Genomic DNA, 57,671 nt, shown 5'->3' with positions numbered 1-57,671 from the left:
TCGTTATTAGAATATATTTAAATATAATAACATTTAAGTATCAAAATAGCATTTTATTAACAGCTCTCCTCGTTGCTAATTTCCTTGAATTTTAGTAATTTTGCACAAAATCTTCAATCCCATATGAAACCAGAATCCTCAACAAGCAGCGATATTTCTTTCGATGACTTTCAATCTCAAATTATAAAGGATTATCAAATTGCTGTGACAAGCAGGGAATGTAGTTTGTTGGGAAGACGCGAAGTACTTTCTGGAAAAGCAAAGTTCGGGATTTTTGGTGATGGTAAAGAGTTACCACAACTAGCTATGGCCCGGGCTTTTGAAGATGGAGATTTTAGAAGTGGCTACTACCGTGACCAAACGTTTATGATGGCGTTAGGTTATTTAAGCCCGAAAGAGTTTTTCCATGGCCTCTATGCAACAACCGATATAGAAAAAGAACCCATGAGTGCCGGGCGACAGATGGGAGGACATTTTACCACCCATAGTCTAGATGAAAACGGTGAATGGAAAGACCTGACAAAACAGAAAAACAGTAGTGCTGATATCTCCTGTACTGCTGGTCAAATGCCCAGATTATTGGGATTGGCACAAGCTTCAAAAATCTATCGCAATGTAAAGGATATTGACCAAACCAACTTTTCCAATAATGGAAATGAAGTTGCTTGGGGGACCATAGGCAATGCAAGTACTAGTGAAGGTCATTTTTTTGAGACCATAAATGCTGCAGGCGTATTACAGGTACCCATGATAATGTGCGTATGGGACGATGCATATGGGATTTCTGTCCCTGCCGAGTTCCATACTACAAAAGGAGATATTTCAGAAATACTTAAGGGTTTACAACGTGATGACAAGAACGAAGGCTATGAAATTCTTAAGGTAAAAGGTTGGGATTACACAGCTCTTATTCACGCTTTCGAAAATGCATCGGAAATTGCAAGGGAAAACCATGTACCCGTGCTAATTCATGTTACCGAACTTACACAACCTCAAGGTCACTCCACTTCCGGTTCCCATGAACGTTACAAATCCGAAGAACGATTGATGTGGGAACGTGAAAATGACTGTAACAAAAAGTTTAGGGAATGGATTCTTGAAAACAATATCTGTGCCGAGCAGGATTTAAAAAGTCTTGAAAGGGAAATCAAGCAAACCGTTAGAGCGGCAAAGAAAGAAGCTTGGAATGAATTCCTCAAGCCTCATCAAAATGAAAAGAATCAACTTGTAGAGCTATTAGGGAATGCAGCCGAGAAAAGCCCTAACCAAAACTTTATATCGAAAATAAAGAATGACCTTATTGCTACAGAAGAACCATTGAAAAAAGATTTAGCATCCAAATCGAGAAAGGCGTTACGTTATCTTTTGGGTGAGACTACCCAAGAAAAGGTACAATTACAGCAATGGGTCGAGAATTTTTTAAATTCAGCACAACCAAAGTATAGTTCTCATCTCTATAGCGAACATGATACCAATGTTCTTGGTATTGAGGCAAACGCTCCAGAATATACAGAGGATTCAGAACAAGTAGATGGTAGAATCATTCTAAGAGACAATTTTGACAAATTATTTGAAAAATACCCTAAAGCTTTAGTATTTGGTGAAGATACCGGGAATATTGGGGATGTAAACCAAGGACTGGAAGGATTACAGAAAAAGTATGGTCCGTATAGAGTGGCTGACACCGGAATCCGGGAAACCACAATCATCGGCCAAGGTATTGGACTGGCCCTTAGAGGTCTAAGGCCAATTGCTGAGATACAATATCTGGATTATATCATGTACGCATTGCAAACATTGAGTGATGACTTATCAACCTTAATGTACCGTACCGTTGGTAAGCAAAAAGCACCTTTAATCGTAAGAACGCGAGGCCATAGACTTGAAGGTATCTGGCATTCCGGATCACAAATGGGAGGGCTAGTACATTTGCTCAGGGGTATGTACATCTTAGTTCCAAGGAACATGACCCAAGCTGCGGGATTCTACAATACATTGATGAAAAGTGATGAACCTGCCTTGGTTATTGAAAGTCTGAACGGATATCGCTTAAAGGAAAAAAGACCCTCTAATCTTGGTGAGTTCTGTGTACCCGTAGGAAAAGTTGAGACTTTAAAGGAAGGTACCGATATTACCTTGCTTTCCTATGGATCCACATTACGAATAGTAGAAAAAGTTGCGAAAGAATTATTAGAGATAGGTATTGATGCAGAAGTCATAGATGCACAGTCACTACTACCTTTTGATGTTTCTCATGATGTTGTAAAGAGTTTGAAAAAGACCAACAGGCTATTAATTGTAGATGAGGATGTACCTGGAGGGTGCTCTGCTTACCTCTTACAGGAAATCTTGGAAAAACAAGGAGGTTACAATTTTTTGGACAGTGCGCCACAAACACTTACGGCTAAGGCACATCGCCCTGCATATGCTTCAGATGGGGATTATTTCTCAAAACCAAATGCTGAGGATATTTTTGAGAAAGTCTATGCTATCATGAACGAAACCGACCCGGGTTCCTATCCCAGTTTACTTTAAAATAATTCATTTCGATACCCTATTTTTTTTCGTATCAAAATATTTTAATAAATAATTAGGTTTCTATTAAGACATAATTTATACTTTCACGAAAACTTTATTTCCCCACATCAATGAAAAACAACATTCTGATACATTTGGGACTAGCACTTCTTAGAATAGTCCCTTCTGCATTTATGCTAACACATGGCTTGCCAAAGTTCCAAAATCTTATTTCGGGCAATACAGAATTCCCAGACCCAATAGGTATTGGTCAGACTCCCTCTTTATTTCTGACCGTAATCGGTGAATTTCTTTGCCCTATTCTTATAATCATTGGATTCAAGACACGCTGGGCAACAATTCCTGCGGCAATAACAATGTTGGTTGCAGCTTTGGTCGTGCATGGTGCAGACCCATTTGGAAAAAAAGAATTGGCATTTTTGTACGCTACAGTTTTTATCGTTGTCTTCCTATTGGGACCAGGTAAGTACAGTATCGATAAAAAATAGAACCTATATAATTTCTATCAACAACTCTTTGAGAAGACTGGCTTGTTGCACATTACTGGCGCCAACGCCTTTTCCCTTTAGATCCAATCTACGTAAACTAGAGATAATACCACTTACTCGCTTCATTGGATAGTTTCTTGCTGCCACTGTAAACTCGTTAACGAAGTAAGGGTTAATGCCAAGTACTTTAGCAACATTACCTGGAGAATGGTCTTTAAGTCCATGGTATTGCAACAACTGTGTAAAAAAAGTATTGAGCAAGGTTATGGTCACTACGAACGGATTGTCCTTTGGGTTCTGGGAAAAGTAATCGATAATGCGTGTTGCCTTGCCTACATTACGTTCCCCTATGGCCTTTTTAAGCTCAAAATTATTGAAGTCCTTACTTATACCAATGTGTTCCTCTATAAGGTCTGGGGTTATCTCCTTTTCAGGAGGCACCACAATCGTTAACTTGTCAAGTTCATTGGCTATTTTGCTAAGATCTGTTCCTAAAAACTCAACAAGTAACATTGCCGCCTTGGGAGCAATCTTATACTTTTTTCCACTCAAAGTTCTTCGTATCCATTCAGAAACCTGATTTTCATACAGCTTTTTGCTTTCAAAAAGTTCTCCATTTTTTTGAATGGCCTTGTAGAGCTTTTTACGTTTATCCAGCTTTTTGTATTTGTAACAAATTACCAGTATGGTTGTAGGCTGTGGGTTATCAACATAGGTAATAAAATTTTCGATGGTTCTAGAAAGATGTTGCGCTTCCTTTACGATTACCACTTGGTATTGAGACATCATGGGAAAACGTTTGGCATTGGCAACTACATCGTCCACGCTGGTATCGCGCCCATAAAGTACCATTTGATTAAATCCCTTCTCATCTTCCGTTAGGACATGGTCTGCAATATACTTTGAAATCTTATCAATATAATATGGTTCATCCCCCATTAAAAAATAAACAGGCTTTGGAACTCCATTTTTTATATCGGCAACAATTTGTTTTACCCTGTCCATTCAGAAAAAATCATCAAATTTGTCCAATGCAAGCATTGAACTTTCCCAAGTATTCATTTAGAATCAAAAGTAGCGAAAATAGCCTCTATATTTTTGATGTGATACGTAAAAAGTTTGTGCTTTTACAACCAGAAGAATGGGTAAGACAACATGTAGTCCATTTTTTAGTAGAGACAAAAAAATATCCCAAGAGCCTGATCAATGTAGAGAAACAATTGATAGTGAACAATTTAAAAAAACGCTATGATATTGTAGTTTTTAAACCTAATGGACAAATCTTTTTATTAGTGGAATGCAAGGCACCAACGGTTATGCTAAATCAAACCACATTTAACCAAATTGCACAGTACAATTATTTGCTGGAAGCTAATTACCTGATGTTGAGCAATGGAATGGACCATTATTACTGCGAAATGGACTTGTTGAATGAAAAATACAGGTTTTTAAAGGAAATTCCTGATTTTAGCCGTTAATTTGCTGCCGTTTTGAAGATTGCAGTTGTCATACTAAATTGGAACGGAGAGTCTTTGCTCAAAAAATTCTTGCCCTCTGTTGTTGCCCACTCAAATAGGGCAAAAATTTATGTAGTTGACAATGCCAGCTCGGATGGTTCCGTTACTTTTCTTAAAACCAATTTCCCTACTGTTGGTATTGTAGAGAACACAGAAAATGGTGGGTTTGCAAAAGGATATAATGATGGGTTAAAACATATAGAGGCCGATATTTTTTGTCTTCTAAATTCTGATGTTGAGGTGACCCCAAATTGGCTGGAACCTATTGCAGGGATGTTTCATACCACTCCTGAAGCTGCTATCGTGCAACCCAAAATCCTGGACCTAAACCGTAAGGACTATTTTGAATATGCTGGTGCGGCGGGTGGCTTCATAGATAGACTAGGATATCCGTTTTGTCGTGGAAGAATTTTCCAAGCGTTGGAAAAGGACGAAGGGCAATACGATGATATCAAAGAGGTTTTTTGGGCGACAGGTGCGTGCATGTTCATAAGAAGCGAAGTTTTTAATTCACTAGGTGGTTTTGATGAGGATTACTTTGCGCACCAAGAAGAAATTGATCTTTGCTGGAGAGCCAAAAACTCGGGACATAAAGTATATTATGTGGGAAAGAGCCATGTTTACCATTTGGGCGGTTCCACTTTAGCGAACATGAACCCAAAAAAAACCTTTTTAAATTTTAGGAACTCCCTATACTCTATCACCAAAAACCTTCCCCGAAGAAAAGCGTTATTATTGATTTTTTTAAGGTTATTATTGGACGGAATAGCGGCCCTACGTTTTATTTTTCAGTTAAAATGGAACCATTGTCTTGCAATTCTAAAGGCACACTTAAGTTTTTACAGTAACTTTAGGAGAATGTACAAAAAAAGGGAAAAAGCTAATTTTATATTAAAATACCATTCGACTACATCCATAGTATGGTCTCACTTCGTACATCACATAAAGAATTTTAACATTTTAGTAAAAGATTAACGATGGTGAAATTTTTAAAATTTCCTTTTTATATAATTTTGCTGAGATTTTAACAATTAGAACTAATAATCCCTAATATATATAAACATTATTATGAAAAAAGTCTTTTTAGGAACATTTGCGATGGCAATAGCATTGTCTTCATGTGTATCACAGAAAAAATATGCTGAACTTGAGGCCCAACAACAGGAAACTCAAGACTTGTTGAATTCGGCAACAGTAAAATTAAATGATTGTTTGGAGGAAAAAGCCACAGCATCTTCCAAATTGAAAACTCTTGAAGATCAAAACGCTTTCTTGAAAGCGAACAACCAAGAATTGATCAACAATATGGGTAATTTAACAACGCTTACCACTAAAGGTGCAGAAAATCTTGAAAAATCCTTGGAAAGTTTACAAGAAAAGGATTTGACCATAAGAAAGTTGCAAGATGCGGTAACAAGAAGAGATTCCGTAAACCTTTCCTTGGTACAGAGTTTAAAAGGAGTTTTGGGCAATTTGGATGACGAGGACATCGAAGTAAGTGTTGAAAAAGGTGTTGTTTTTGTTTCCATCTCCGATAAATTATTATTTAGAAGTGGAAGCTACAACGTAACTTCTGCTGCAAAAGCAGTATTGGGCAAAGTTGCTAAAGTCGTAAACAACAAACCAGATTTCGAATTCTTGGTTGAAGGACATACCGATAACGTACCTTTCTCAAAAGGTGTTTTACAAGATAACTGGGATTTGAGTGCAAAACGAGCTACTTCTATAGTGCGTATTTTACAGAACGAGTTCAATGTTGATCCTAAGCGTATGACTGCAGCCGGTAGAAGTTACTACGTTCCATTGGTATCCAATGACAGTTCTGCCGATAGAGCTAAAAACAGAAGAACACGAATTGTTGTACTTCCAAAAATCGATCAGTTCTATAGCATGATTGAAGAAGGAATGAAAGATCCTGCGATTGGTGGATCTGGAAACTAAAAAAGTTATAAGTATAAAAATATAAAAGCGGCCATTGGCCGCTTTTTGTTTTTAATAATAATCCTGATTATAAAATATCCAAACTTCCTTTTCCCTCCCTTACCACTTCCGGATACCCTGTAGCCAGATCTATCACAGTGGATGCAATGTTTCCACCATATCCCCCATCTACAACAATGTCAACAAGGTTTTTCCACTTTTCATATATAAGCTCAGGATCCGTAGTATATTCAAGAATATCATCTTCATCATGGATAGAAGTAGAAACAATAGGATTACCCAATTCTGTTACTAAAGCATTTATAATGGCATTATCGGGAACACGTATCCCTACTGTTCTCTTCTTTTTAAAATCTTTTGGGAGATTGTTATTTCCGGGAAGGATAAAAGTATACGGTCCTGGTAACGCTCTTTTTAATATTTTAAAAGTAGAAGTATCTATTTGGCGTACATAGTCCGAAAGATTGCTTAAATCCGCACAAACAAACGACCAGTTGGCCTTTGCTAGTTTTACACCTTTTATTCTGGCAATCTTTTCCAAGGCTTTTGAATTGGTAATATCGCACCCTAACCCATAAACGGTATCCGTGGGATATATGATAAGTCCTCCCTTTCGCAACACGCTTCCGATTTTCGAAACCTGTCTCGGGTTAGGGTTCTCTTCAAAAAGTTTAATAAGCTCTGCCATTTTTTAAAAAGAAATTTTAAGCCGTGTTATACAAAGTAACAAGATTAAAATCAAAAAGTACAGTAAACCTTCAAATGTTGGTTGTAAACGAAACTTATGCCTTCAATCCGCTCATCTATCAAATGATATAGGGCATCGGTCCATTTTGCCTAAGACACTTTCTCCAAAAGTTTCATTTTTACTACAATTTCTAAGATAATGGACATCAATTATGGCATTTAATCATTTCACCAAAAAACTACCTCTTCTCCTATTGCTGTTTTTCATCAGTTGTAAAGAAAATGGCAAATCGGACAAGCTTTATAGTCTAACTTCCGTTCCTGAGCGAGGAAAAGATATCATCTATATTCTTGATCAACAGTTTGAAGACTTATGGAATATTCATCAAAACGATTCGGATTTTCATGACTTGGCCACTTCTATCAATAAGGATATTAGTACTACGATTAAAAAAATCACCACACAATCCTTTCTTGAAGAAATCAATAGATTCAACTATCTAAAAAAACATAGTTATGTCTTTGCGTTATCCGATGATAAGAAAATAGGTGTCTTCTCATGGAATACAAGATTGGGAGGTTCCATGGGTAATTTTAAGAGCATAGTACTACATATAAAAAATGATAGTGTCGTACATACTTATCTTAATGAAAACTCAAGTACCTATAATGAAATCTATAACATAAAAAGTAATCAGCAAAAACCCGTATATCTTTTTCATGGTTGGGGCAGATCGTCAGCTTACGGGTACTACTATCAGATTGATGCTTTTTCGAATGAAGAAGGTATTTTTCAACCAGAACCTATATTTCCAGATAATAAGAGTTCCTTAACTTCTCATTATCAGCTTGAAAATTTAGATTTTGAAGCACAAATGGACTTCAGTATAGAAAAAGACGGCTCTCTTATCCTGCAACCAGAAATCTGGGGAGAAAAAGTGGTGTACCATCCTTTGGAATTCAACGGTACTGATTTTGAGCGAAAACATTTAGACAATAAAGCAAGTATCACCTACACCAACGACAGTTTTGAATGTTCCAATACCTTTAATTTTATCAATGGGTCAGAGTTTCCACTGGTAAATGACAAGGTAGGACATACTACAACCTTTACTTTTGAAAATGAACTTAAAGTTTCAATCGAACAAGTTATAAATAACACTTTTTCAGGTATTAGCGTGAGTATGTACGAAGCCGACACTATTCACATCACCATCAACGATTCAGCGATATCACTTATTGGCAAAACAGGAAACTATCTATTTTTTAAAGGCACTGGAGTACCTGAAAATTGGCCCGTACATGTTTATGATTTAAATGAAAGAACAATACTTACCAAGTACATAGCAGCTGCAATTATCAAAGAAAATCAACTGATTTTCAAAGAATTGATGCCAACGGGAACAAAAGGTCGCAATAAAACTGTTGATTGCGTTAAGGACTATGGGGAATATGCTGTATTATATAAAGTGTATAGATTTCAATATACTGACCTAAATCCAGTAGTGGAATCCATAAACTTGACATTATGCGGATATGCACAATAACAATGCCTCATCATTTTGCGAATTATAAATGGTTGGTTGAATGTCGTAGTGTATCTTTTTAAATACTATCCCATTAAAATCTTCGTTTAAAGTACATAGGATGTTTTTCTAAAAATTGACAATGAACACCATCAGAGGCAGAGTACTAATAGCATTTTTTATGCTTTTCATCCTCATAGGTCCTTTTTTACTTTTTGCATTCAACAGTCTCAAGAAAATTGACAATGCAAAATCTTTCAGGGAAAGTATAGCACTTTTCGATGGTAACCGGCTCAAAGCAGATAATGAATTTTTTCATATTCTGGATTTTGATGCAAAACAGGATTCGTTCTATATTGAAAAATCCACACAATCTTCAGAGCAGTACCATCATTACATAACCAACGCTAAAAAAGCCCTCAACGATATCCAGATAGCCAGAAGCAATTCAAATGCCATAGTGGATAAAAGATTGGGTCGAATCTCAGAAGATATCGATAACCTCGATTCTAAGATTATTGAGGCGATAACACTGATCAAAAAAAGAGGATTCAAGAATTTTGGTGTTATTGGGAAAATGCGCCAGCATATCCATAAACTGGAGACAGGTGCAAAAGGAATTACTTTAGCGGAAATCCTTCAAATGCGTAGAAGAGAAAAAGATTTTTTCTTAAGAAAGGACTATGTATACGCCAAAGAGCTCAATTCATTTATCAATACAATTTTGAATCGTTTAGAATCCAATGGTAAAGCAGATTTGGAAACTATTACCTCTTTAAAAGGCTACCAAAAAAACTTTAACCAAGTAGTCACTTTTGAAAAAGAAATCGGTGATATCAATACAGGACTTATAAAAGAAATTCAAACAATTCATTCCCAGCTCAATGACAAGGTGAGTACTTTGTACAGTATCGTTGACTCAGATTCAGAAGTCATGATAGACACCATAAAATCATATTTGGTACTGTTCTTTTCAATTACGGTGTTGTTTGCTATTCTCTCAGCATTTATTTTCTCAGGTCATATTGCCAATCCTATAAAAAACCTCATCTCGGATATGGACTCCATTGTCCAAAATAATTTTGAGGGGCAAATACACAAAAACAGGAGCATTAAAATTGATGAAATCGATAAACTAACAGGTACCTATAATGGCCTCGTTAACAAAATACGCCAACAGATTCTTAGCCTAAGCGAAAAAAACAAATCTCTGAGCAGCTTAAACGTAAAATTGGTCGAGTCTGAAAATGAACTCAAGGAAGCTTCAAGAATAAAAGATAAGTTTTTCTCCATTATTTCACACGATTTAAGGGGGCATACCGGAAACGTGCTTTCCCTGGCCAATATTCTGAATGAGGACAACGGTGAAATGGACGAAAATGAAAAAGGAATGTTCGTGAAGTATTTATCCGATGCTTCACAAAATCTTCAACTCCTATTGGATAATTTATTGAACTGGGCAAAAACACAGATGAACGATCACCAAATCTCTAAAAGGATGTTCGATATTAATCCAGTTATTGAAAAGAACGTGACCTTGTTCAAGGAGAATGCACACAGGAAAAATATCAAAATTGATTATACTACTGTTGAATTACCCAACGTATATGCAGATAAAAACATGATAGACTTCATTATAAGAAATCTTCTCTCCAATGCATTAAAATTTACCAAAAGTGGTGATACCATATCAATAAACGTTTTAGAACATAGCAATCATTTAGAAATCAAGGTAAATGATACTGGTATTGGTATGACAGAAGAACAAAAAGAAGCCCTGTTAAATTCGACCAAAGAAAACTCGACCACTAAAGGAACCGACAATGAAGAAGGTACAGGACTTGGCTTTGCAATCTGTAAGGATTTTATAAAGAGAAACGATGGAACGGTACAAATAAAATCCAAGGTCAATACTGGAAGTACGTTCTCGTTTACGGTACCAACAAACCTCAATAGAGAAAGTATCCTTAGGGTATCTTAGCTCTTTAGTGCTATTTGATTATTTCCAGCTTGGCAAACCTGAGCAATAACTTTTTAACATCCCCCTTCTCAAATTTAATTTCCGCTTTTCTGTCATTTCCTGCGCCTTCAATTTTAAGTACCTTCCCCCTACCAAAACGGGTGTGGTTTACCATGGAGCCTTCCGCTAGGTTGGAATCTATAACATTGGTATTGCTTGCCGGTGATGACAACTCTGGTTTTAGTTTCCTAAGCTTTCGTAATTGATTCTCGTTTGGTCTTTGAACACTTGGTGGTGTTCCATTCTTGGGTTTTATTTGTCGTAGCTTGCTTTTGTCCACTTCGCCAAATATGTTGGAATCAATCATTGATCTATAGCGATATCCATCGTTCACAGGTACTAGGTTTTCAACGTACTGCTCATCTATCTCTTCCAAAAATCGACTAGGTTCCGCATCAATGAGTTTTCCCCAACGATATCTGTTTTGCGTATAGGTAAGAAAAGCTTGTTTCTCAGCCCGTGTCAAGGCCACATAGAACAAACGCCTTTCCTCCTCAAGTTCACTCCTGGTGTTCATACTCATTGCCGAAGGGAACAAATCCTCTTCCATTCCAACAATGTACACGTAGGGGAACTCCAATCCTTTCGCTAAGTGAATGGTCATAAGAGCGACACGGTCATCATCACCAACATCCTTATCCATATCGGTAGCAAGGGCTACATCCTCTAAGAACTCGGATAATCCACCGGTAGCATCTGCCAATTCCTTTTGACCTTCAACAAAATCTTTGATCCCGTTTAAAAGTTCTTCAATGTTCTCCATTTTGGCAATACCTTCGGGGGTACCGTCTTTTTTGAACTCCAATAACAACCCGGTCTTCTTGGCAACGTGTTCCGCTAGGACAAACGCGTCCGCACCTTCGTTCATAATCTGAAAGCTTTTGACCATGGTCACGAAATCACCTAGTTTCCGTTTGGTTCCACTGTTGATGTTTAGATTTAGCTTTTCCAAATGTTCCATTACTTCAAAAATGGAACGCCCATAATGATTTGCAGCGACCAGAAGTTTATCAATGGTCGTTTGACCAATGCCCCTTGCAGGAAAGTTGATGATACGCTTTAGCGCTTCCTCATCTTTAGGATTGATGATTATTCGTAAATACGCAAGAACGTCTTTAATCTCTTTACGTTGATAAAAAGAAAGCCCACCATAAATCCTATAGGGTATGTCACGTTTTCGCAATGCATCTTCAATGGCCCTCGACTGCGAATTGGTTCTGTACAAAACCGCAAATTCACCGTTTTGCATCTGTTGCTGCATTTTGTTCTCAAAGATAGAAGCAGCAACATACCTGCCCTCTTCAGCGTCTGTAGGACTTCTATGAATCTTTATCTGGTTTCCTTCATCGTTAGAGGTCCAGACCACTTTTTCCAATTGATTTTTGTTCTTGGCAATGATGGAGTTAGCAGCGTTTACGATGTTCTTGGTAGACCGGTAGTTTTGTTCCAACCTGTAGACCGCAACATCGTCATAATCCCTTTGGAAATTAAGGATATTACTGATATTTGCCCCCCTAAAGGAATAAATACTTTGCGCATCGTCTCCTACCACACAAATATTTTGATAACGGTCAGAAAGCGCTTTGACTATTAAGTACTGGGAATGGTTGGTATCTTGGTACTCATCAACAAGAATATACCTGAACCGATCTTGGTATTTCATCAACACCTCCGGAAAACGGGTCAACAGTTCATTGGTACGCAGCAAAAGGTCATCAAAATCCATGGCACCAGCTTTAAAACAACGGTCAACATAATTTTGATAGATTTCTCCCAACCTTGGTCTTTTGGCCATAGCATCCGCTTCTACCAGTTCTGGGTTTTGAAAATAAGCCTTTACCGTAATCAGGCTATTTTTGTACGACGATATCCTATTTTGTATCTGTTTGTATTTGTAAATATCCTTATCCAGCCCCATTTCTTTAATGATTGAAGCAATCAATCGCTGTGAATCTTGGGTATCGTAGATGGTGAAGTTGCTGGGGTAGCCGAGCTTATCACCATCAAAACGAAGGAGTTTGGCAAAAACCGAGTGGAACGTTCCCATCCAAAGGTTTTTCGCTTCAGAATTTCCAACAATGGTGGCGATACGTTTTTTCATTTCTTTGGCGGCCTTGTTGGTAAAGGTCAAAGCCAAAATATTGAACGAATCCACACCTTGCTCCATCAAATGGGCAATCCTGTATGTCAAGACCCGGGTTTTTCCTGAGCCAGCGCCCGCAATGACCATTAAAGGACCGTCCTTGTGCAATACAGGAGCGCGTTGCGCATCGTTCAATTCATCCAAAAAAGTACTCAAACAGCAAAAATTTTTAAAAAGTAACCGTGAAATTAGCTAATAATGGTTTTATCCTAAAAACATACTTTCAATACTTATAAACACGAAAGCATTTTTTTAAATCGAATTTGAATATATTTAAGAACTAAAACACTGCTCATTCATGAATTTAAAATTGATGCCCGTCATTCTCCTTACTTTAATTTCCGCATATGCAATTTCACAAGAAAAAAAGGCAGGTCCTGTGATTGAGAATTACGGGAAAGTCTGGGAAATCGAAAACCCTGATTTCAAAACCAATGTCAATCAAGAATTTAAAGTTGTTTTTGATATCATGAACAGTCCCGAATCCCACTCAGAAATAAATAGGACCATTGAAACTGCTGCGCGATTTCTCAACATGCACGCTCAAGGTGGAGTCCCGGTAGAACAATTGAAAGTAGCATTGGTGGTCCACAACAAAGCATCTAAGGATATCATCCACAATAAAGCCTATAAAGCAAAATATGGAGTTGATAATCCAAATTTTGATATGGTCAAAGATTTGATAGATGCCGGAGTAGAAGTAATTTATTGCGGGCAGTCTTCTAAATCCCGTAACTTTCCCAAAGAAGAACTGATACCCGACGTTAAAATCGCCCTATCGGCTATGACAGCACTTATTCAGCTACAAAACAAAGGATATCAACTTATAAAATTTTAAATCGACTATACATGAACAAAATTTTCACCCTTGCATTGCTGTTTACCAGCATCTCAATTTGGGCACAAGGCCCCAATCTTGAAAAGGACTATGCCGCCATTGAAGACAAAGTCATCGAATGGAGACGGGACATCCACCAAAACCCGGAACTCAGCAATCGCGAGTTTAAAACTGCTGAAAAAATTGCAAAACATTTAAAATCACTTGGAATTGAGGTACAAACAGGTGTTGCGAAGACCGGAGTGGTTGGGTTGTTAAAAGGCGACCAAGATGGAAAAGTCGTTGCATTAAGAGCAGATATTGATGCATTACCGGTTACCGAGCGAAACGACTTGTCCTACAAATCAACCGTAAAATCCGAATTTTTGGGAAAAAGTGTTGGTGTTATGCATGCCTGTGGGCATGATACACATGTTGCCATTTTAATGGGTGTTGCTGAAATACTCTCCAAAAACAAGGACAAAATAAAAGGTACGGTCAAGTTCATCTTTCAACCCGCAGAAGAAGGTCCGCCACCAGGAGAAGAAGGTGGTGCACTGTTGATGGTGAAAGAAGGCGTACTTACAAATCCCAATGTCGATGCAATTTTTGGACTTCACATCAATTCTCAAACCCCTGTTGGTACGGTAAAATACAAACCAGGAGGAAGCATGGCATCCGCTCAACGCTTTGTAATCAATGTAAAAGGAAAACAAACGCATGGCTCTCAACCATGGGGTGGAGTTGATCCCATATTGATCAGTGCTAAAATTATAGATGGGTTACAGACCATCATCAGTAGAGAAACCGAATTAATCAATGAAGCCGCGGTTATTTCTGTGGGTAAGATTACCAGTGGTGTACGTTCCAATATCATTCCAGAAAGTGCCGAAATGATCGGAACTATACGAACATTGGATTATGATATGCAAAAGTTCATCAATAAACGTATGGAAGAAATGGTTCCTGCCATCGCGAAAGTTTATGGTGGCGAAGCAACAATTGATATTCAAACTTCCACTGCAATTACTTATAATGATTTGGATTTGACGGCCAAAATGGCTCCGACCTTGGAAAAAGTAGCGGGAAAGGACAATGTTTCCATTCACAAAGCAATTACCGGAGCAGAAGATTTTAGCTATTTTCAAGAAAAAGTTCCTGGATTCTATTTTTTCCTTGGAGGTATGACACCCGGAACTACAGAATCTTATCCTCATCATACTCCAGATTTTAAGATTGATGATAGCGGATTGCTTTTGGGCGTAAAGACAATGACACAATTAGCCTTGGATTATTTGAATTTGTAAATGGAGGTCGTTCTCGATTTTTTAGCAGATATACCATGGTGGCTATGGGTATTGATGTTCCTTTTTTTGGTGGCAATACGTGATATCTTTTTTCAGAAATCACATACCATAAGTCATAATTATCCTGTTGTTGGTCACCTGCGGTATTGGCTGGAGAGTATTGGCCCTGAAATGCGGCAATATTTTGTGGCAAATAACCGGGAAGAGCTGCCATTTAACAGGATAGAACGTGGTTGGATTTATGCCTCTGCGAAAAAGGAAAATAATTATGAAGGTTTTGGAACAGATAGAGATATTTATTCCCATCAGCATATTTTCATAAAAAATGCCCTGATGGGGTATCAAGTTCCAGAAAACCACCCCAATAATGAGAATCCCTATTTTTTGCCCTGCGCTAAAGTCATGGGTGCTTATAACAAAAGGAGAAAACCATACCGACCGGGCTCAGTTATCAATATTTCCGCTATGAGCTTTGGTTCTTTGTCCGCAGCTGCCGTAGAAGCCATGAACAAAGGGGTAGAAAAATGTCATGCATATCACAACACTGGCGAAGGCGGGCTATCCCCATACCATAAACAAGGAGGCGATGTCGTCTTTCATTTTGGAACCGGATATTTTGGTGTACGTTCCAAAAACGGGAATTTCTCCATAGAAAAAATGAAGATCTTGGTCGATGAGAATCCCTGCATAAAAGCCATTGAGATAAAATTGTCTCAAGGTGCCAAGCCAGGTAAAGGCGGTGTGCTACCAGGTGCAAAAATATCACCGGAAATCGCCGAAATTCGTGGTGTGGAAGTTGGAAAAGATGTCCTCTCCCCTGCTACTCATAAAGCATTTAGTTCCATTCCTGAACTTTTGGAACTTATTGAAAATATTGCGGACCAGACCGGATTACCTGTAGGAATAAAAGCAGCTATAGGAAAGCTAGATCAATGGAAAGAGTTGGCCGATTTAATGAAAAAAACAGGGAAAGGACCAGATTTCATTACAATTGACGGTGGTGAAGGTGGCACCGGTGCTGCACCTCCCAGCTTTGCCGACCACGTATCTTTACCTTGGGTTTATGGATTTGCTTCTATTTACAAACTATTCAAGGATAAAAACCTTACGGAAAGAATCGTTTTCATAGGTAGTGGTAAACTTGGTTTTCCAGCAAAAGCGGCCATGGCATTTGCAATGGGCGTGGATTGCATCAACGTAGCACGCGAAGCCATGATGAGTATAGGGTGTATCCAAGCCCAGGTTTGCCATACCAATAGATGCCCTGCTGGAGTAGCTACACAAAGCAAATGGCTTCAAAATGGAATCAACGTACCTCTAAAATCAGATAGACTGGCGCAGTATTTCAAGACCTTCAGAAAAGAGTTTTTAGAAATTACACACGCTTCGGGTTATGAGCATCCCTGCCAATTTCGTATGGAAGATATTCAAGTAAATGTAGATGATGATTACCTTAACAGTGATTTAAAAACTGTTTATGGTTATGAAAAAACAGACGTTGAATTTAACTCTATGCAAGAACTTTATGACTGTTCTTATCTAGGTGGACGAAGAGTTTTGGAAAAAACATCATAATTTTGACTTTTAAAACATATAACACACAAATACCAAATCGATGAAAAGACATATTACTATTTTGATGGCACTTTTTTTTACAGTTATGGGAATTGCCCAAAAAAAGAGTGAACTAATCGCTGAAATCAGTGAACTTAAAACTAACCTTAGAACAGTTGAACAGGAGCTTGCAAGTACCAAAAGAAAAATCTCCTCAAGTGAAGCAAAAGCGGAAACTTTGGAGAATGAAAACAATGCACTTCGCGATGCCAATCAAACGCTCCTGCAAAACTTGAGCAGCTTCTCCGAACTTTCAAAAAAGAATAGTCAGAATGTGAATACCACACTAGCTGCACTAGGGCGAAAAGAAAAACAGCTTAGTAATATGACCGCAATGATAGCTTCAAATGACTCTGTTGCCATTGTGCTGTTATCCAAAGTAAAACAATCCATGGGAAGCGATGCTAAAGCTGACTTTGTGGAAGGAGAGATAGTAATATCAAACAGTCTGAATACTTTATTTGGAGCTGATAATGCTTCAGAAATAACCGAGGAAGGCAAAGCGTGGCTGGAGAAAGTTTCTAAAGTGATCAAAACCAATCCCACATTAAAAATTGAAGTTGAAGGATTGAACATCACCGGAGAATTTGGTGCTACCTTTGATCAAGCCACCACAATTTCAAAAGAATTGGTCGAAACTTTTGAAGTTTCAAGTGAGCGTGTAAACATATCGGTCAAAGATGGCAACTTTAAAGAAGGTATAAACATAAAGCTACAACCCGACTACAAAAGCTTTTATGATAGTGTGAAACAGAAGGCAAAGGACAACTAATATTTTCATTGCCCCTGCCCATACTTTTTGTGGCTTTAGTTCGTTCTAGTTTTTATAAAACCAAAAACCAACTAATCCATGAGCGGAGACGATATCTTTCAACTTTTTGCATACCTATTACCAGCAGTAGTAACCGGCGCAATTGCTTTTTATTTTTTTAGGCTACATACTAAAAATGAGGAAGGCCGAAGACGTTTTCTCCTGCATAAAGACTCCCAAAAAGATACGTTGCCCATACGCTTGCAAGCTTATGAGCGCATGGTTCTTTTTTTAGAAAGAATTGCTTTAAATAGCCTGGTAGTCCGTGTAGGACCAAATGGAAAAGATAAAAGTGCCTATGAGAACCTGCTCATAAAACAAGTGGAGACCGAATTTGAGCATAACCTTTCCCAGCAAATATACATGTCCGAAGAATGTTGGAACATTATCAAAGCTGCAAAAAACGCTACAATTCAGATGATACGTTCTGCAGGTATGAGCGCTACGGATTCTCCAGATAAGTTAAGGGAAGATATCTTAAACCAAACCATGGAAAAACAATCCCCATCAGCAACGGCGCTTAGTTTTGTAAAGAAAGAAGTGGGCGAACTGTGGTAATTATCATTCCTGATGTTCAGGGTCTATAGGACTTGTTTCTTCATTTTTGTTCTTGGCATATAAATACCCTTTTTTCCACCATAGGGTCATGCGTTCTTTATCAAAAATTAACGAATTCGTTGTTAAAACTGTCGGTGTATAATAAAAGTTGATAATCGCATCTTTTTGATTGGCCACGAATTTTCCTATTCGGATGTTTTGATTCTCAATTCTATCCAACATAAAGGCGAAAATAGTGGTCATCAACTCAAATGGGTTTTTGACCGGTAATCGATTAAGATAGTTCACTTCAGTGTGAAGCACAACAACATCTACTTCGGTCGCACCACGTTTCAATGCTTCTTCAATGGGAACCAAACTTCCCAGGCCACCATCCGCATATTCACAACCGTTCCGCTTTACCAAGCTCATAAACGGAGCATAATTCGATGAGATCCATATCCAATCACAAAATTCATCATAAGTACAATCGTTAATAGACTTATACTCCACTTGGTTCAAAGATAGATTCGATACCGTCACTACCACATCTGTGGTACTTTGCTTTAATTCTTCAAATTCTTCCGGAGTTATAGATTCACGGATAAGATGCCGAAGGTTCTCGCTCTCACCAAAGGTCTTTTTCCCACGCATAAAGTTTTTGACCACGTTCCAGTGATTGATGGCAATAATATCGATACCATGTTTTTTCTTTACTACAAAAGGACAGTTATTGAATATACTTTTTTGATTTACGGACGAATAGATTTCCTTTATTTTGTCCAACTTGTTCAATGCCAAATGGGAGATAAGCAAACTTCCCGTTGAGGTGCCCACGAACAAATCGTACTTGTGGTTGGCTTCTTGTATTAAAAATTGAGCAACTCCACCTGCAAATGCTCCCTTACTACCGCCACCAGATATGACCAATGCCCTCATTTACCCAAAGTTTTATCCAAATAATGCTGCTGTTCTTGATTTAAGGATGGATATATGGCCCTAAGTCGGGCTACATTGCCATCTCCTTTCAAGAACTCTTTTAATATTTTTCGTGAGGATTTCTTAAAATACCAAACATGATGGCTACAGGCATCCACCAAATTTTTTAAGGTATTATCATTGAATGTCCCTATATTTTTCAAATATTGAAAAGCCAGTAACCGTACTTCAAAATGATGCTCAGAACTGGTATAGCTATTTAATTCTCTAAAAAACTCAGGTTTTAGATCAATACGATAGGTTGGACTCACCAATCCCAAGGTCAGCCAAAGCAGACGAACATTCTTGTTTGGTAATCCAACGATATCTTTCGTTTTCTCCAAATAAGCAGTTTGGCCATCTGGAAAGTCGGTCCATAATCTATAAAGAGCGGATTCCACAGTTTTATAGCTCCCATCCATCAACAAGCTTTCAAAATCCAGACGAATTTGAGCAGGCAGCTTTTCTATAGAAAAAGCGACTGCTTGTCTTACTTTAGAACTTTCATCTCTAAGGATTCTTCCCAAGAATTTTGCTGATAGGTTTGTAGCGTAATCCGATACCAAACGATTTTTGACATCATCCGATTTTAATACATTCCATTCATCTGTAAGAATGGTTTCGGCTTCATCAAAATTGTTCCCAATGGTGCTTTTGATATCAAAGTAATTTTTGATAGAATTGCTATTATCAATTAAAAAGGATTTGGCAGTTTCAAATGGAAATTCCGACTCTTGTAGCCATACACTTTTAAAATCAGCAAGGTTCATCCCAGATGCCTTTTCCATTTCCCACATAAAATCTGAAATCGTGACGTTCTGATAGGCATATTTTGTTAGATAGTTCTGTATTCCCTGACGAAAATTAAAGTCTCCTACCCTTTCCCTGAGCATCACCAAGGCCCAAGCCCCTTTTTCGTAAAACGTAAGACTACCGGCGCTGGAGTTCGTCAATGCCTCTCCATTTCCATCACTGGAGAAATTTATAAGCGACTTGGCAGTATCCAACAATCGCCAATAAAAATAGTCCTCACCAAATATTTCCTTTTCGGCTAAATAGGCATAATAGGTGGCAAAACCTTCATGCAACCAGTGGTGTTCACCACTCTGCTCAGTGACCAGATTCCCAAACCATTGGTGTGCCAACTCGTGTGCGTTGACATTCACGTAATTCTTATCCGAAAAGGCTATAGAATCAATCATAAACGTATTGGAAAAAATGGTCGCACCTGTATTTTCCATTCCAGCATATAAAAAATCCTGAACAGGTACTTGTTTGTAGTTTTGCCAAGGATAAGGCACATTGATTTCCTTTTCCAAAAAATCGAAAACAAATCGCATATGTCGATACGTAGGCTCAACCTTTGAGCTATCCTTGGGCTCATAGTATAATTCTATCGGTATCCCTGTACTAGATTGAATCGTTTTCTTATCAAACTTTCCAATAGCAAACCCTACAAGGTAACTGCTCATAGGTTGTTCCATGTCAAATTGCCAAGATTGGCCTTTACCGTCTGGCAATTCTTCTTTTCCAGTAAGTTTACCATTTGAAATAACGGTATAGCCTGGCACAGCAATTAAATTAAGGTCGAACTCAACCTTTTCGTTCATATCGTCAAAACTGGGCAGCCAATGGCTCGTATACTTTCCTTGTCCTTGTGTCCAAATCTGATTGTTATCTGGATTGCTATCATCCCATCCCAAGAAATAAACAGTCTGTTTAGGGTTCGCCAGATATGTTAATGAAATTGAATGGATTGTTCCTTTCTTAAACTTCTTTTTTAATGTGATTGATTTTTGATCGTTAGTGTAATTCACGCTTTTTGAATCAAGTAAAACCGATGAAAAATCAATATTGATGGCGTCCAGAAAAATTGAATCAATGCTTTTTAAAACTTCAAACTTATAGGTCACTTGCCCTTTGACCTGTTTTTGTTGGGGAATTGGTTCAATAAAAATTTTGGCACTTAAAAAATCTACACCATCCTGAGTTTGAGAACTTAGAATCTGTGCGAAAAAGAAAAAAACTGCTACGGGGCCGAGCTTCATGTTTTGTAAATAGCAAAAGTCAATCCAAATTACATATTTTAGTTTTATGAATCCCAATTTTCTGCAAACTCCTATTCCTTATTTAAAGGGTGTTGGTCCCAACAGAGCGGATACGCTTGGGTCAGAATTGGGCATACACACCTACTTAGACCTCCTGCATCTGTTTCCGAATAGGCATCTGGACAAAACGAGCTATTATAAAATAAATCAGTTACAATCCAGTGGAGCAGATGTACAAATAGTTGGTAAAATTGTTCATATAAAAACCGTGGAACAAAAACGCGGAAAACGCTTGGTTGCCAGTTTTATTGATGAAACCGGACAAATGGAACTGGTTTGGTTTCGTGGGCAAAAATGGATTAGGGAAAACCTAAAACTTAACGAACCTTATGTAGTTTTTGGGCGGACCACAAAATACGGAAGTACCTTTTCAATGCCGCATCCAGAAATGGAACTGGTTTCTGAGCATGAGAAAAATCTAAAGGTTGCCATGCAACCCATTTATCCTTCGACTGAAAAGTTGAGCGCAAAGGGTATCACAAATCGTGTAATCGGTAAAATGATGCAGCAGTTATTCTTGGAATCCGGGGGAAGTTCCCAGAATCACTTTCATCAGGAATACGCGACGAGTTAAAATTGATTTCAAAAAGTCAAGCTCTTTTTAACATTCATTTTCCAAAAAGTCAAGAGTTGTTGGCAAAAGCACGGTTTCGGTTAAAGTTTGAAGAGCTTTTTTATGTACAGCTCCAGTTGATTTCCAAAAAGCTCATCAGAAAGCATAAAATAAAGGGATTACCTTTTGAAACTGTTGGAGAGCATTTCAATACTTTTTTCACAGAACACCTCCCATTTGAGCTTACCAATGCGCAAAAAAGAGTCATTAAAGAGATTCGGAGCGACATGGGCAGTAATGCCCAAATGAATCGTTTATTGCAAGGTGATGTAGGTTCAGGTAAAACTATAGTTGCGCTAATGTGCATGTTATTGGCGATGGATAATGGTTTCCAGTCCTGCTTGATGGCCCCAACCGAAATTTTAGCAAACCAACATTACAATGGTCTAAAAGACTTATTAGGGGAAATGAATGTGAATATTTCTCTATTGACTGGTTCCACCAAAAAATCCGAGCGCACTCTAATCCACGAGCAGTTGGAAAATGGAGAACTACATATTTTGGTAGGTACCCATGCCGTTTTGGAAGATAAGGTCCAGTTTCATAACCTTGGGCTGGCCGTTATCGATGAACAACATCGGTTTGGTGTCGCACAGCGTTCCAAGTTATGGCATAAAAATGAAATCCCACCACATATTCTGGTCATGACAGCCACCCCTATTCCAAGAACATTAGCAATGAGTCTTTATGGGGATTTGGATATTTCCATTATCGATGAACTTCCTCCGGGACGTAAACCTATCAAAACAGTGCATAGGTTTGATAACAATAGGCTAAAAGTCTTTCAGTTTATGAAGGATGAAATCAAAAAAGGAAGGCAAATCTATATTGTATATCCCTTGATTCAAGAGTCCGAAGCTTTGGATTATAAGGATTTGATGGACGGTTATGAAAGTATTTCCAGAGACTTCTCCCCTTCTGATTATCAGATATCCATAGTTCATGGCAAAATGAAACCAAAGGATAAAGATTATGAAATGGAACGTTTTGTAAAGGGTGAAACCCAACTAATGGTAGCAACAACGGTCATTGAAGTTGGCGTTAACGTTCCCAATGCATCTGTTATGGTCATTGAAAGCGCGGAGCGGTTCGGATTGTCCCAATTGCACCAGTTACGTGGCCGTGTAGGTAGGGGTGCTGAGCAAAGTTTCTGTATTTTAATGACAGGCAACAAGCTTTCGGAAGATTCCAAGACACGATTACAGACCATGGTGCGCACCAATGATGGTTTTGATATTGCCGAAGTGGATTTAAAACTGCGCGGTTCTGGTGATTTAATGGGTACGCAACAAAGTGGTCTCCTTAATTTAAAAATAGCGGACATCGTTAAGGACAACCAAATCTTAAAAGCTGCCAGATACCATGCCATTCAACTTCTAAAAGATGACCCAAATCTGAAAAAGGAAGAAAACCAAATGATCTTAAAAGCGTACACCAAAATGATGAAGCAATCTTCAATTTGGAACTATATAAGTTAAAATGCCCAGTAAAAAACTGGGCATCTTCGCTAATTAAACTTACCAACAAAAAGCTTAATTTATCGTTTCCCCGTTTTCTGCCTTAGCTATGTTAGCTGTTACCCGATCTTTGTTTGCTTGGGCCGGGGCATTGTCAAGTGCAATTTTTAGATGTTTTAAGGTAGCTTTATTGTCACCCATCGCTGAATAAGCCCTTGCCAATCCATAATGTACCGGCCAAGTACCCTTGTGGTTTTTCTCATTCCATTTGAACACCTCCAAAGCGGCATCAAGTTGTCCCTGTCCAATGAGCTGCCTACCATATCCGTGAACCTGAAAGACCGTACCCAGTGGCAGTGCTTCTTCCATCAGTGCCTTAGCTTCAGTTGTTTTCCCTTGCTTCGCCAAAATCTGGGACTTTATATTCAGGTTATTGAATGATTTCTGACTAAAAAACTGACCGGATATAGCTGCATCTACCCAAGCCATGGCCTCGTCCAAATCACCATCATTATTAAGAGCGAAATTTGCGGCTTGTTCCCAGCTTTGACGATTAAATCCCGGAGAAGTTTGTAGTTGCTGGCGTATTTCCATTAAAACGTTTTCCGTAACATTGGTTGTCACTTTAAACGGTATTTGCTTCCTCTCCCAATTTAAGGAAACAATGGCCGATGTCGCATCCACTTCGTTAAACATGTAGGTGAGTTGTTCTATATGTGCTATCTCACTGGTCGTAACATCAACCCTAAGAACATCTTCCTCCGGCTTATAGAAGTAACTACCCCATGCTTTATGGCTCTTTGAAAAGATAATGGTCGCTGAGTCGTCTTCATTAACTATCATGTGCAGACCATACTTTCCAGCAGGTAAGCTTTTACCCTCAATAGTAAGGTCATGGGTAGTTTTGAAAATAGTATTTTCATTCGCTCCCGCTCTCCATGGAGATTCTGCTGCTGTACCAAATCCCAAATTGTTCATGCCATATGGAACTAGACTGCCCCATATTTCGCGATCATTGACGCTAGGTCGGGAATACACTAAAGTAATATCTGTATTCCCTACCCGTTGGGAAATTTTGGCCATTTGACTACCACGTGGTAAAAAATCCAACTGGGAATAAGCGCTACTGGGAATAGAGAATACCGTAATAAGAACTGTGGCCAAAAAAGCCATGTAATTTTTTTTCATTTGTTTGTTTTTGATTCATTGATGAATAAACTGCTAGGTCGTCGTACCAAAGTATAAAGTTCATGGTTTTCTTTACGTTACAACAATGTTAAATATAAATGAAACATGTTAAAATACAGATAGTTACAATTAATCTATTATAAATCAGTCCATAAACCCATAATCGATGGCTAAACAGAAAGTAAATCCTTATCGGGCTTTCCTTTTTTCATCAAAATGTGATGATTTTTGATGCTTTCAAAAGATTGAAAACTGGGAAATGGCCTAGTAAATTCTTGGTTTAATTCAAGAAGAAAACGTTGAAATTCAATTAAAAACCTTATAAAACCCATATTGAACATCGTAATTTTCCAAACAATTTGGACCTCTTTTTTTTTCCTTAAATTAATTTTAACAGCTTATAAATTATTGAAATTATCATGAGTAAAACACTATTTGATAAAGTCTGGGATGCACATGTGGTAAAACATATTGATAAGGGCCCGGATGTTCTATTTATAGATAGGCACTTGGTGCATGAAGTTACCAGTCCAGTAGCGTTCTTAGGGCTGAAGAATAGAAATATTAAAGTGCTGTATCCAGAACGCACCTTTGCCACTGCCGACCATAACACACCAACAAGGAACCAACATTTACCTGTAAAGGATAAACTCTCTGCAAATCAGTTAAAAGCTTTGGAAGAAAATTCCAAAGCGCATAATATTCCCTATTGGGGTCTTGGGCATGAGAAAAATGGAATTGTTCATGTAATCGGTCCAGAAAATGGCATAACGGTACCTGGCGCCACCATTGTTTGTGGTGATTCCCATACCTCTACCCATGGAGCGTTTGGTGCAATTGCCTTTGGTATTGGTACCAGTGAAGTGGAAATGGTACTTTCCACACAATGTATCATGCAACCCAAACCTAAAAGTATGCGTATACATATAGATGGAGATTTGGGTGTTGGTGTAACTCCCAAAGACGTAGCACTTTTTATCATTTCTAAATTGACAACTTCTGGAGCAACTGGGTATTTTGTTGAATATTCCGGTAAAGTATTTAGGGACATGTCCATGGAAGGCAGAATGACAGTCTGTAACCTAAGCATAGAGATGGGGGCACGTGGCGGTATGATAGCGCCAGATGAAAAGACCTTTGATTACATAAAAGGAAGAGAATATACTCCAAAAGGAGCAGAATGGGACAAGGCAATGGAGTATTGGAAAACACTTTACTCTGATGACGATGCCGTTTTTGATAGTGAACTCTTCTTCAATGCCAGTGAAATAGAACCAATGATTACCTATGGTACCAATCCTGGAATGGGTATTGGAATCCAGAATGGTATTCCACAAGCAGAAACCGTTGAAGGCGGAAACGCGACCTATAAAAAATCACTGGCCTACATGGCTTTTAATGAAGGGGATGCCATGATCGGGAAGCCCATTGATTTTGTATTTCTTGGAAGTTGTACCAACGGAAGAATAGAGGATTTCAGGGCTTTTGCATCCATTGTAAAAGGCAGAAAAAAGGCCGATAATGTTACGGCATGGCTCGTACCTGGCTCGCACCGTGTTGAAGAATCAATCCAAGAAGAGGGTATTTTGGATATATTGCATGAAGCCGGTTTTGAGCTTAGGGAACCCGGTTGCTCTGCCTGCTTGGCCATGAACGATGATAAGATTCCTGCCGGTAAATATGCGGTAAGCACATCCAACAGAAACTTTGAAGGGAGACAAGGCCCAGGCTCACGTACACTCTTGGCAAGTCCATTGGTAGCGGCGGCGGCGGCAGTTACAGGAAAAGTAACAGACCCAAGGGAGTTAATGCAAGTTGAAGCAGTCTAACCTCTAAAATCTAATTTCTAGAATCTATATAAATGGCATACGATAAATTCAATATACTTAAAAGTTCTGCTGTACCACTTCCTATCGAAAATGTGGACACAGACCAGATAATACCTGCACGGTTTTTAAAGGCGACCGAACGTAAAGGATTTGGAGACAACCTCTTTAGAGATTGGCGCTATAACCAGGATAATACACCAAAAGAGCAATTTGTACTGAACAACCCTATTTACAGTGGTAAAATATTGGTCGGTGGTAAGAACTTTGGTTCTGGCTCTTCAAGGGAACACGCAGCTTGGGCCGTTTACGATTATGGGTTTCGATGCGTGGTATCAAGCTTTTTTGCTGATATCTTCAGAAATAATTGTTTGAATGTGGGGGTCCTTCCAGTACAGGTTAGCCCAGAATTCTTAGATAGCATATTTAAAGCCATTGAAAAAAATCCGAATACAGAATTGGAAGTTGACCTATCGCTTCAGAAAATTACTATTGTAGATACCGAGGAAAACGAAAACTTCGTTATCAACGCATACAAAAAAGAAAATATGCTCAATGGTTTTGATGATATCGACTATCTGTTGAACATTAAAGACGATATTGAAGCATTTGCAGCAAATACGCCTCTTTAAAAGTGCCTTAAACTAGTTATTCAATCCAAAAATGCACAAACGGACGGTTGAAATAATGGATACCACCCTTAGGGACGGTGAACAGACCTCTGGAGTATCTTTTTCTTCTTCGGAAAAACTCACACTTGCCAAACTTTTGTTGGAAGAACTACAAGTCGACCGTATAGAAGTTGCTTCTGCCAGAGTATCTGAAGGGGAGTTCAATGCCGTAAAAAGTATTACGAAATGGGCAGAATCGGAAGGTTTACTTTCTAAGGTTGAAGTGTTGACATTTGTGGATAATGGGGTTTCCCTTGATTGGATGGTACAGACGGGTGCCAAAGTCCAAAACCTATTGACAAAAGGTTCCTTGAACCATCTCACCCATCAACTAAAGAAAACCCCTGAACAACATTTTAAGGATATTGAAGAAGTGCTGTCCAAAGCAGAAGCTCTAGGTATTACAACCAACGTGTATTTGGAAGATTGGAGCAATGGAATGCACAATTCTCCTGAGTATGTATTTCAATTTTTGGATTTCCTTACCACACAACCAATAAAACGTATTTTGCTCCCAGATACCTTAGGTATTCTAACCTATCAAGAAACAGCTGATTTTCTTAAACAGATTATTGTTAGATATCCTAATACCCATTTTGATTTTCATGGCCATAACGATTATGATTTAAGTGTTGCCAACGTCATGGAAGCACTCAAAGCTGGTTGCCATGGATTGCACTTAACCGTCAACGGTATGGGAGAACGAGCAGGTAATGCACCACTTGCCAGTGTAATTGCCGTAATCAACGATTTTGTTCCCGAAGTTTCCATTGGTGTAAAAGAATCTTCATTGTACAAAGTGAGCAAATTGGTTTCTGCATTTACAGGTTTTGGAATACCGGACAACAAACCAATTGTTGGCGATAATGTTTTTACACAAACAGCTGGAATACATGCGGATGGAGACAGTAAAAAGAACTTATACTTTAATGATTTATTGCCAGAACGTTTTGGTAGAAAACGTAAGTATGCCTTAGGAAAAACATCTGGAAAAGCGAACATACAGAAGAATCTTCAGGAACTTGGCCTAACGTTAAATGAAGAGGAGCTTAAAAAAGTAACCGAACGTATTATCGAGCTTGGCGACAAAAAGGAACGAGTCACCAAAGATGACCTTCCCTATATCATTTCCGATGTTCTAAATAGCGGATTGTACAAACAAAGCGTATTTGTAAAATCCTATGTGCTGACCCACTCAAAAGGATTAAAACCCTCTACTACCCTTTCCATAGAGATTGATGGGAAATCGTATGAGGAAAATGCTCAGGGCGATGGGCAATTCGATGCCTTCATCAATGCACTCCAAAAAGTGTATCAAAAAGAAAAAAGAGCTTTGCCAAAGCTTGTGGACTATGCGGTACGGATCCCACCTGGCAGTACCTCAGATGCACTTTGCGAGACCATCATCACATGGCAGACCAAAGAAAATGAATTTATAACAAGAGGATTGGATTCGGACCAAACAGTTTCGGCCATAAAGGCCACCGAGAAAATGCTCAATTTGATTTAGGAAATAGATGTCAGACTTCTGATTTCTGAAAACCAACAACGCTCGTGCTGAGCGAAGTCGAAGCAAACAACGAACAACGAACAACGAACAACGAAATATAATGAAATTAAACATAGCCCTTTTAGCAGGTGACGGAATAGGTCCGGAAGTAATTGAACAAGCCGTAAAAGTATCTGATGCAATTGCTTCAAAATTCAACCATGAAATCAACTGGTCACCAGCATTGACAGGTGCTGCCGCTATTGATGCAGTTGGAGAACCATATCCCGATGAAACACACGCTGTTTGCGAGGCAGCAGATGCCGTTTTGTTTGGTGCTATTGGACATCCAAGGTTTGATAACGACCCATCGGCAAAAGTAAGACCAGAACAAGGGTTGCTTAAAATGAGGCAGAAATTGGAATTATTTGCCAATGTTCGGCCAACGTTTACGTTTCCGTCCTTAATCGATAAGTCCCCTTTAAAACGTGAACGAATCGAAGGAACGGATTTGATTTTTCTTCGTGAACTTACCGGTGGTATTTATTTTGGAGAAAGAGGCCGATTGAATGCTAACGAGACCGCATTCGACACCTGTACCTACCACAGAGAAGAAGTAAAACGATTAGCAAAAAAAGGCTTTGAACTTGCTATGAAACGCTCTAAAAAGTTATGCTGCGTAGATAAGGCAAATGTTTTGGAAACTTCGCGATTATGGCGTGAAACCGTTCAAGCCATGGAGAAAGACTATCCTGAGGTAGAGGTTTCTTACGAATTTGTTGATGCCGTCGCAATGCGACTCGTGCAATGGCCCAATGCTTACGATGTATTGATTACGGAAAATCTTTTTGGGGATATTTTGACCGATGAGGCTTCGGTAATCTCTGGGTCTATGGGATTAATGCCATCCGCTTCCGTTGGTGAGAAGGCAAAGTTGTATGAACCGATTCATGGTTCTTATCCGCAAGCCGCCGGAAAAGATATCGCCAATCCGTTGGCAACTATTCTATCCGCAGCCATGATGTTCGAAGATTTTGATTTGACCGATGAGGCAAAAGCTATTCGTGACGTTGTCAATGCATCTTTAGCCGAAGGCGTAGTAACAGAGGATTTAGCTGATGGTGGAAAAGCGTATAAAACCAGTGAGGTCGGGGATTGGTTGGCCAAGAACCTCTAAATCTATTTGCACTCTTATAAAGAAAAGGGCATCCAAAAGATGTCCTTTTTTTGGTCGCTACTCAATCCTCTTTATTGCTATAACTCATCCATCAATTGATATGGCCAATCCATCAATTGATATATCCCATCCATCAATTCGTATATCAATATAGCAAAGACCAAGGTTATTTTAGCAATTGACCCTTATCAATAAGTAAGGATTTCATCACTAAATAGAACTTTAATAACACAAAAATGAAGCGATCAAACTCTATTCTTCTTTTGTCCTCTATCTCGATATTAACCCTTTTATCTTCATGTAATAATGATGATTGTTCTGAATCCACTTATTATAAAGATGCAGATGGAGATGGTTTTGGTACTGCTACCGATTCTAAAAGTTCTTGTACCCAACCTATCGGCTATGTTGAGAACGCTAAGGATTCTGATGATACCAATGCCAAGATTTTTCCGGAATGTAAAGAAATTACATATTATAAAGATGCAGATGGGGATGGTTTTGGCAATGCCAATGACTCCCAAACCACCTGCGATACACAGCCAGAGGGTTACGTGGGCAATGACACGGATACCGATGATACCGATGCCGACGTTTTTCCTGGTTGCGAGACCACTACGTATTATGAGGATGCGGACGATGATGGTTTTGGAAACTTAGAAATATCAATAGATACCTGCGTACAGCCCGAGGGTTACGTAACGGACAGTACGGATTGCGATGATACCGACCCAAATATTAACCCCAAGGCCGAAGAATTACCCAATGATGGCATTGATAACAATTGTGATGGTGAGCAAGCTTTTTCAACAATTATTTGGAGCGGTGAGAACATCATATTTTCTAAGATTGCATTTGCAGATTGGACCGATCCCACAAACCAGGATCAACTTACCGAAAAAGTGGTATTTACCAGAAAAGACAATAGACCAATATATAACTATCAATGGTGGCAAGATACTTTTGGTCAGGATGCCACTCCACTGCAACTTGAAGGTGATTTTTGGAATTTTGAAGACCAAGACTTTAGCCCTACAGGAGGCACCAAAGGGGTTCGCTGGGCATTGTTGGACAATACCGGTGCCGAGAATCCAGGAGACGCTTGGGATAACTTTGAACTATATGGTACCCTTGCAGATCCAACACACTTTTATAGCTTTCATAATATTTGTTCGTTTCTTTATTATTTAGAGGACAACACTCCAGTTGACAATGTTGTTGACGATTTCTATATTAATGTAGATGGTGATGTTGAATCAAGTAATACTAATATGTCTTATCTAGTAGGAAAAAAACTAGGTGTATGGTCGGTAGAAGAAGATATTTACCTTACGCTTACCTTTACTGAATGGGGTTCTGGAAATTCTGGGGGAGCTATTTCCTATACCCGCTCCACACCAAATAATTAATTAAACATGTTTGAAAGTAAAAGCCCTATAAAAATAGGGCTTTCTCTATGGCTGGTATTTTCAATAATGAAAAAAGGACAATCTTTACCATTTAGTTTATGCAATCGGGCCCAACTTTTACACTCAGGGATACAGATTACAGTCCTATAGGCAATGACAGATTTATTTTTCAAATAACCGATATTGATTTTGATAATGTAGAGGATTGCGGGAACGATTGCAATTAATTGGCTATGCTACATATTGGATTCTTCGCTATGGTCCGTTTCTGCATAAACAGTTTCAACAATATTATATAAATCGGGTATCACCGTTCGGGCCAATTTTGAATTTCCATTGAACAGCACGCAAATGCCTAAATCATTGTCAGGATATAGTGCAATTTCATTTCTGTAGTCATTAACACTACCGCCATGGTGCCAAACGGTCTTGGTCTTTGGAGAACCAACTTCGTTCAACGTATGCACACGCCAACCAAATCCATAATGTGACGCTGCATGGTTTGGCCAACGCTGGTAATACTTATTATTGTTTCCAATTTTTATAAAAGGCCTAAAAGCGGCATGGATGGATTCTGAACTTAATACTTCGGGATTATGGCCAAGCAAAAAATGCATCCATTTGGCCATATCCGTAGCACTGGCATTGATTCCTCCTGCAACTATGGCATTGTAGTACCTGTCTTTTAAGGGTAAACTTTTCCACCCATTTTTTCTTTTTGCATGGGGAAATGCGACATTTTTGGTACTTAGCAATGTATTGTGGTCCATAGAGATCGAAGCCATTCCCAAAGGCTTAAAAAAACGATTTTGCAACAACGCTTGAATATCCTTACCGGTCACCTTACGCATTATTTCTTGACTGAGTGAAAACATAGCGTTTTGATAGCTGTACATAGTTCCAGGTTCGCTTATGGGCGTTACTTCATTAAAACGTTTTGCAATGTTTGCAACAGGCAATCCCGCTTCCACCAAATTGGTGTAACTATGATAGGGAGTTCCCGAAGTATGCGACAAAATATGGCAGAGTCTTACTTTTTGGGTATTGCTACTATCACCAAACTGGAATTCGGGAATATAATCTACTACTTTGTCATTCCAATCCAATTTTCCTTCAGCTTGTAAACTGGAAGCCAGTACCCCTGCAAATCCTTTAGATAAGGAACCAAGCCTGAATATGGTTTTTTCATCGATTCTGGCTTTTCCTTCAATACTTCGTTTTCCGAATCCGCCTGAAAACAAAATAGAATCACCATGTACGATACTTATTCCAGTTCCCACAACATCCCCAGAGGCTATTGCTCTCTTAAAATAATCTTGCAAAGCAATTTTTAGTTTTTGCTGTTGCAAATAATACAATTGCTTTTCCTTTTCAGTAACTGTTCTATGCTCTAGTGTATCGTTATCGTTTGTATATCCATTGTAAACGGTTTCTTCCGCTTTATTTCCCGCGCCAATGACAAACAGCATAATAACTACCAGCGCACTAATGCCTAAAACTTTAATTCTGCCCACAGGTTTTAATTGATTTATTCTCCATTCTTATTCAAAATAGAAAGTGCTTATAGTAGTAACTAGCTATTACGCCATTTTATTGCCGTAAACATAAAAACACAACCGTACAATTATTGATGGATGATTTTTTGAACAGTAAATGGCATAAGTACCTCTATTCAAAAGCTTCAATCTAGCATGATTTGTTGTGATTTAACTCTTTATGGACGTATTTATCAATTCAAATGGCCTCTACATCAATTGGCCAATACAACCATAAGCCTAAAAATATAGTTTTATCCAAAAGATAATGGATTGAAATCAATAAACATAGAGTTTCATATGGTAAAAATAAAATTCAGTAAAAAGCGAATGCTGGTCAATATATACTTCGCAATTTCATGGATTGTTCTAGGTATTTTTATTTATAAGATCAGTAACAAAATGGGATATTGCTTTTTTATGTTTATTGCATTATCCGTAATCTATTTAATGTTTTACTTCTATCAACGGAGAATGCAGTACTTAACAATTAAAAACAGAACCATAAAAAAGAACTCGCTCTTTGCAAAAAGTATACTTCTGAACGAAATAGTAGAAATCAAAAGAATTGGAAATACCATATGTATTTTAAAAACTTCCGATAAAATACTTACAATTTACACTGATTTTATTGAAAAAGACTCTCTGATTAAACTAAATGACATTCTGAACGCTATCGAAATGAAAATAAAAGTCATATCAAATTAAATCGATCAGCCACAATTTGATTCTATAAAATATAATCCGTGCTCAAGAAGTTACTCACCTTGGCTTCCAAGAGCTGTTCAATGGTTTGATTGTTGAGCTCATTATCCTTGAACGCAACGAACGTACGTATGGAGAACGAACGCAACGCATCATGAACACTAAGGGTCGATTGTGCTGAATCCTTCCTGCCCGTAAAAGGGTATACATCTGGGCCTCTTTGACAGGAACTGTTCAAATTTACACGACAGACCAAATTGGCCAATGTATCGATCAAGGGTGAAAGCGTATACACATCTTTACCAAACAAACTTACTTGCTGTCCGTAATTGGATTCCGCCATATCATCCAAAGGCTCCTCAATGTCTTTGAACGAGACTACGGGTATGATTGGACCAAACTGCTCTTCTTCATAGACTCGCATATCCTTTGAGACGGGATACAAAACGGCAGGCCAAATGTAATTCTCAGACTGTTTTCCACCTTTCTTATTTTTGATTTTTGCACCCTTCGTCTTGGCATCATCCAACAATTCTTGAATATATGCAGGCTTATCAGGCTCAGGCAATGGCGTCAACTTTGCACCATCGTCCCAAGGGTTACCAAATTTTAAGGAATCTACTTTTGATGAAAATCGTTTTAAAAATTCCTCTTTTATATCTTCATGGACATAAATCACCTTCAATGCCGTACATCGCTGACCGTTAAAAGAAAGTGTTCCGGCAATACATTCATCAATGGTAAGGTCCAAATCGGCATCTGGAAGAATAATGGCCGGATTTTTAGCTTCCAGCCCCAATACCAACCGCAATCTATTGCTCTTTGGGTGTTGGTCCTGTAACGCATTGGCAGATTTACTATTACCTATGAGTGCCAAAACATCTATTTTGCCAGTTTTCATAATAGGTGCTGCTACGGCCCTACCTCTACCAAAAAGAATGTTGACCACACCTTTGGGAAAACTACTTTGAAACGCTTCCAAAAGCGGTGTAATCAATAAAACTCCAAATTTGGCAGGCTTAAAAATAGTGGTGTTGCCCATGATGATTGCGGGAATCAACAATGCAAAAGTCTCGTTTAATGGGTAATTGTATGGTCCCAAACACAATACAACACCTAAAGGTCCTCTTCGTATGTGTGCATAAACACCATCATGTTTTTGGAACTTGGCCGAATCGCGATCCAGTTTCTTGTAATCCTCTATTGTGTCATAAATATACTCAACGGTACGGTCAAATTCCTTGTAGGAATCAGGTTTTGATTTACCGATCTCCCACATGAGGAGCTTCACTACCTCTTCTCGTTTTTGTTCCATCTTTTTAACGAAGGTTTCCATACACTCAATACGGTCTTTTACCTTCATCGTAGGCCAAACACCTTGACCTTTTCCATACGCACTTAGTGCTGCATCTAAGGCTTCAGTGGCTTCTGCTTCACCCATATCCGGAATACTGCCCAAAACAGTGTGTTTGTATTCTTCTGTGGAGGAAATTGTGGAGATTACTTCAGTGGTGCTTCCACTCCACTCCTTTAGCTCTCCGTTGACTAAATACTGTCTTTGATGGGTTTGTTCTTTTATTTGAAATTCTTCTGGTATCGCTACTTTAGCTTGCATAACTCTATGCTTTAAGTTAGTGTTCTGGTATGCGGAATTCTATTCCATATAAAGCTAACATTTAAAACTTCATATTTAGAACAGTCCGCAAACGAAAATGTTATTATCTGGACTTTATCAGAAATTAACCAAAAAATGTTATTAATCTTAAACCAAATATTGAAAAAGGTCTGGCTTATTGTTCAAATAGTCGCCAAAAAAATTATTTGCTTTCATTCGCTCAATCAATGGCTTCAAATCTGCCGAAGACTTTAGTTCAATTCCAACAACTGCCGGCGCATTTTCCCTACTCGACTTTTTGGAGTACTCAAAATGGGTTATATCATCATTAGGTCCTAAAATATCGGCAACAAATTCTTTAAGTGCTCCCGGTCGTTGTGGAAATCGGATAATGAAATAATGTTTGAGATTTCCATACAACAACGCCCTTTCCTTAATTTCCGCTGTACGGGTGATGTCGTTGTTGCTTCCGCCAATGACACAAACTATATTTTTACCTTTTATCTCCTCACGGAAGTCATCTAGCGCCGCAACCGTCAATGCAGCTGCAGGCTCTACTACAATGGCATCCCTGTTGTATAAATCCAAAATGGTTTGGCAAACTTTACCTTCTGGTACGGTCACCATTTTATACAAATGATCTTTACAAATTTCGAAGGTATACTGGCCAACTTTTTGAACCGCGGCACCATCCACAAACTTATCAATGGTATCCAATGTTACAATAGCTCCTTTTTCAATAGACTTTTTCATGGAAGGAGCACCACCTGGTTCCACACCAACAATTTTTGTCTGTGGTGATAACGCCTTAAAAATTCCGCAAAGGCCCGAAGCCAATCCACCACCGCCAACTGCCACAAAAACATAATCGATTTGGCTTTCAGATTGATTAATCAATTCCAATCCAACAGTAGCTTGCCCTTCAATGGTTTTAGGGTCATCAAAAGGGTGCACAAACGTTTTTCCCTCCATACGGCATTTATCCATCGCCATTTTGAACGCATCATCAAACGTATCACCTTCCAAAATCACTTCAATCCATTCTTTACCGAACATTTTAGTCTGTTCGATTTTTTGCTTGGGTGTAACCGCCGGCATATAAATTGTACCTTTCACTCCTAGGTGATTACAGGCAAAAGCCACACCTTGAGCATGGTTTCCGGCACTGGCACAGACCACTCCCCTTTCTAACTGTTCTTTGGAAAGTGAATTTATTTTATTGAAAGCACCACGAATTTTATAACTGCGTACCCTATGCAAATCTTCCCTTTTTAAAAGAATCGAAGCATCAAATTCTGTAGAATACCGAATGCTTTCCACTAGCGGTGTCACTTCTGCCACTTGCTTTATGGTCTCAGCAGCTTTCCGTACATCCTCTACTTTTGGAAAATATGTGGTCGCTGTTTTCTTCATTTAATCCTTCAACTTCAGGCAACCCTATGCAATTGGTTTCATGGCGGTCATGGATTCTCTTAATCTAGCACCAACAATTTCTACAGGGTGTTCCCTTAAAGCCTTATTTACAGCAATAAGTCTTTGATTATCAACGCCAGCATCTTTTCCTTCACCATAATGCTTGCCGATAACATCGGTATCCATAGTTTCCATAAAACCTTCTAGAAGCGGTTTACAGGCATGGTCGAACAGATAGCAGCCGTATTCAGCAGTATCGGATATCACTCGGTTCATCTCAAAAAGCTTCTTTCTGGCAATGGTATTAGCTATTAACGGGGTCTCGTGCAAAGACTCATAATAGGCAGATTCATCAATTATTCCTGATTCCGTCATTGTTTCAAAAGCCAATTCAACCCCAGATTTCACAAAGGCAACCATCAATACGCCATTATCGTAGTATTCTTGCTCCGAAATGGTGTCGTCGCCTGCGGGTGTCTTTTCAAAAGCAGTTTCTCCTGTCTCTGCCCTCCATGTCAATAAATTTTTATCATCGTTTGCCCAATCTTCCATCATGGTTTTGGAAAAATGGCCACTCATGATATCGTCCATATGTTTTTGGAAAAGGGGTCTCATAATTTCCTTTAATTCTTCGGCCAAATCAAATGCCTTTATTTTGGCAGGATTAGACAATCTGTCCATCATATTGGTAATTCCACCTTGTTTTAGGCCTTCTGTGATGGTTTCCCATCCATATTGAATCAATTTAGAGGCATATCCTGCATCAACTCCTTTTTCCAACATTTTATCAAAAGAAAGTATGGAACCTGTTTGCAACAAGCCGCAAAGAATGGTCTGCTCTCCCATTAAATCAGATTTCACTTCAGCGACAAAGGAAGACTCCAATACACCTGCTTTATGACCACCGGTACCGGCAGCATAAGCCTTAGCTTGTGCAAGACCTTTACCTTCAGGGTCGTTCTCTGGGTGCACGGCTATCAACGTTGGCACGCCAAATCCTCTTTTATACTCTTCACGCACCTCTGAACCTGGACTTTTTGGAGCGACCATGATTACGGTCAGGTCTTCTCTTACCTGCATTCCTTCTTCGACAATATTGAACCCATGGGAATAGGATAATGTAGCTCCTTTTTTCATAAGCGGCATTACAGCGCTCACAACATTTGTATGCTGCTTGTCTGGAGTTAGGTTGATAACCAAATCCGCACTTGGAATCAATTCTTCATAAGTTCCTGCGGTAAAATTGTTCTCTTTAGCATTTTTGTAAGATTGCCTTCCTTCGTTTATTGCTGCTTCCCGCAATGCATATGAAATATCCAGACCTGAATCTCTCATGTTCAAACCTTGGTTAAGGCCTTGGGCTCCACATCCTACAATTACGATTTTCTTTCCTTTTAAAGCCGTTACACCATCTGAGAATTCAGCCGAATCCATAAACCTGCATTTTCCCAATTGTGTTAATTGATCACGTAATGAAAGGGTGTTAAAGTAATTTGCCATTTTAGTTTTGTATTTGATCTATTTATTGATTTTGAAATTCTAGTAATATATCGGTTATGGGCATAGCGGCTTTGGTGACCGCAATTCTTCCAGAACGCACAAATTGCATTATCCCATAAGGCTCCAATGCATCGTGCATTTCATCAATTTCGTGCCTACGCCCTGTTTTTGCAAGTACAAAAAAGTCTCTAGCTACCGTCACAATTTGAGAATTGCTCTCTTTGATAATATTTTGAATCTGTCGTTCATCGAACAATAAATCCGAAGCAATCTTAAACAATGCCGACTCTTGATAAATTGTTTCTTCATCAGTGTGATAATAGGCTTTGATTACCTCGACCTGTTTTTCTATCTGCCCCACGATCTTACGGGTCCAATCCTCTGTCGTAAAAACTACTATTGTAAATTTTGATACAGCTTCAATTTCTGATTTAGAAACATTTAAACCCTCTATATTAATGTGTCGCTTTAAGAATATTCCCGATATCCTATTTAGCAATCCTACACTGTTTTCTGAATACACAGAAATAGTATACCATTGTTTTTCCATTCTTATTTTATTTTCACGGCAACGATTACACCTGTTGACCAGTCCATTTTTGTAATTGAAAAATCTTCCCTTGCTTCCAACGCTTCAATTAGTGAATATGCGTTATCCTCATGACCTTCTGGCCAATTGGCTTGTTTCTGCATATCATCAATTACATAAAATCCTCCGATTTTAATTAATTCCAATGCTTCGTTCAATAAACTATATTTTCCGGGCCATGCATCGGCAAAGATTAAATCAAACTTTTCTTTTTTATATTCAGACAACCAAACAGCTGCATCAGCACATACCAGCTGAAGCTGTTCTTGTCTACCAAAAAAACTATTCGCTATTTGAATAAGTTCATCATCATTATCAATACTGATAAGTTTGGAATTCTTGCACATTCCCTCTAATATCCATGCTAGAGATAGTCCTATACCTGTTCCCAGTTCCAAAAAAATACCGTTTGGTTTGGAAGCTGCCAATGTTTTGAGCAATGTCCCGATATAGATATCCGAAGGCATGGTAAATCCTATCTCTTCAGACTTGGCAATTAACCTTGAATATAATTGAGGTGTATCTAAAATAGCTGTTTGGTCCATTTTATTTTAGTCTGATATCTGAAACGGAAGCACCAGAAGGAATCATCGGGAATACATTATCCTCTTTCTCCACTTTTACTTCTAAAAAATAAGGGTCCTTAGATGCTATCATCTCTGTTATCGCATTCTTCAATTCTGGACGGGCCGATACCCTTTTGGATTTTATATGATAGCCTTCCGCTATTTTCACAAAGTCTGGATTGACCATCACTGTGGAAGCGTATCTACTTTCAAAGAAGAGTTCTTGCCATTGGCGCACCATGCCTAAATGATCATTATTCAGCACGACTATTTTTACAGGTACATTATGCTGGAAAATCACGCCAAGCTCTTGAATGGTCATTTGATAACCTCCATCCCCAATAATGGCAACGACTTCACGGTCCATGGCCCCCATCTTGGCTCCTATCGCCGCTGGCAAGGCAAATCCCATAGTTCCCAACCCGCCAGATGTAATATTACTCTTGGACTGCTCAAATTTTGCATACCTGCATGCAATCATTTGATGTTGTCCTACATCGGTAACAATAACCGCTTTATTTTCTGAGGCAATATTGATTTGTTCAATTACCTCTCCCATGGTCAACCCATCTTTTGAAGGTTTTAGATCGTTTTTAATGACAGTATCGTATTCAATCTGATATTTCTTATCGAACTCACCTTTCCATTCCGTATGCTCGTTTTCATGAATCAAAGGCAGTAATAATTCCAAGGTCTGCTTAGCGTTTCCTAAAACGGGAACATCCGCTTTTACATTCTTATTGATTTCTGCAGGGTCAATTTCAAAATGAATGACTTTTGCTTGTTTTGCGTATGTATCCAAACTGCCTGTGACCCTATCATCAAAACGCATCCCTATCGCAATAAGGACATCGCATTCATTTGTCAATACGTTGGGTCCATAATTTCCGTGCATGCCCACCATACCTACATTTAAAGGATGGTCCGTAGGTATTGCAGATTCGCCCATAATGGTCCACGCAGCTGGAATTCCAGCCTTTTCAATCAATCTTTTCAATTCTTCTTCGGCTTCACCTAAAATAACACCTTGGCCCCAAACGATATATGGTTTTTTAGCCTTATTGATGATCGCTGCAGCAGCTTCAATCGATTTTACATCTGGTTTTGGAAATGGTTTATAGCTGCGTACACCGGTGCATTTTTCGTAAACGAAGTCCAATTCATCAAACTGGGCATTCTTGGTAATATCGACCAACACAGGACCCGGTCTACCTGATTTTGCAAGGTAAAAGGCCTTTGCCATAATTTCTGGAATCTCACTTGCTTTGGTAATCTGATAGTTCCATTTGGTCACTGGGGTCGAAATTCCGACAATATCGGTTTCCTGAAAAGCGTCTGAGCCCAATAAATGTCTTGGCACCTGTCCAGTGATACAAACTATTGGAGTGGAGTCTATTTGCGCATCGGCCAGTCCAGTGACCAAATTGGTCGCTCCAGGTCCAGATGTAGCCATTGCAACACCGACCTTACCGCTTACTCTTGCGTATCCTTGTGCCGCATGCGTAGCTCCTTGCTCGTGTCTTGTCAAAACATGTGTAAGCTTATCTTGAAACTTATAAAGTTCATCATAGACCGGCATAATAGCACCACCAGGATAGCCATAAATGAGGTCTACACCTTCAGCCAATAAACAATGGATTATAGCCTCCGCCCCAGTAATCTTTATCGATTTCTGATTCTTTATCTCTTTTTCTTGTGCTTTTAGTGTTTCCATAGGCCCTCTCCCCAACCCCTCTGTTTTTGAGGGGAGCTTATCGGGAATTTTTAATTAACTTTCTTTAAATCATATCGGTTACACAGCCTTTAGATGCTGATGAAACTGTTTTAGCGTACTTGTACAAACTTCCTTTTTTGACTTTTAAGGGAGGCTGTACCCATTTTTCTTTTCTAACGGCCAGCACCTCATCTGAAATATTGACCGAAATACTGTTCTTTTCTGCATCTATCGTAATGATATCCCCATCTTCTACCAAGGCTATTGCGCCTCCATCTTGGGCTTCTGGAGCTATGTGCCCCACAACAAAGCCATGGGTGCCTCCAGAAAATCTGCCGTCAGTAATCAATGCGACGTCTTTGCCTAATCCTACGCCCATAATGGCAGCCGTAGGTTTCAGCATTTCAGGCATTCCGGGACCTCCTTTGGGTCCTTCATATCGTATTACGACGACATCACCTTTTTTGACCAATCCATCCCGAATACCATCATTAGCTTCAAATTCTCCCTCAAAGACCTTGGCAGGACCGGAAAAGTGCAATCCTTCTTTTCCTGTAATCTTGGCAACTGCTCCTTCTATTGCTAGATTTCCATGAAGAATTCTAAGATGCCCCGTTTCTTTGATAGGGTTGTCCAAATCTTTCATGACTTGCTGCCCTTCGGTCAAGTCCGGTACATTTGCTAAATTTTCGGCAATCGTTTTACCTGTTACAGTAAGACAATCTCCATGTAACATACCGTGCTCTAGCATAAACTTCATTACAGCTGGAACACCACCAACCCGGTGTAAATCTTCCATTAGGTATTTTCCACTTGGCTTTAGGTCCGCTAAGAACGGAGTGGTATCGCTTATCCGCTGAAAATCTGCTAGTCCGAAATCAATTTCAGCAGCTTTTGCGATTGCCAAGAAATGAAGTACTGCATTTGTGGAGCCGCCTAAAATGGTGATCAATCGCACTGCATTTTCCAAAGATTTTTTTGAAATGATATCGCTTGGTTTGATGTCATTTTCCAACAAATGCTTTAATGCTTTTCCTGAGTCAATACAATCCTGTTTCTTTCTGTCCCCAGTAGCAGGGTTCGATGAATTGTAGGGCAAAGCCATTCCAAGTGCTTCGATAGCAGAAGCCATTGTATTTGCTGTATACATTCCTCCACATGCTCCGGCACCTGGACAAGCATTTTGAATCACATTTTTGTATTCTGCTTCATCTATGGCACCGGCAACTTTTTCGCCCCAAGCTTCAAAAGCAGAGACTATGTCCAACTTTTTGTCCTTTAAGCACCCAGAGGCTATCGTACCGCCATAAACTAAAATGGATGGTCTATCCAATCGTATCATTGCCATTAGCGCTCCGGGCATGTTTTTATCACAACCAACAACTGTGACCAACCCATCATAGTTCATTGCTTGTACCACAGTCTCCATAGAGTCAGCTATAATATCCCTTGAAGGTAATGAATAGCGCATGCCGTAAGTACCCATGGATATTCCATCACTAACACCAATCGTGTTAAAAATCAATCCTACCAAATCTCCTTGTTGTGTACCTTCTTTTACGTAGGTAGAAAGTTCATTTAGGTGCATATTACAGGGATTGCCTTCATACCCGGTACTACCAATGCCTATAAGCGGCTTTTTTAAATCATCCTCTGTCAATCCAATAGCATACAGCATCGCCTGTGCGGCAGGTTGGGTTGGGTCTTGGGTTACATTCTTACTGTACTTGTTCAATTCCATTAACGTATTTCTTTCAATTCTGGATTTTTGTTGAATTTACTCCTATAATCAAAGATAGATGTTTCAAAAACCCAATAATTTTAACAGTTTAAGGTGTTCTAAATCCATCCAAAATAAAAAACACATAATTTATTGTTTTTCAGATATTTACTTTGATTTAAAATCCTATATCCACTTATTTTATTGGATGTATAAAAAAAGCCTGTATCAGCTTTTGATACAGGCTTTTTTAAATTAATGGCGTAGCTGTATCACTCCAAATATGGAATGTTAATGACGACGCTATTAATCAGATTTTTTGTTTTCACATTTCAATGATACAAAAATATTTTGTAAAAGTTCGTTTCGGTATCTTTAACGACATGGAAAAAAACAGTTACCGAAGCTATTCACCATCGTCGCTCCGTACGTATTTTTAAGAGTGATGTTGAATTGGATTCCGATGTTGTAAAACAATGCATTGAAAATGCAGTTTTAGCGCCCACTAGCAGTAATCTGCAATTATGGGAGTTTTATCATATAGCTGATAGGGATAACCTAAAACAGATGACTAAAGCCTGTTTAGGTCAAAATGCGGCAAAAACCGCTAAACAAATGGTCGTTGTAGTGGCAAGAAAGGATTTATGGCGTAAAAGAGCGAAAGCCAATCTGGATTTCTTAAAATCCATCTATGGTGACAAACCAGAAGAAGAATATTCAGGTAGAGAGAAATTTGCGCTGAATTATTATAAAAAATTGATACCCTCTGTTTATTTTGACTTTTTGGGAATATTTGGATGGTTAAAATACTTGATATTTCAAATTATCGGGATTTTTAGGCCTACCTATCGTCAAGTTCGGCAATCAGACATGCGCATTGTTGCACATAAAAGTGTTGGTCTGGCAGCACAAAATTTTATGATAAGCATGGCCGCCCTTGGTTATGATACTTGCCCCATGGAAGGTAGCGATACTTTGATGGTAAAGCGTATTCTTGGGTTGCCAAGCGGTGCTGAAATCAATATGGTGATAGGTTGTGGAGTTCGGGATGAAAAAGGAGTCTATGGGCCTAGATTTAGAGTGCCTTTTAAAGACGTTTACAAAAGAATCTAAGGCTCTATAGCAGTTTAAAAGAAATCGTATCCCCATATTTTTTTTGGGCAAGTATAGAGATAGAAGCTTCGGAAAGTTGCAACACTCTCGGATATCCACCAGTAGTCTGGCCATCTTTCATTAAAATTATGAGTCTACCTGCAGGGGTAAGCTGAACGGTGCCTGGTAAAGTTCCAGAGGTTAACATGGAATAATCATGTTTTTCTATTAGTTCTTTTAACTGATAGGCCATCCTATTATTTTCCTTGGAAATCGTAAAGCCTTTTTTGAACAGTATAGCCAACTGATCTATTGACAGTATAGAGAATTCAGGTCCTTTGTACACTTCCAAGGTATTTAGATTGGAACTGACCTCCGTCTTTATTTCTGAGATTGTCGGTTTAAAATCAGAAGTCTCTAAGTAAGAGATTTCATCCCGATTCTGCACCGAGCTTTTGGGAGTTACTGGAAAGTACTGGGAACGACTGTCCAACACCCTTTTGGTCTGAAAACCCTTTTTTATAGCAAGATAACTTCTAAAACCATGTTTTAGCTTTCCATAGGAGAGCACATCACCTCCCGAAACTTTAATGACACTATAATGCTCTAAAGGCTTCCCATTCAAAGTTGGCGACATATCGGCACCGGCCAAGCATATGTATGTTGGCAACTCAAACTCCAAATCTGGACCAGTCATTGTAATTTCCAAAACGGCTGCCTTTAGATTATTGTCCAAAAGCATATTTGCCTTTCTCACAGCTGCATCATCCATAGCTCCAGATACAGGAACACCCATTTCCCTGTATCCAAACCTACCTGTATCCTGTATACTGGTAAAAAAACCTGATTTAAGGACTTTAAGCATCTATAATGATTTTTTCTGGTGCATAGATACCTACCTCCCCTTCAATCTTATGTAAATCGTATTCCGCTCTCGATATTTCATGGAACATAATTTTGTCACCAACATTTACGAAACAGGGGTTCTCTGCTTTAGGGTTAAAAACAGGAATGGGACACCTGCCAATAATATTCCAACCGCCCGGTGAATCTTGTGGATATATTCCCGTTTGTTTGGCTGCAAGGCCAACCGAACCTTTAACCACATCGAGTCTTGGCTGGTTTCTTCTAGGTATTTCAAGTATTTTGGGCAAACCTCCCAAATACATAAAGCCTGGTAAAAAGCCTATTCCAAATACCACATATTCATAAGAGGTATGCAGTTCTATTAAGTCTCCAATAGACAAATTCAGCCTTTTAGAGACTTCTTGGATGTCAATTCCGAAATTTTCGTCGTAGCATACTGGGATTTTCCACAAATGCTTTTTTCGTTGAGCCTTATGTGTGGTCTTATCAGCATAACACTCTTCGATTATTTTTCTGATACTTTTAAAATCTATCTGTTCTTCGTTGTTCACCATGGTCAACGAATTGTAGGCAACCGAAATTTCCCAATCCGGCATTCCAAGATTTCTGAATGAACTGGTAAAGTCAAGAATATCCTGTAAAATGGATTCATCCACTTTATTGGGCCATTCCACTAAGACAGCGCGTTGGCCAAACGGTTTGATACTGATGGGGTAACTGTTCACTTTTGCAATTGCACCTTGTAAGAAGGTAATTTCTTTGAAAGATACATCAATATTTCCAATGCTGTGGGTGTATCGCCATGAATGCAAACGGTATCTGCAATTATTCTTATTTCCTCTCCGTTTAACGTAACAACTTTTTTTTGTTTTACGATTGGCAATATATGTTTCAAAACCCCTTCTGGTTCCTGTATAAGTGCAGTTTTATGTTTTCTCGAAACTAAACTAAGGTCATCGTTATAATTTCTATCCCCAAATGCTTCGTACATTACTCTGAACCCATTTTCCTCCGCTATTTCTGCAATTACCGATTTGAAAGGTACATAAAGGTAGACTTGATTCTTATGCTCGGATACAGCTTCGAGATATAATTTGGCAAGTACGGAATCCTTCGCTAATTGATTATATAAGGCACCGTGTGCTTTAATGTGGTGGAGTTCTACATCTTCTTTCTGAAGGATCTCATTAAAAATTGCGAGCTGGTCAATTATACTTTGTTTCAATTCTGAATTCGAAATCTTCATCACTTCCCTCCCGAAATTGGTTTTATCAGGATATGAGGGATGCGCTCCTACCTTAACATTATGGGAATCTGCCAGCTTAACGGTTTTTATCATACTTTTTATATCACCTGCGTGTCCGCCACAAGCAATATTGCAGGAGCTAATAAGAGGCATAAGTGACTTCTCATTTCCAATACCTTCACCAACGTCACAGTTTATATCTATAGTCCAACCTTCCATTTAAAACAACCCGATTACTTTTAAAATACTTTTAGCTCCCAGAAAAATTGAAAAACCTACAATTACAAACCCCAAAACATTTTGAACAATTGAGTTTTTGTAGGTTCCCATTACAGATTTCTTGTTTACAATCCATAACAATAGCATCGCCATTACCGGAAGCAGGACACCATTGGCTATCTGGGCGAATTGTATAATCTGTATCGGCTTAATATCGAATGACAAGAAAAAAACACCTAATAACAATACCACTGACCAAACCAACTTGAATTTTTTGTTTTTCATTCCTTCATCCCAGCCAAAACAGCTACTGGCAACGAAAGCTGCTGCAAGAGGTGCTGTTATCGCAGAAGTAATTCCAGCCGCTAAAAGTCCTGTTCCCATAAAATAGATCGCCGTTTTCCCAAACAGTGGTTCCAATCCTTTTGCCATATCCATTACATTTGTTACATCTTTGATAGGTGCAGCGGCAGCGGTAATTACTATGGCAATAGAAACCAATCCTCCCAGTGCAATAGAAATAATTGTATCCCATTTCACGGTATTCAGTGCATCTTTTGATTTCCATTTTTCCCTTGCAAGGGAAGCATGTAGAAAAAGATTATATGGCACTACTGTTGTTCCCACTAAGGCGACTACGGTCAATAAACTACCTTCTGGTAACGAAGGAAGCAACATTCCTTCTATCATAGGTAAAACAGCAGGTTTGGTCATCAAAGCACTGATTACAAAACAAACGCCCATTACCCCCACCAAGCCAACAAATACCTTCTCCAGCGTTTTGTAACCACTGAACCATAAGAGAAGAAATGCCAAGCTTCCTATCAGCAGTGGATAAAAAGAAGATAGCCGTTGCCCAAATATACCTTCAAGCCCAAGGGTTGCCCCTCCAATATTTCCAGCTTCGTATGCTGCATTGCCTATAAGGATAGCGCCTAAAACAATCCCAACTATGGCATTTTTTATCCATTTTGTTTTTAGTTCGCTCTTTACTACATCAACAAGTCCGTTCTGGGTAACAACCCCAATTCTTCCGGCCATTTCCTGAAGCACTATCGTAGCTAGAATCGACAATAATAAGGCCCAAATAAGGGTGTATCCAAAACGTACCCCTGCCAAAGTGCATACCGTAATCGTACCCGGACCAACGAAGGCAGCAGCAATTAGAACACCCGGTCCTACTTTTTTAAACATTCAATGCTTTTTTCGGGATTCAAGTTAACAGGTTTTATGTTAAACGATGCATTTCATCCAAAAAATTGCATTTCATCTAAAAGTGGTATGCTATACATCGAACTTTTATACGAATATGGGAATGGTAAAGTTATAATAGTCCCAAATCGTATAATTGACTTAAACTTGACCAATACTCATGACATGCAAAGACTGTGGTAAAAGCATTGGATATCTACAGCACAAAGAATCTATGGAATCTTTAGGTGTAGAACTCTGCGAAAGACATACTCGACTTATTAAAAGAATCATTCTGGACAATGATACACCTGTCGAAGCCATACAACTTTTTTACGCACTAAAAGTTGTTGGCGCCAATCCAATGTTGGAATGGTGGGACGGGAAAAAATCTGTTGACATTGCGATATCCAGGGTAAAACTCAATATTGAAATTGACAAGGATTACAATATGATCACCCATGAACAGGCAATCAGTGATTTAGAAGAGGCCATGCATTCTTTTAAGAACGGTTTTACTACAGTGAGAATACCGCATTTGGCAATCAAATATTATTTAGAAGACACTGTTCAAAATATCTTGGGAATCATAACCGGGCTAAAGGCAAATATCAAGGCCATCTAGTCCATAAACAACAAAGATTTTCCAACACTTTCTTCTTTGTATTCCAAAATATTAAAAGTTAAGGGACTTTCGCCTATGTTCTGGAGGTCATTGGTATAGTTTTTACCCCTAAACTCCCAATATTCAGTTTCTCCAGGCTCCAGTTGCAACATGCTTATCTTACCATTACCAAAATGTGTAAGGGCCAAACCGCCCGTAGCACATACCCAACTGTAATTGGTATTGTGATTTCTGAAAGGAACACGTTTGCCAGGATCAAGAGATAAATCCCAAAGTTTGACACTTTCGTTTTCAAACACCAACACTTCTCCCAAAGATTCACTGATTTCTTGGTGCAATAGTTCCTCTATTTTTTCAAATTCCCATGTATCAAAATTTCCAACTGGGTTCAATTCAACACATTGCATATCCGTAAGCTTTTTCTTAAAAAAGGATTGCAAAATTAATATAAATAAAATTACAAAGCGTTTGAAATACAATAAAATTACTTGATTTTCATACACTTACAGTATTTATGCGTTTCTAATATTATATTTACAATCCATATCTTAAAAAAGTACATATCATTAAATGCGAAGTAATGAGATAACCCAATGTCTCTGTATTTTTTGTACCTTTTTGAAACTAAATAATCAACCATGAAAACTATTGATAGAAGACATTGGCTTAAAACCGTAGGACTGTCCAGTGGTTTTGCTTTTTTGGGTGGAACAGCTGCACTAGCCCATCACTTTGAACCCAGGCCCTTTAAATTGGATGGCGTTGTTAAGCTTAATTCCAATGAAAACCCTTTTGGGCCATCAGAGAAAGTTAGGGCAACTATAGCGGAATCTTTCGATATCGCATGTCGATATCCTTCGATAGTATTTTCAGAATTGGTCGGAATGATTGCGGAAAAAGAAGGAGTAACCAAGGACCATATCGTAGTGACCGGCGGTTCAACCGAAGGGTTAAAAGCTACAGGACTTGCATATAGTATTGGCGGTAAGGAAATCATTGCTGCGGACCCTACATTCCAAGCATTGATGCGCTATGCTGAAAATTTTGGAGCGCATGTTCACCGAGTACCGGTAGATGAAGGAATGGGACATGATTTGGAAGCCATGGGCAAAAGAGTGACCAATAGAACCGGGCTTATTTTTATTTGTAATCCCAATAACCCTACCGGAACATTATTGGGTAAGTCGGCTTTAAAGGATTTCTGTACTTCTTTTGACACGAAAGCCATGATTTTTAGCGATGAAGCCTATTATGATTTCATAACAGAACCAGACTATCCCTCTATGGTGGAACTGGTCAAAAAAGACCGAAATGTTATCGTTTCCAAGACTTTTTCAAAAGTCTATGGTATGGCCGGACTCCGTATTGGTTATTTGGTGGCTCGACCTGACATTGCCTCCCGATTACGAAAAAGTATCATGGCCAACACCAATGTATTAGCCATACAGGCAGCAAAAACAGCACTTAAAGATGATGCCTTTTACAAATTCAGTATTCTAAAAAATAAGGAAGCAAAAGATTACTTGTACGATAGCTTTACCAAAATGGACTTGGAGTATATCCCCTCGCATACCAATTTTGTATTTTTTAAAACAGGCCGAGATATTACTAAAGTCAATGACGCCATGAAAAAAGAAGGCGTGCATATTGGCAGGCCCTTCCCACCTATGCTGGAATGGGCCCGAATCAGTACTGGAACCATGCAGGAAATGGAAGCGTTTGTGCAGGCTTTGAAGAAAGTGATGGGATAAAGTACTTACCCCAACCAACCCTCCCTATCCAAACTACGGTATTGAATCGCTTCAGAGATATGGTTCCCAGCTATAGCAGCCAAGCCCTCCAAATCAGCTATGGTTCTAGCGACTTTTAAAATTCGGTCATACGCCCTAGCGGAAAGGTTCAAACGTTCCATGGCGCTTTTCAACAATTGCTTCGAGGCTTCATCCAAAATACAGAACTCCCTAATCTGTTTCGTATTCATTTGGGCATTATAGTGTAGATGTTCTAATGTTTTAAAACGTTTGGTCTGGATTTCACGCGCAACCGTTACACGCTTACGGATATCCATACTGGACTCAGCCTTTCTATCCTCAGAAAGTTTTTCAAAAGGCACTGGGGTTACTTCAATATGGATGTCGATTCTGTCCAACAATGGACCTGAGATTTTTCCCAAATACCGTTGCATCTCCAGTGGTGAAGACGTCACGGGCGCATCGGGGTCATTAAAATAGCCGCCCGGACTTGGATTCATACTGGCAACCAACATAAAACTGCTGGGATACGTTACCGTAAACCTAGCCCTCGCAATAGTAACTTCCCTATCTTCCATGGGTTGGCGCATAACTTCGAGTACCCTGCGTTCAAACTCGGGGAGTTCGTCCAAAAACAACACCCCGTTGTGCGATAAAGATATTTCACCAGGTTGCGGATAGCTTCCCCCACCAACAAGTGCCGCACTACTAATGGTATGGTGTGGGTTTCTGAATGGACGTTGACTCATCAAACCCATATTCTTGACCTTGCCGACGACACTATGGATTTTTGTGGTTTCCAATGCCTCGTGTAAGGTCATGGGCGGTAAAATGGAAGGTAAACGTTTCGCCAACATGGTCTTTCCTGCTCCGGGTGGGCCTATGAGTATGATGTTATGACCACCAGCAGCCGCAATTTCCATACAGCGTTTTATACTTTCCTGTCCTTTTACATCGGAAAAGTCAAACTCTGGGAAGTTCAGGCTTTCTTGAAATTCTTTTCGGGTATCTACTTTCGTCTGCGCCAAGGCTTTTCCCTCATCAAAATAAGCAATGACCTCTTTGATGTTTTCCACTCCGTAGACTTCCAAATTTCCAACGATGGCAGCTTCTTTAGCATTTTCCTTCGGGAGAATGAATCCCTTAAAACCTTCTTCCTGAGCTTTGATAGCAATGGGCAAGGCTCCTGTTATAGGCTGTAGGCTACCATCCAGTGAAAGCTCTCCCATAATCAAATATCGGTCTATGTCTTTCGATTTTATTTGATTGGAGGCCGCCAGAATGCCCAAAGCCAAGGTAAGGTCATAGGCGGAACCTTCTTTTCGTAAATCCGCGGGTGCCATATTGATGGTGATTTTCTTGCCCGGAATTTTATAACCATTGTTTTCCAGTGCTGCGGCAATACGGTAGTTGCTTTCCTTTATGGCATTGTCAGGGAGACCTACCAGGTGATATCCTATTCCCTTACTAATATTTACTTCAACAACTATGGTCGTAGCCTCTACCCCAAACACAGCGCTGCCATATACTTTTATAAGCATGTGCTATTCTTTTAAAGTCCAAAATGTTGGGGTTAAAACGATTATGGAAGGTGATACACGGTTTTGTCGACCGTAATCCAAAAATATAGTATTACCATAAACAAACCAAACGGCTAGCGTTCAGCGTTCAGCATAAAAAATCACTTTTTCGGTTTAAATATAAGTTTTGATTCAGCTGTATTTTGAATCTCTTCCTTGTTCATCATCATCTTACGGAATTTACCTTTTATATAGAGTTCCGCTTGATCTTTATAGTGCTTACTAAAAGGATTTCCAGATTGACCAGTCGGCAATATGCTGATGCTGTTCTCTACATCCGAAAAATCGATAATACGCCTTGTCGATGGTCCTGAATTAACCTTGTAATACCCCGTACTATCATATGGGAATGCCATATTGTTGATGACCTCTCGACTCCCATGTACTGGAAAAGGACCTACATTGAAAAAACTTCGTAATGACTCTACTTGGCCAATGGGATGTCCATGCTCCAGTGTATGTACTTTGTCCCAAGTCCACTGATTGGTGTCAGGACCGAAATCCTTTAGTATTGATTCCCAAGCGTCAGCGAAAGATTTTAATACGATATCATCTCGCGTCTCTACTTTATCTTTAGTATTTACATTATCCCACCATGCACCTATACTCATTTTTGTACCCCATGCAATCTGGCGTTTCATCAAATGGGTAGCTAAAAACTGCTCAAAAAGCTCGGGGCCCAATTCATCTTCCATGGTATTTTTTAAGACATAATAAACACAACGATGGTACAACAAAGCATTGGTATCTTCCAGCGTGTATTCACCATTCCAATTTTTTAACGCATCTATCTGTACCAATTGTTCATCGGTCAAGATTGTAACATCTACTAATTTTATCAATTCTGTGACCAGTCGTGGGTTTACGGTGGACGTCACATCCAAAATCATTTTGGAAGCTGATTCTTTGTCCCAATCATTTTTCCCATCTAGGAGCTCCACAATTCTTTTGGCCCTGTTTTCTGGCAAATAGTATCCGGGATATAGCATTCCAGCAATAGAATCCGGTTGATTGTTTGCGGAATATACGTAGTTCCAAGGTGGGTTTATGGCACTTGGGTTCTTTGAAAAATCTAAATAGCCAAGGGATTCTTGTTTTCCTGATGCACCGTCCAACACAAACTTCGTGGAAATGCTATCGGGCATGGTATACAATTTTGCCGAAGCCCACCAAGCCACATTACCTTTGGCGTCCCCATACATGACATTAAGCCCGGGAGCATGAATTTTTGGAAGTGCAGCTTTAAATCCATCAATATCTTTTGCATGGGTCATACCATAAAGTGCATTCATTACCTCGTTTTTCTCTTTGGTATACACCCAGGACATTGCAATAGGCTTTTCCTCGGATATCTGTTTGGCAATACCGTTCATAATAGGGCCATGCCTTGTTTTCTTATAGGTGAAGGATATGGATTTGGCATCTTTAACCTTGATTTCCTTCGTAACATATTCATAGTCTTTCCAACCGAGTTCTGTCCTGTACTTTGCGCTGTCAGAAGGGTTTGTTTGCTCATAGTAAAAATTCAGGTCATCGTTCTGAAACATGGTAAGCCCATAGGCAAGATTTCTATCATGCCCCAACAGTGGAAAGGGTACACCTGCAATATGATACCCATATTTCTCGTAATCGGGTGTGCTAACATGTGCTTCGTACCAAACGGAAGGTTGTGCAAAACCAATATGTGGGTCGTTGGCAAAAATAACCTTCCCCGATTTTGTCTTTTCGGGTGCCAAGACCCAGCTATTGCTTCCCTCAAATTGAGGGATGGGCAATTTTTTCATGATATCGTCCACCCTCATCGCAATATTGGTTTCCAGTGAGTCTGAAATTGTATTGCTATAGTTTTTTATCCAAACGGTAGAGGTATCGGACGTAATCGCTAAATCCTTCAAGTACGATTCACCAAGTTGGTTTTTGATATTGGTCAATAGCGGGTCGGTTTTATGTGCCATGGCAAAGCTAAAAGCCATGTAACCGACCGCATCATAAATATCCTCAAGTACAAAAGGTTCTTTATCCAATCCCGTTAAATAAAACTCTACTGGGGTCGGTCCCTTTTCTATAAATTCATTTATTCCGTCCAGATATGCTTTGGAGAGCACAACCATTTCACTTTGCATATCAAGTTGAGAAACTGTACGCTTGGTATGGTCATCAATCCCTAGAGAAAGAAAAAATTTATCGGTCTCCAACAAATCTTTGCCAAAAACCTCTGAGAGTTTTCCTTTGGCAACCCGTCTCAACAATTCCATCTGCCAAAGCCGGTCCTGGGCATGCACATATCCTAAGGCACGAAAGGCATCTTCTTGCTTGTCTGCATAAATATGTGGAATTCCATACGTATCAAAATAAACATTTACATCGCCAGTAAGGTTGGATAGTTTTTTTTCTCCGTCATAATCTGGCTTTAGGGTATTTATAAAAACAAAAACACCTATAACCAGAATTAATAGGATACTGGCAATGATAAGCAGCACTTTCTTTAGTCTCTTCACTTGAAAATTTGATTGATTTTTTAGTGAATCTAAGGTAAGCTATTTTAGAAAATTGTACTAAAAGTACAGGAAAATACAACTTATCTATTCATAGAGAACTGATATTTTTCAAGACCAGATTTAAGCCACCTTTCATATTCTTCGGTATCAACGTATTGTACCGCGTCATTTAGAATTTCAAGATTGGGAGAGAGCAATACATAATATGGTTGGGAGGCAGCATTAAAGTTTATGGTTTGAAAAGTTCCCCATTTTTGTCCGATGGTTTCAATTTCCTTTATTCTTCCTGAATCATACTCAAAATCAAATTTTTCATCGTCCGGAAGCTCTTTCCTATCATCAACATATAAAGAAATCAAAACATACTCCTCCTTAAGTATTGGATAGATGCTGGAATCGCTCCAAACATTTTCTTCCATTTTTCTGCAGTTTACGCAGGCCCAACCTGTAAAATCCAAAAGTATAGGTTTGTTCACTTTTTGGGCATATGCCAAACCCTCTTCAAAATCTTTATAGCAATCCAGTCCCAAGGGACAGTCGCTTTCGGTCTCTTTTATACTATAGAAATCTGGTGGCGGAAAACCACTTAGCAATTTTAAATTTGCCATATTTAATACCCCCAATATGAGATATACCGAAAAGGCAAGACTCAAAAATCCCACAAACTTTCTTGTTGAAGAGAGCCCTTGTTTTGGTCCATCGTGTGGAAACCTGAACACTCCAAAGAGGTAAAGTGTCATCAAAACGAACAACACTATCCAAATTCCCAAGAAAATCTCCCTTTTAAAAATCCCCCAATTTCCGACCAAATCTGCATTTGAAAGAAATTTAAAGGCCAAGGCAAGTTCCAAAAAGCCCAAGACCACTTTTACCGTTGTCATCCATCCACCTGATTTTGGCAAAGAATTCAACCACGCAGGAAAAAGTGCAAAAAGCGCAAACGGCAATGCCAATGCAAGACCAAAACCTACCATACCTGCAGAAAGATTTGTGGCCACGCTACCTTCGGCCAATGTGGTGCTTCCCAAGAGTCCGCCAAGAATAGGTCCGGTGCACGAAAAAGAAACAATGGCCAATGTCAACGCCATAAAAAATATGCCCATCCCTCCTCCTACTTTGGACGATGCTGCATCCATTTTATTGGCCCATGAGCTTGGTAAGGTCAGCTCATAATATCCAAAGAACGAAAAGGCAAAAAAGACAAAAATGGCAAAGAAGAGTACGTTGAGCCAAATATTGGTCGCTATGGTATTCAAGATTTGTGAATCGACCGAATCGAATAGGTGAAACGGCAGGCTGAGCAAAAAATAGATGAGTACAATAAAGAAACCGTACAATAGGGCATCGGCAATTCCTTTTGATTTTTGTTTCGTGCGTTTTGTAAAAAAGGAAACAGTTAGAGGGATCATTGGAAAAACACAAGGAGTCAACAATGCGATAAGTCCCCCTAAAAAGCCTAGACCAAAAACCATCCATATCATGTTTGATTTACCTCTAATGGTTTCCAGACCATCCTTATCCAATAAATTCTTATTCTTTAAATCAAGCTTTAAGGAAGACCCCAACGCTGCACTACGCTCATCCAATTCCTGTTTTGAAGTTTGAAAAGCAGTACCATCCAACGAGATTTGGAACAACTCATCTTTTGGAATACAGACCTCTTTACATATTTGATAAAACAGGTTGACCGAAATCTGGTTCAAATCGGGCTTCAATAATTTTATGCGCTGCGTAAAGACAGCATTTTTTTTAAAAAAAGTCTCGTCCACTTCAAAGACATCGCTATACTCGGTTATCGTCTCGCTCTCTGTAGTTTTTCCAATCAGTTCGTAATCCTTCCCGGCTCCTTCAAAAGTGAATTCGCTCGGTAGGGAACCTCCTTCAGCGGTATATTGGGAATACACATGCCAACCTTCCAATATTTTACCCTTAAACAATAACTCGTATTCCGTATCGGATATTTTTTTGACCTCATGCGACCAAACAGCCGGATCACTCCCTGACTGAGGGGTCATGGATATTGTGAAAATGAAAAAAAACAAAAATGATACTAAATACTTCATGTTAGCAGTGTAATTTTTAAAATACTGTTGGTTGACGCATCTACTTTAAAACGTTCGTCCATTCGTTTTCCAAGGACCCAAATGATTGCATCGCCCGAACACAATAACCATTGTTTTGATTTGGAATACATGTCCACTTTTTCATCCTTGAAGAACTTGGAAATTTTTTTCTTCCCTTTCATTCCAAATGGATAAAAATAGTCGCCTTTTTCCCAATTCCTTAACAATAACGGATAGTTTAACTTTTCCTTATCCAGAAAAACCACATTTCTAGATGCACCTATCATGGCGTTTACCTCTTCAAACTTTAATTGGACAGGAAAATCGATACTGGTAGCATTTTCAGAAATGTCAAAAACTTCATTTTTTTGATCTTCCCGTTCCCTTAATATCAAATGCGTTCTGTCCTTGAGCAATTTATGGGTTTTTGACCTGACTTCTTTTCCGCTATTTCCAGTGAGCAATGTCTTTACATTATCCCATTCGGTAAATCCAAATTCATGCAAAAGCTGATACAGATAGGCATCAATAGGTTGCAATTTCAGTAACTCATTTATATTGATCTTGTAATGGTCACCGGTTTTATGGAACAATTCATTTTTAATCTCTCCAATATGATTTTTCAGTAATGCATCGGTTTGGGAAAGATGGTTTTGTGTTTTTCGAAAATTCTCTAAAAATGTTGGATGGAGCTCTTTCAATTTTGGCACGACCTCCAATCTGATTTTATTTCGCAGATACCTATTTTCCGCATTGCTACTATCCTCTCTCCATTTGATATTTTCTTTTTTGGCATAATTTAAAATATCATTTCTGGAGAAATGCAACAACGGTCTCACCACACTTCCATTTTGGGCGGGAATGCCTAGAAGGCCATCGATTCCCGTACCCCGCGAAAGGTTTATAATGAAGGTTTCCAAATTATCATCGGCATGGTGCGCTGTTAGGACATAATCAAACCTTTCTGTCCCCAAAATTTCGTCAAACCATTTATAGCGCAACTCTCTAGCTGCCATTTGAACCGAAACTTTATATTCTTTCACATATTGTTCTGTATCAAAGGAATTTACCAAAAAAGGGATTTTAAGTTGGTTTGAAAGATTTCGTACAAAGGCCTCATCGCCGTCACTCTCTTTTCCCCTAAGATTAAAATTACAATGGGCCAGCGTAACTTTTAAACCATAGCCGACCGTCAAATGTGCCAATACAACACTATCAATCCCACCGCTACAGGCCAACAACAGACGTTTCTCCCTTAAAAAGGAAAAATTGGTATTGATGTGTTCGGTGAACTGCTTCAGCATTGTACAAAATTACCACTAAACCATGAATTTATATGGATTGGTAAAAGGTTTTGGGTGAAAGTTTCAGGGTTTTGGGGTTTCAAGTTCTAAGCTCTAAGTTCTTGTATTTGACTTCGCACCTCATACCTCTGACATCAGACATCAGACATCAGACATCAGACAATTAAAAAATCTCAAAACATGAACATGAGCACGTAATTTTAACAATTTCCAAAATCATACAATCTCAACTCCCCTCTAATACGCTCCGCATGGCTTTTGCCTTGAGCAAACATTCTTGATATTCTTTTTCAGGGTTTGATTTGGCCGTGATGGCGCTTCCTACGGAAAAGGAAACATATTTTGCTTTTTCGTTATAAAGAATGCTCCGGATAACTACATTAAAATCAAAATTTCCATTTGGGTCAAAATAGCCTACCGCTCCACTGTAAAGCCCCCGCTTGGTTTCTTCCAATGCCTCAATGATTTTCATAGCAGAAACTTTAGGTGCGCCGGTCATACTTCCCATAGGAAAAGTCTCCTGAATGAGCTCGAAAGGTTTTTTGTCTTTTGGAACTTTTGAAATAACGGTCGAAATCATCTGATGGACTTGTTCAAATGCATACACCTTACAAAGCTCCTTCACTTCTACACTACCTTTTAACGCACTTTTGGATAGATCGTTCCGAACCAGATCGGTAATCATAATATTCTCTGCACGCTCTTTTTCATCGTGCTCAAGTTGATTTTTGAACAGTTCATCTTCTGTCTGGTTTTTTCCTCTTGGAGCTGTTCCTTTTATAGGTTGGGAAATGACCGTTTGGTTTGTTTTTTTTAAATAGCGCTCGGGTGATGCACACAATAGGTATTTGTCATCGTACCTTAAAAAAGCTGCAAAAGGAGGCTTCGAAATAGCATTGAGTTTTCTGTAAGTCCCCAACGGGTCGATCCCAGTATTTTCGGAATAGAATTCCTGACAGAAATTGGCCTCGTAGATGTCCCCACGGTGAATATGTCCCAATAATCTGTTCAATTTA

Annotated in this window: 45 protein-coding genes and 1 pseudogene (1 of these 46 running past the window's edge); 22 read left to right on the top strand and 24 right to left on the bottom strand. The window is 39.0% G+C overall.

What is annotated here, in order from left to right; all coding sequences use genetic code 11:
• The first annotated feature begins 123 nt into the window (after window positions 1-123).
• The gene (locus LV716_RS15870) at window positions 124-2,535 is read left to right on the top strand and encodes a thiamine pyrophosphate-dependent enzyme (RefSeq protein ID WP_163418759.1); all 2,412 of its coding nucleotides are present in this window, start codon (window positions 124-126) and stop codon (window positions 2,533-2,535) included.
• 113 nt (window positions 2,536-2,648) lie between these two features.
• A complete protein-coding gene (locus LV716_RS15865) occupies window positions 2,649-3,026 on the top strand; it encodes a DoxX family protein (RefSeq protein WP_163418758.1) in 378 nt (125 codons plus the stop codon).
• A 3-nt stretch (window positions 3,027-3,029) separates the two neighbouring features.
• Here the strand turns inward: LV716_RS15865 and holA are convergent, their stop codons facing one another.
• On the bottom strand, window positions 3,030-4,031 hold the full coding sequence (gene holA, locus LV716_RS15860; protein ID WP_163418757.1) for a DNA polymerase III subunit delta: 1,002 nt from the start codon (window positions 4,029-4,031) through the stop codon (window positions 3,030-3,032).
• A 26-nt stretch (window positions 4,032-4,057) separates the two neighbouring features.
• Between holA and LV716_RS15855 the strand changes: the two genes are divergently transcribed.
• The 3 genes from LV716_RS15855 (at window position 4,058) to LV716_RS15845 (ending at window position 6,484) form a co-directional block, all read left to right on the top strand.
• Window positions 4,058-4,504, top strand: coding sequence for a type I restriction enzyme HsdR N-terminal domain-containing protein (locus LV716_RS15855; RefSeq protein WP_163418756.1), 447 nt, complete (start codon window positions 4,058-4,060; stop codon window positions 4,502-4,504).
• Between the two features lie 12 nt (window positions 4,505-4,516).
• Window positions 4,517-5,518, top strand: a complete 1,002-nt coding sequence (locus LV716_RS15850) for a glycosyltransferase family 2 protein (protein ID WP_163418755.1) — start codon at window positions 4,517-4,519, stop codon at window positions 5,516-5,518.
• 93 nt (window positions 5,519-5,611) lie between these two features.
• Entirely contained in the window at window positions 5,612-6,484 is an 873-nt protein-coding gene (locus LV716_RS15845) for an OmpA family protein (protein ID WP_163418754.1), read from the top strand.
• 67 nt (window positions 6,485-6,551) lie between these two features.
• On the opposite strand, the gene LV716_RS15840 is transcribed toward LV716_RS15845, so the two are convergent.
• A complete protein-coding gene (locus LV716_RS15840) occupies window positions 6,552-7,172 on the bottom strand; it encodes an L-threonylcarbamoyladenylate synthase (protein WP_163418753.1) in 621 nt (206 codons plus the stop codon).
• Between the two features lie 211 nt (window positions 7,173-7,383).
• Between LV716_RS15840 and LV716_RS15835 the strand changes: the two genes are divergently transcribed.
• Together LV716_RS15835 and LV716_RS15830 are read left to right on the top strand one after the other, a co-directional pair.
• Entirely contained in the window at window positions 7,384-8,718 is a 1,335-nt protein-coding gene (locus LV716_RS15835) for a hypothetical protein (RefSeq protein WP_163418752.1), read from the top strand.
• Window positions 8,719-8,839: 121 nt separating this feature from the next.
• The gene (locus LV716_RS15830) at window positions 8,840-10,678 is read left to right on the top strand and encodes a HAMP domain-containing sensor histidine kinase (protein WP_163418751.1); all 1,839 of its coding nucleotides are present in this window, start codon (window positions 8,840-8,842) and stop codon (window positions 10,676-10,678) included.
• Window positions 10,679-10,688: 10 nt separating this feature from the next.
• On the opposite strand, the gene LV716_RS15825 is transcribed toward LV716_RS15830, so the two are convergent.
• Entirely contained in the window at window positions 10,689-13,016 is a 2,328-nt protein-coding gene (locus LV716_RS15825) for an ATP-dependent helicase (protein ID WP_163418750.1), read from the bottom strand.
• A gap of 142 nt (window positions 13,017-13,158) precedes the next feature.
• Here LV716_RS15825 and LV716_RS15820 point away from each other — a divergent pair, with 142 nt between their 5' ends.
• The 5 genes from LV716_RS15820 to LV716_RS15800 all read left to right on the top strand — a co-directional run bounded on the left by LV716_RS15820 (window position 13,159) and on the right by LV716_RS15800 (window position 17,967).
• Window positions 13,159-13,698, top strand: coding sequence for a DsrE family protein (locus LV716_RS15820; RefSeq protein ID WP_163418749.1), 540 nt, complete (start codon window positions 13,159-13,161; stop codon window positions 13,696-13,698).
• A gap of 11 nt (window positions 13,699-13,709) precedes the next feature.
• Entirely contained in the window at window positions 13,710-14,984 is a 1,275-nt protein-coding gene (locus tag LV716_RS15815) for an amidohydrolase (RefSeq protein ID WP_163418748.1), read from the top strand.
• Window positions 14,985-16,559 (top strand): FMN-binding glutamate synthase family protein, encoded by a 1,575-nt coding sequence (locus LV716_RS15810; RefSeq protein WP_163418747.1) that lies wholly within the window; start codon window positions 14,985-14,987, stop codon window positions 16,557-16,559.
• 40 nt (window positions 16,560-16,599) lie between these two features.
• The gene (locus tag LV716_RS15805; RefSeq protein WP_163418746.1) at window positions 16,600-17,370 is read left to right on the top strand and encodes a hypothetical protein; all 771 of its coding nucleotides are present in this window, start codon (window positions 16,600-16,602) and stop codon (window positions 17,368-17,370) included.
• A gap of 78 nt (window positions 17,371-17,448) precedes the next feature.
• Window positions 17,449-17,967 carry a hypothetical protein gene (locus LV716_RS15800; protein ID WP_163418745.1) on the top strand — a complete coding sequence of 173 codons (519 nt, stop codon included), beginning with the start codon at window positions 17,449-17,451 and terminating at the stop codon, window positions 17,965-17,967.
• 3 nt (window positions 17,968-17,970) lie between these two features.
• Here LV716_RS15800 and LV716_RS15795 read toward each other — a convergent pair whose 3' ends face one another.
• Both LV716_RS15795 and LV716_RS15790 read right to left on the bottom strand, forming a co-directional pair.
• Entirely contained in the window at window positions 17,971-18,885 is a 915-nt protein-coding gene (locus LV716_RS15795; RefSeq protein WP_163418744.1) for a patatin family protein, read from the bottom strand.
• The gene (locus LV716_RS15790; protein WP_163418743.1) at window positions 18,882-20,972 is read right to left on the bottom strand and encodes a M1 family metallopeptidase; all 2,091 of its coding nucleotides are present in this window, start codon (window positions 20,970-20,972) and stop codon (window positions 18,882-18,884) included. Before LV716_RS15790 ends, LV716_RS15795 begins: the two co-directional genes overlap by 4 nt.
• A 46-nt stretch (window positions 20,973-21,018) precedes the next feature.
• On the opposite strand from LV716_RS15790, the pseudogene recG reads away from it, so the two are divergent.
• Window positions 21,019-23,123 (top strand): annotated as a pseudogene (gene recG / locus LV716_RS15785) (ATP-dependent DNA helicase RecG).
• Window positions 23,124-23,177: 54 nt separating this feature from the next.
• Here recG and LV716_RS15780 read toward each other — a convergent pair.
• Window positions 23,178-24,290, bottom strand: coding sequence for a DUF2911 domain-containing protein (locus LV716_RS15780; protein WP_163418741.1), 1,113 nt, complete (start codon window positions 24,288-24,290; stop codon window positions 23,178-23,180).
• A 419-nt stretch (window positions 24,291-24,709) separates the two neighbouring features.
• Between LV716_RS15780 and leuC the strand changes: the two genes are divergently transcribed.
• From leuC to LV716_RS15755, 5 genes are all read left to right on the top strand, one after another.
• Window positions 24,710-26,119, top strand: a complete 1,410-nt coding sequence (gene leuC / locus LV716_RS15775; RefSeq protein WP_163418740.1) for a 3-isopropylmalate dehydratase large subunit — start codon at window positions 24,710-24,712, stop codon at window positions 26,117-26,119.
• Window positions 26,120-26,151: 32 nt separating this feature from the next.
• Window positions 26,152-26,748, top strand: coding sequence for a 3-isopropylmalate dehydratase small subunit (gene leuD, locus LV716_RS15770; RefSeq protein WP_163418739.1), 597 nt, complete (start codon window positions 26,152-26,154; stop codon window positions 26,746-26,748).
• Between the two features lie 31 nt (window positions 26,749-26,779).
• Entirely contained in the window at window positions 26,780-28,297 is a 1,518-nt protein-coding gene (locus tag LV716_RS15765) for an alpha-isopropylmalate synthase regulatory domain-containing protein (RefSeq protein WP_163418738.1), read from the top strand.
• A gap of 100 nt (window positions 28,298-28,397) precedes the next feature.
• Window positions 28,398-29,453: a 3-isopropylmalate dehydrogenase gene (gene leuB, locus LV716_RS15760; RefSeq protein WP_163418737.1), complete on the top strand. Its 1,056-nt coding sequence runs from the start codon at window positions 28,398-28,400 to the stop codon at window positions 29,451-29,453.
• A gap of 236 nt (window positions 29,454-29,689) precedes the next feature.
• Complete coding sequence (locus LV716_RS15755; RefSeq protein WP_163418736.1) at window positions 29,690-30,862, top strand: MopE-related protein; 1,173 nt, start codon at window positions 29,690-29,692, stop codon at window positions 30,860-30,862.
• A gap of 236 nt (window positions 30,863-31,098) precedes the next feature.
• Here LV716_RS15755 and LV716_RS15750 read toward each other — a convergent pair whose 3' ends face one another.
• The gene (locus LV716_RS15750) at window positions 31,099-32,376 is read right to left on the bottom strand and encodes a serine hydrolase (RefSeq protein ID WP_163418735.1); all 1,278 of its coding nucleotides are present in this window, start codon (window positions 32,374-32,376) and stop codon (window positions 31,099-31,101) included.
• Between the two features lie 294 nt (window positions 32,377-32,670).
• Here LV716_RS15750 and LV716_RS15745 point away from each other — a divergent pair, with 294 nt between their 5' ends.
• Window positions 32,671-33,105 (top strand): hypothetical protein, encoded by a 435-nt coding sequence (locus LV716_RS15745; RefSeq protein WP_163418734.1) that lies wholly within the window; start codon window positions 32,671-32,673, stop codon window positions 33,103-33,105.
• Window positions 33,106-33,127: 22 nt separating this feature from the next.
• Here the strand turns inward: LV716_RS15745 and LV716_RS15740 are convergent, their stop codons facing one another.
• The 7 genes from LV716_RS15740 to ilvD all read right to left on the bottom strand — a co-directional run bounded on the left by LV716_RS15740 (window position 33,128) and on the right by ilvD (window position 42,240).
• Complete coding sequence (locus LV716_RS15740; protein WP_163418733.1) at window positions 33,128-34,717, bottom strand: NADP-dependent glyceraldehyde-3-phosphate dehydrogenase; 1,590 nt, start codon at window positions 34,715-34,717, stop codon at window positions 33,128-33,130.
• 147 nt (window positions 34,718-34,864) lie between these two features.
• Window positions 34,865-36,130 (bottom strand): threonine ammonia-lyase, encoded by a 1,266-nt coding sequence (ilvA, locus tag LV716_RS15735; protein WP_163418732.1) that lies wholly within the window; start codon window positions 36,128-36,130, stop codon window positions 34,865-34,867.
• Window positions 36,131-36,154: 24 nt separating this feature from the next.
• Entirely contained in the window at window positions 36,155-37,630 is a 1,476-nt protein-coding gene (ilvC, locus tag LV716_RS15730) for a ketol-acid reductoisomerase (protein ID WP_163418731.1), read from the bottom strand.
• A gap of 22 nt (window positions 37,631-37,652) precedes the next feature.
• Window positions 37,653-38,180 (bottom strand): acetolactate synthase small subunit, encoded by a 528-nt coding sequence (gene ilvN / locus LV716_RS15725; RefSeq protein ID WP_163418730.1) that lies wholly within the window; start codon window positions 38,178-38,180, stop codon window positions 37,653-37,655.
• A gap of 2 nt (window positions 38,181-38,182) precedes the next feature.
• A complete protein-coding gene (locus LV716_RS15720) occupies window positions 38,183-38,764 on the bottom strand; it encodes an O-methyltransferase (protein WP_163418729.1) in 582 nt (193 codons plus the stop codon).
• A gap of 1 nt (window position 38,765) precedes the next feature.
• Window positions 38,766-40,499: a biosynthetic-type acetolactate synthase large subunit gene (gene ilvB / locus LV716_RS15715; protein ID WP_163418728.1), complete on the bottom strand. Its 1,734-nt coding sequence runs from the start codon at window positions 40,497-40,499 to the stop codon at window positions 38,766-38,768.
• Window positions 40,500-40,563: 64 nt separating this feature from the next.
• Window positions 40,564-42,240: a dihydroxy-acid dehydratase gene (gene ilvD, locus LV716_RS15710; protein WP_163418727.1), complete on the bottom strand. Its 1,677-nt coding sequence runs from the start codon at window positions 42,238-42,240 to the stop codon at window positions 40,564-40,566.
• Window positions 42,241-42,627: 387 nt separating this feature from the next.
• Here ilvD and LV716_RS15705 point away from each other — a divergent pair, with 387 nt between their 5' ends.
• Window positions 42,628-43,332 carry a nitroreductase family protein gene (locus LV716_RS15705; RefSeq protein ID WP_233759281.1) on the top strand — a complete coding sequence of 235 codons (705 nt, stop codon included), beginning with the start codon at window positions 42,628-42,630 and terminating at the stop codon, window positions 43,330-43,332.
• A gap of 4 nt (window positions 43,333-43,336) precedes the next feature.
• On the opposite strand, the gene LV716_RS15700 is transcribed toward LV716_RS15705, so the two are convergent.
• From LV716_RS15700 to LV716_RS15685, 4 genes are read right to left on the bottom strand one after another with little or no spacing between them, the layout of a single operon-like run.
• A complete protein-coding gene (locus LV716_RS15700) occupies window positions 43,337-44,176 on the bottom strand; it encodes a biotin-dependent carboxyltransferase family protein (protein ID WP_163418725.1) in 840 nt (279 codons plus the stop codon).
• Window positions 44,169-44,903, bottom strand: coding sequence for a 5-oxoprolinase subunit PxpB (pxpB, locus tag LV716_RS15695; protein ID WP_163418724.1), 735 nt, complete (start codon window positions 44,901-44,903; stop codon window positions 44,169-44,171). The genes LV716_RS15700 and pxpB overlap by 8 nt, the downstream gene beginning before the upstream one ends.
• Window positions 44,900-45,643, bottom strand: coding sequence for a 5-oxoprolinase subunit PxpA (pxpA, locus tag LV716_RS15690; protein ID WP_163418723.1), 744 nt, complete (start codon window positions 45,641-45,643; stop codon window positions 44,900-44,902). Before pxpA ends, pxpB begins: the two co-directional genes overlap by 4 nt.
• Complete coding sequence (locus tag LV716_RS15685; RefSeq protein WP_163418722.1) at window positions 45,644-46,837, bottom strand: Nramp family divalent metal transporter; 1,194 nt, start codon at window positions 46,835-46,837, stop codon at window positions 45,644-45,646. It abuts the gene before it with no gap.
• A 178-nt stretch (window positions 46,838-47,015) separates the two neighbouring features.
• Here LV716_RS15685 and LV716_RS15680 point away from each other — a divergent pair, with 178 nt between their 5' ends.
• Window positions 47,016-47,459 (top strand): hypothetical protein, encoded by a 444-nt coding sequence (locus LV716_RS15680; RefSeq protein ID WP_163418721.1) that lies wholly within the window; start codon window positions 47,016-47,018, stop codon window positions 47,457-47,459.
• Here LV716_RS15680 and LV716_RS15675 read toward each other — a convergent pair.
• Complete coding sequence (locus LV716_RS15675) at window positions 47,456-47,866, bottom strand: hypothetical protein (protein WP_163418720.1); 411 nt, start codon at window positions 47,864-47,866, stop codon at window positions 47,456-47,458. The genes LV716_RS15680 and LV716_RS15675 overlap by 4 nt on opposite strands.
• 231 nt (window positions 47,867-48,097) lie before the next feature.
• Between LV716_RS15675 and LV716_RS15670 the strand changes: the two genes are divergently transcribed.
• A complete protein-coding gene (locus LV716_RS15670; RefSeq protein WP_163418719.1) occupies window positions 48,098-49,210 on the top strand; it encodes a histidinol-phosphate transaminase in 1,113 nt (370 codons plus the stop codon).
• 5 nt (window positions 49,211-49,215) lie between these two features.
• On the opposite strand, the gene LV716_RS15665 is transcribed toward LV716_RS15670, so the two are convergent.
• From LV716_RS15665 to LV716_RS15645, 5 genes are all read right to left on the bottom strand, one after another.
• Window positions 49,216-50,751 carry a YifB family Mg chelatase-like AAA ATPase gene (locus tag LV716_RS15665; protein ID WP_163418718.1) on the bottom strand — a complete coding sequence of 512 codons (1,536 nt, stop codon included), beginning with the start codon at window positions 50,749-50,751 and terminating at the stop codon, window positions 49,216-49,218.
• Window positions 50,752-50,891: 140 nt separating this feature from the next.
• The gene (locus tag LV716_RS15660; RefSeq protein WP_163418717.1) at window positions 50,892-53,288 is read right to left on the bottom strand and encodes a penicillin acylase family protein; all 2,397 of its coding nucleotides are present in this window, start codon (window positions 53,286-53,288) and stop codon (window positions 50,892-50,894) included.
• Between the two features lie 80 nt (window positions 53,289-53,368).
• Window positions 53,369-55,351, bottom strand: coding sequence for a thioredoxin family protein (locus LV716_RS15655; protein WP_163418716.1), 1,983 nt, complete (start codon window positions 55,349-55,351; stop codon window positions 53,369-53,371).
• A complete protein-coding gene (gene tilS, locus LV716_RS15650) occupies window positions 55,348-56,655 on the bottom strand; it encodes a tRNA lysidine(34) synthetase TilS (protein WP_163418715.1) in 1,308 nt (435 codons plus the stop codon). The genes LV716_RS15655 and tilS overlap by 4 nt, the downstream gene beginning before the upstream one ends.
• A gap of 226 nt (window positions 56,656-56,881) precedes the next feature.
• Window positions 56,882-57,671 carry the 3' portion of an anthranilate synthase component I family protein gene (locus LV716_RS15645; protein WP_163418714.1) on the bottom strand. The gene runs 503 nt beyond the window's last position, so 790 of the gene's 1,293 nt are visible here — the last part of the coding sequence; its start codon lies beyond the right edge, outside the window; its stop codon occupies window positions 56,882-56,884.

The sequence above is a fragment of the Flagellimonas sp. HMM57 genome (assembly GCF_021390175.1).
Lineage (GTDB): Bacteria > Bacteroidota > Bacteroidia > Flavobacteriales > Flavobacteriaceae > Flagellimonas.
The sequence above is the reverse complement of the archived record's forward strand: the minus strand, read 5'-3'. Positions and strand labels throughout refer to the sequence as shown.

Bases quoted from the DNA above. Each gene is read 5' to 3' on its own strand.
- LV716_RS15755 (WP_163418736.1), top strand. From the start codon at position 29,690: ATGAAGCGATCAAACTCTATTCTTCTTTTGTCCTCTATCTCGATATTA.
- LV716_RS15840 (WP_163418753.1), bottom strand. From the start codon at position 7,172: ATGGCAGAGCTTATTAAACTTTTTGAAGAGAACCCTAACCCGAGACAG.
- LV716_RS15765 (WP_163418738.1), top strand. From the start codon at position 26,780: ATGCACAAACGGACGGTTGAAATAATGGATACCACCCTTAGGGACGGT.
- leuD (WP_163418739.1), top strand. From the start codon at position 26,152: ATGGCATACGATAAATTCAATATACTTAAAAGTTCTGCTGTACCACTT.
- LV716_RS15810 (WP_163418747.1), top strand. From the start codon at position 14,985: ATGGAGGTCGTTCTCGATTTTTTAGCAGATATACCATGGTGGCTATGG.
- pxpA (WP_163418723.1), bottom strand. From the start codon at position 45,643: ATGGAAGGTTGGACTATAGATATAAACTGTGACGTTGGTGAAGGTATT.
- LV716_RS15780 (WP_163418741.1), bottom strand. From the start codon at position 24,290: ATGAAAAAAAATTACATGGCTTTTTTGGCCACAGTTCTTATTACGGTA.
- LV716_RS15870 (WP_163418759.1), top strand. From the start codon at position 124: ATGAAACCAGAATCCTCAACAAGCAGCGATATTTCTTTCGATGACTTT.
- LV716_RS15665 (WP_163418718.1), bottom strand. From the start codon at position 50,751: ATGCTTATAAAAGTATATGGCAGCGCTGTGTTTGGGGTAGAGGCTACG.
- ilvN (WP_163418730.1), bottom strand. From the start codon at position 38,180: ATGGAAAAACAATGGTATACTATTTCTGTGTATTCAGAAAACAGTGTA.
- ilvC (WP_163418731.1), bottom strand. From the start codon at position 37,630: ATGGCAAATTACTTTAACACCCTTTCATTACGTGATCAATTAACACAA.
- LV716_RS15795 (WP_163418744.1), bottom strand. From the start codon at position 18,885: ATGAGGGCATTGGTCATATCTGGTGGCGGTAGTAAGGGAGCATTTGCA.
- leuB (WP_163418737.1), top strand. From the start codon at position 28,398: ATGAAATTAAACATAGCCCTTTTAGCAGGTGACGGAATAGGTCCGGAA.
- LV716_RS15700 (WP_163418725.1), bottom strand. From the start codon at position 44,176: ATGCTTAAAGTCCTTAAATCAGGTTTTTTTACCAGTATACAGGATACA.
- LV716_RS15680 (WP_163418721.1), top strand. From the start codon at position 47,016: ATGACATGCAAAGACTGTGGTAAAAGCATTGGATATCTACAGCACAAA.
- LV716_RS15835 (WP_163418752.1), top strand. From the start codon at position 7,384: ATGGCATTTAATCATTTCACCAAAAAACTACCTCTTCTCCTATTGCTG.
- tilS (WP_163418715.1), bottom strand. From the start codon at position 56,655: ATGCTGAAGCAGTTCACCGAACACATCAATACCAATTTTTCCTTTTTA.
- LV716_RS15830 (WP_163418751.1), top strand. From the start codon at position 8,840: ATGAACACCATCAGAGGCAGAGTACTAATAGCATTTTTTATGCTTTTC.
- LV716_RS15845 (WP_163418754.1), top strand. From the start codon at position 5,612: ATGAAAAAAGTCTTTTTAGGAACATTTGCGATGGCAATAGCATTGTCT.
- LV716_RS15720 (WP_163418729.1), bottom strand. From the start codon at position 38,764: ATGGACCAAACAGCTATTTTAGATACACCTCAATTATATTCAAGGTTA.
- holA (WP_163418757.1), bottom strand. From the start codon at position 4,031: ATGGACAGGGTAAAACAAATTGTTGCCGATATAAAAAATGGAGTTCCA.
- LV716_RS15820 (WP_163418749.1), top strand. From the start codon at position 13,159: ATGAATTTAAAATTGATGCCCGTCATTCTCCTTACTTTAATTTCCGCA.
- LV716_RS15800 (WP_163418745.1), top strand. From the start codon at position 17,449: ATGAGCGGAGACGATATCTTTCAACTTTTTGCATACCTATTACCAGCA.
- LV716_RS15685 (WP_163418722.1), bottom strand. From the start codon at position 46,837: ATGTTTAAAAAAGTAGGACCGGGTGTTCTAATTGCTGCTGCCTTCGTT.
- LV716_RS15740 (WP_163418733.1), bottom strand. From the start codon at position 34,717: ATGCAAGCTAAAGTAGCGATACCAGAAGAATTTCAAATAAAAGAACAA.
- ilvA (WP_163418732.1), bottom strand. From the start codon at position 36,130: ATGAAGAAAACAGCGACCACATATTTTCCAAAAGTAGAGGATGTACGG.
- LV716_RS15855 (WP_163418756.1), top strand. From the start codon at position 4,058: ATGCAAGCATTGAACTTTCCCAAGTATTCATTTAGAATCAAAAGTAGC.
- LV716_RS15790 (WP_163418743.1), bottom strand. From the start codon at position 20,972: ATGAAGCTCGGCCCCGTAGCAGTTTTTTTCTTTTTCGCACAGATTCTA.
- LV716_RS15805 (WP_163418746.1), top strand. From the start codon at position 16,600: ATGAAAAGACATATTACTATTTTGATGGCACTTTTTTTTACAGTTATG.
- LV716_RS15815 (WP_163418748.1), top strand. From the start codon at position 13,710: ATGAACAAAATTTTCACCCTTGCATTGCTGTTTACCAGCATCTCAATT.
- LV716_RS15655 (WP_163418716.1), bottom strand. From the start codon at position 55,351: ATGAAGTATTTAGTATCATTTTTGTTTTTTTTCATTTTCACAATATCC.
- LV716_RS15670 (WP_163418719.1), top strand. From the start codon at position 48,098: ATGAAAACTATTGATAGAAGACATTGGCTTAAAACCGTAGGACTGTCC.
- LV716_RS15675 (WP_163418720.1), bottom strand. From the start codon at position 47,866: ATGCAATGTGTTGAATTGAACCCAGTTGGAAATTTTGATACATGGGAA.
- LV716_RS15865 (WP_163418758.1), top strand. From the start codon at position 2,649: ATGAAAAACAACATTCTGATACATTTGGGACTAGCACTTCTTAGAATA.
- ilvD (WP_163418727.1), bottom strand. From the start codon at position 42,240: ATGGAATTGAACAAGTACAGTAAGAATGTAACCCAAGACCCAACCCAA.
- leuC (WP_163418740.1), top strand. From the start codon at position 24,710: ATGAGTAAAACACTATTTGATAAAGTCTGGGATGCACATGTGGTAAAA.
- ilvB (WP_163418728.1), bottom strand. From the start codon at position 40,499: ATGGAAACACTAAAAGCACAAGAAAAAGAGATAAAGAATCAGAAATCG.